Source organism: Agrobacterium sp. MS2, assembly GCF_003261015.1.
Taxonomy (GTDB): Bacteria; Pseudomonadota; Alphaproteobacteria; order Rhizobiales; family Rhizobiaceae; genus Agrobacterium; species Agrobacterium pusense.
The window spans coordinates 68,445-117,774 of the sequence record NZ_QLNF01000072.1 but is presented as its reverse complement, the minus strand read 5'-3'; the positions used below and the strand labels follow the sequence as shown (position 1 = coordinate 117,774).

51 protein-coding genes are annotated in these 49,330 nt (G+C 59.7%); 23 read left to right on the top strand and 28 right to left on the bottom strand.

Translation table 11 applies throughout. The annotated features are described in order from the left end of the window. Positions 1 to 189: 189 nt before the first annotated feature. Complete coding sequence (locus DOU54_RS19450; RefSeq protein WP_113381064.1) at positions 190 to 552, bottom strand: antibiotic biosynthesis monooxygenase family protein; 363 nt, start codon at positions 550 to 552, stop codon at positions 190 to 192. Next, a complete protein-coding gene (locus DOU54_RS19445; protein ID WP_113731738.1) occupies positions 549 to 875 on the bottom strand; it encodes an NIPSNAP family protein in 327 nt (108 codons plus the stop codon). Before DOU54_RS19445 ends, DOU54_RS19450 begins: the two co-directional genes overlap by 4 nt. A gap of 74 nt (positions 876 to 949) precedes the next feature. Between DOU54_RS19445 and DOU54_RS19440 the strand changes: the two genes are divergently transcribed. Continuing rightward, positions 950 to 1,633: an ArsR/SmtB family transcription factor gene (locus DOU54_RS19440; protein ID WP_113381062.1), complete on the top strand. Its 684-nt coding sequence runs from the start codon at positions 950 to 952 to the stop codon at positions 1,631 to 1,633. Between the two features lie 23 nt (positions 1,634 to 1,656). Here DOU54_RS19440 and DOU54_RS19435 read toward each other — a convergent pair whose 3' ends face one another. Then, positions 1,657 to 2,814 carry a pyridoxal phosphate-dependent aminotransferase gene (locus tag DOU54_RS19435; RefSeq protein WP_006698022.1) on the bottom strand — a complete coding sequence of 386 codons (1,158 nt, stop codon included), beginning with the start codon at positions 2,812 to 2,814 and terminating at the stop codon, positions 1,657 to 1,659. 173 nt (positions 2,815 to 2,987) lie between these two features. On the opposite strand from DOU54_RS19435, the gene DOU54_RS19430 reads away from it, so the two are divergent. From DOU54_RS19430 to aat, 5 genes are all read left to right on the top strand, one after another. Beyond that, positions 2,988 to 3,755, top strand: coding sequence for a DsbA family protein (locus DOU54_RS19430; protein WP_004441433.1), 768 nt, complete (start codon positions 2,988 to 2,990; stop codon positions 3,753 to 3,755). A 125-nt stretch (positions 3,756 to 3,880) separates the two neighbouring features. Further along, positions 3,881 to 4,318, top strand: a complete 438-nt coding sequence (gene aroQ / locus DOU54_RS19425; protein WP_004441429.1) for a type II 3-dehydroquinate dehydratase — start codon at positions 3,881 to 3,883, stop codon at positions 4,316 to 4,318. 25 nt (positions 4,319 to 4,343) lie between these two features. Beyond that, a complete protein-coding gene (accB, locus tag DOU54_RS19420) occupies positions 4,344 to 4,832 on the top strand; it encodes an acetyl-CoA carboxylase biotin carboxyl carrier protein (RefSeq protein ID WP_004441427.1) in 489 nt (162 codons plus the stop codon). A gap of 12 nt (positions 4,833 to 4,844) precedes the next feature. After that, positions 4,845 to 6,191: an acetyl-CoA carboxylase biotin carboxylase subunit gene (gene accC, locus DOU54_RS19415; protein WP_004441425.1), complete on the top strand. Its 1,347-nt coding sequence runs from the start codon at positions 4,845 to 4,847 to the stop codon at positions 6,189 to 6,191. Positions 6,192 to 6,197: 6 nt separating this feature from the next. Then, positions 6,198 to 6,812 carry a leucyl/phenylalanyl-tRNA--protein transferase gene (gene aat / locus DOU54_RS19410; protein ID WP_004441420.1) on the top strand — a complete coding sequence of 205 codons (615 nt, stop codon included), beginning with the start codon at positions 6,198 to 6,200 and terminating at the stop codon, positions 6,810 to 6,812. A gap of 13 nt (positions 6,813 to 6,825) precedes the next feature. On the opposite strand, the gene DOU54_RS19405 is transcribed toward aat, so the two are convergent. The 5 genes from DOU54_RS19405 to gatB form a co-directional block, all read right to left on the bottom strand. Continuing rightward, a complete protein-coding gene (locus DOU54_RS19405) occupies positions 6,826 to 7,263 on the bottom strand; it encodes a DUF2155 domain-containing protein (protein ID WP_004441417.1) in 438 nt (145 codons plus the stop codon). Positions 7,264 to 7,393: 130 nt separating this feature from the next. Continuing rightward, positions 7,394 to 7,792: an NADH:ubiquinone oxidoreductase subunit NDUFA12 gene (locus DOU54_RS19400; protein WP_112554923.1), complete on the bottom strand. Its 399-nt coding sequence runs from the start codon at positions 7,790 to 7,792 to the stop codon at positions 7,394 to 7,396. Between the two features lie 109 nt (positions 7,793 to 7,901). Beyond that, positions 7,902 to 8,375, bottom strand: coding sequence for a GNAT family N-acetyltransferase (locus DOU54_RS19395; RefSeq protein WP_113381061.1), 474 nt, complete (start codon positions 8,373 to 8,375; stop codon positions 7,902 to 7,904). Beyond that, the gene (locus DOU54_RS19390; protein WP_022556054.1) at positions 8,372 to 8,869 is read right to left on the bottom strand and encodes a GNAT family N-acetyltransferase; all 498 of its coding nucleotides are present in this window, start codon (positions 8,867 to 8,869) and stop codon (positions 8,372 to 8,374) included. The genes DOU54_RS19395 and DOU54_RS19390 overlap by 4 nt, the downstream gene beginning before the upstream one ends. A 218-nt stretch (positions 8,870 to 9,087) precedes the next feature. Then, the gene (gatB, locus tag DOU54_RS19385; RefSeq protein ID WP_004441410.1) at positions 9,088 to 10,593 is read right to left on the bottom strand and encodes an Asp-tRNA(Asn)/Glu-tRNA(Gln) amidotransferase subunit GatB; all 1,506 of its coding nucleotides are present in this window, start codon (positions 10,591 to 10,593) and stop codon (positions 9,088 to 9,090) included. Positions 10,594 to 10,744: 151 nt separating this feature from the next. Between gatB and DOU54_RS19380 the strand changes: the two genes are divergently transcribed. Further along, on the top strand, positions 10,745 to 11,062 hold the full coding sequence (locus DOU54_RS19380) for a DUF1294 domain-containing protein (RefSeq protein ID WP_072494911.1): 318 nt from the start codon (positions 10,745 to 10,747) through the stop codon (positions 11,060 to 11,062). On the opposite strand, the gene DOU54_RS19375 is transcribed toward DOU54_RS19380, so the two are convergent. Then, positions 11,059 to 11,568, bottom strand: a complete 510-nt coding sequence (locus tag DOU54_RS19375) for a GNAT family N-acetyltransferase (RefSeq protein ID WP_037089100.1) — start codon at positions 11,566 to 11,568, stop codon at positions 11,059 to 11,061. The two genes, DOU54_RS19380 and DOU54_RS19375, sit on opposite strands and share 4 nt — an antisense overlap. Positions 11,569 to 11,841: 273 nt before the next feature. Here DOU54_RS19375 and DOU54_RS19370 point away from each other — a divergent pair, with 273 nt between their 5' ends. Next, entirely contained in the window at positions 11,842 to 12,099 is a 258-nt protein-coding gene (locus DOU54_RS19370) for a YjhX family toxin (protein WP_006698014.1), read from the top strand. Between the two features lie 65 nt (positions 12,100 to 12,164). Here DOU54_RS19370 and DOU54_RS19365 read toward each other — a convergent pair whose 3' ends face one another. The 4 genes from DOU54_RS19365 to DOU54_RS19350 all read right to left on the bottom strand — a co-directional run bounded on the left by DOU54_RS19365 (position 12,165) and on the right by DOU54_RS19350 (position 15,302). Then, on the bottom strand, positions 12,165 to 12,659 hold the full coding sequence (locus DOU54_RS19365; RefSeq protein ID WP_272936967.1) for a GNAT family N-acetyltransferase: 495 nt from the start codon (positions 12,657 to 12,659) through the stop codon (positions 12,165 to 12,167). Then, positions 12,650 to 14,131, bottom strand: a complete 1,482-nt coding sequence (gene gatA, locus DOU54_RS19360; RefSeq protein WP_004441402.1) for an Asp-tRNA(Asn)/Glu-tRNA(Gln) amidotransferase subunit GatA — start codon at positions 14,129 to 14,131, stop codon at positions 12,650 to 12,652. Before gatA ends, DOU54_RS19365 begins: the two co-directional genes overlap by 10 nt. Positions 14,132 to 14,185: 54 nt before the next feature. Further along, entirely contained in the window at positions 14,186 to 14,473 is a 288-nt protein-coding gene (gene gatC / locus DOU54_RS19355; RefSeq protein ID WP_004441400.1) for an Asp-tRNA(Asn)/Glu-tRNA(Gln) amidotransferase subunit GatC, read from the bottom strand. Positions 14,474 to 14,597: 124 nt separating this feature from the next. Beyond that, positions 14,598 to 15,302, bottom strand: coding sequence for a metal-dependent hydrolase (locus DOU54_RS19350; RefSeq protein ID WP_004441396.1), 705 nt, complete (start codon positions 15,300 to 15,302; stop codon positions 14,598 to 14,600). A gap of 84 nt (positions 15,303 to 15,386) precedes the next feature. Here DOU54_RS19350 and DOU54_RS19345 point away from each other — a divergent pair, with 84 nt between their 5' ends. Beyond that, positions 15,387 to 15,689 carry a zinc ribbon domain-containing protein YjdM gene (locus tag DOU54_RS19345; protein WP_022556051.1) on the top strand — a complete coding sequence of 101 codons (303 nt, stop codon included), beginning with the start codon at positions 15,387 to 15,389 and terminating at the stop codon, positions 15,687 to 15,689. A gap of 14 nt (positions 15,690 to 15,703) precedes the next feature. Beyond that, the gene (ruvX, locus tag DOU54_RS19340; protein WP_006698011.1) at positions 15,704 to 16,183 is read left to right on the top strand and encodes a Holliday junction resolvase RuvX; all 480 of its coding nucleotides are present in this window, start codon (positions 15,704 to 15,706) and stop codon (positions 16,181 to 16,183) included. On the opposite strand, the gene DOU54_RS19335 is transcribed toward ruvX, so the two are convergent. The 5 genes from DOU54_RS19335 to DOU54_RS19320 form a co-directional block, all read right to left on the bottom strand. Beyond that, positions 16,135 to 16,452: a DUF6105 family protein gene (locus DOU54_RS19335; RefSeq protein ID WP_004441389.1), complete on the bottom strand. Its 318-nt coding sequence runs from the start codon at positions 16,450 to 16,452 to the stop codon at positions 16,135 to 16,137. The genes ruvX and DOU54_RS19335 overlap by 49 nt on opposite strands. Continuing rightward, positions 16,449 to 16,610, bottom strand: a complete 162-nt coding sequence (locus DOU54_RS27545) for a hypothetical protein (protein WP_004441388.1) — start codon at positions 16,608 to 16,610, stop codon at positions 16,449 to 16,451. The genes DOU54_RS19335 and DOU54_RS27545 overlap by 4 nt, the downstream gene beginning before the upstream one ends. Before the next feature lie 250 nt (positions 16,611 to 16,860). Beyond that, positions 16,861 to 17,505, bottom strand: a complete 645-nt coding sequence (locus DOU54_RS19330; protein WP_004441386.1) for a TetR/AcrR family transcriptional regulator — start codon at positions 17,503 to 17,505, stop codon at positions 16,861 to 16,863. A gap of 148 nt (positions 17,506 to 17,653) precedes the next feature. Beyond that, a complete protein-coding gene (locus DOU54_RS19325; RefSeq protein ID WP_004441384.1) occupies positions 17,654 to 18,265 on the bottom strand; it encodes a GNAT family N-acetyltransferase in 612 nt (203 codons plus the stop codon). Between the two features lie 137 nt (positions 18,266 to 18,402). Next, positions 18,403 to 20,055: an acyl-CoA dehydrogenase family protein gene (locus DOU54_RS19320; protein ID WP_004441382.1), complete on the bottom strand. Its 1,653-nt coding sequence runs from the start codon at positions 20,053 to 20,055 to the stop codon at positions 18,403 to 18,405. 129 nt (positions 20,056 to 20,184) lie between these two features. Here DOU54_RS19320 and DOU54_RS19315 point away from each other — a divergent pair, with 129 nt between their 5' ends. Genes DOU54_RS19315 through dprA form a run of 4 tightly spaced genes read left to right on the top strand, consistent with a single transcriptional unit; the run spans position 20,185 to position 24,241 of the window. Beyond that, positions 20,185 to 21,126 (top strand): aspartate carbamoyltransferase catalytic subunit, encoded by a 942-nt coding sequence (locus DOU54_RS19315; RefSeq protein ID WP_003502441.1) that lies wholly within the window; start codon positions 20,185 to 20,187, stop codon positions 21,124 to 21,126. Then, the gene (locus DOU54_RS19310) at positions 21,123 to 22,415 is read left to right on the top strand and encodes a dihydroorotase (protein WP_113381059.1); all 1,293 of its coding nucleotides are present in this window, start codon (positions 21,123 to 21,125) and stop codon (positions 22,413 to 22,415) included. Before DOU54_RS19315 ends, DOU54_RS19310 begins: the two co-directional genes overlap by 4 nt. A 45-nt stretch (positions 22,416 to 22,460) precedes the next feature. Continuing rightward, the gene (gene plsY / locus DOU54_RS19305; protein WP_004441376.1) at positions 22,461 to 23,078 is read left to right on the top strand and encodes a glycerol-3-phosphate 1-O-acyltransferase PlsY; all 618 of its coding nucleotides are present in this window, start codon (positions 22,461 to 22,463) and stop codon (positions 23,076 to 23,078) included. Between the two features lie 20 nt (positions 23,079 to 23,098). After that, complete coding sequence (gene dprA / locus DOU54_RS19300) at positions 23,099 to 24,241, top strand: DNA-processing protein DprA (protein WP_113381058.1); 1,143 nt, start codon at positions 23,099 to 23,101, stop codon at positions 24,239 to 24,241. On the opposite strand, the gene DOU54_RS19295 is transcribed toward dprA, so the two are convergent. Beyond that, positions 24,194 to 24,427 (bottom strand): hypothetical protein, encoded by a 234-nt coding sequence (locus DOU54_RS19295; RefSeq protein WP_037089089.1) that lies wholly within the window; start codon positions 24,425 to 24,427, stop codon positions 24,194 to 24,196. The genes dprA and DOU54_RS19295 overlap by 48 nt on opposite strands. Positions 24,428 to 24,686: 259 nt before the next feature. On the opposite strand from DOU54_RS19295, the gene topA reads away from it, so the two are divergent. The 6 genes from topA to rpmG all read left to right on the top strand — a co-directional run bounded on the left by topA (position 24,687) and on the right by rpmG (position 32,336). Next, positions 24,687 to 27,371, top strand: a complete 2,685-nt coding sequence (gene topA / locus DOU54_RS19290; RefSeq protein WP_113381057.1) for a type I DNA topoisomerase — start codon at positions 24,687 to 24,689, stop codon at positions 27,369 to 27,371. Further along, the gene (rnr, locus tag DOU54_RS19285) at positions 27,368 to 29,722 is read left to right on the top strand and encodes a ribonuclease R (RefSeq protein ID WP_034495749.1); all 2,355 of its coding nucleotides are present in this window, start codon (positions 27,368 to 27,370) and stop codon (positions 29,720 to 29,722) included. The genes topA and rnr overlap by 4 nt, the downstream gene beginning before the upstream one ends. A gap of 42 nt (positions 29,723 to 29,764) precedes the next feature. After that, on the top strand, positions 29,765 to 30,208 hold the full coding sequence (locus DOU54_RS19280; protein ID WP_004441365.1) for a DUF983 domain-containing protein: 444 nt from the start codon (positions 29,765 to 29,767) through the stop codon (positions 30,206 to 30,208). Positions 30,209 to 30,226: 18 nt separating this feature from the next. Next, a complete protein-coding gene (locus tag DOU54_RS19275; protein ID WP_113381056.1) occupies positions 30,227 to 30,895 on the top strand; it encodes an NUDIX hydrolase in 669 nt (222 codons plus the stop codon). Between the two features lie 17 nt (positions 30,896 to 30,912). Next, entirely contained in the window at positions 30,913 to 32,079 is a 1,167-nt protein-coding gene (locus DOU54_RS19270; RefSeq protein ID WP_162749577.1) for an MFS transporter, read from the top strand. A gap of 89 nt (positions 32,080 to 32,168) precedes the next feature. After that, entirely contained in the window at positions 32,169 to 32,336 is a 168-nt protein-coding gene (gene rpmG, locus DOU54_RS19265; RefSeq protein WP_003496403.1) for a 50S ribosomal protein L33, read from the top strand. 889 nt (positions 32,337 to 33,225) lie between these two features. On the opposite strand, the gene DOU54_RS19260 is transcribed toward rpmG, so the two are convergent. Together DOU54_RS19260 and DOU54_RS19255 are read right to left on the bottom strand one after the other, a co-directional pair. After that, positions 33,226 to 34,596 carry a PleD family two-component system response regulator gene (locus DOU54_RS19260; RefSeq protein ID WP_004441356.1) on the bottom strand — a complete coding sequence of 457 codons (1,371 nt, stop codon included), beginning with the start codon at positions 34,594 to 34,596 and terminating at the stop codon, positions 33,226 to 33,228. An 18-nt stretch (positions 34,597 to 34,614) separates the two neighbouring features. Beyond that, on the bottom strand, positions 34,615 to 34,986 hold the full coding sequence (locus DOU54_RS19255) for a response regulator (protein WP_003521498.1): 372 nt from the start codon (positions 34,984 to 34,986) through the stop codon (positions 34,615 to 34,617). Between the two features lie 131 nt (positions 34,987 to 35,117). Between DOU54_RS19255 and DOU54_RS19250 the strand changes: the two genes are divergently transcribed. The 3 genes from DOU54_RS19250 (at position 35,118) to DOU54_RS19240 (ending at position 38,184) form a co-directional block, all read left to right on the top strand. Further along, positions 35,118 to 35,426, top strand: coding sequence for a DUF3572 domain-containing protein (locus tag DOU54_RS19250; protein ID WP_004441355.1), 309 nt, complete (start codon positions 35,118 to 35,120; stop codon positions 35,424 to 35,426). Positions 35,427 to 35,495: 69 nt separating this feature from the next. Beyond that, positions 35,496 to 36,779, top strand: coding sequence for a DNA polymerase IV (locus DOU54_RS19245; RefSeq protein WP_004441353.1), 1,284 nt, complete (start codon positions 35,496 to 35,498; stop codon positions 36,777 to 36,779). Between the two features lie 166 nt (positions 36,780 to 36,945). Then, on the top strand, positions 36,946 to 38,184 hold the full coding sequence (locus DOU54_RS19240) for a L,D-transpeptidase family protein (RefSeq protein WP_113381054.1): 1,239 nt from the start codon (positions 36,946 to 36,948) through the stop codon (positions 38,182 to 38,184). Between the two features lie 23 nt (positions 38,185 to 38,207). Here the strand turns inward: DOU54_RS19240 and dnaE are convergent, their stop codons facing one another. The 7 genes from dnaE to DOU54_RS19200 all read right to left on the bottom strand — a co-directional run. Further along, a complete protein-coding gene (dnaE, locus tag DOU54_RS19235; protein ID WP_004441347.1) occupies positions 38,208 to 41,708 on the bottom strand; it encodes a DNA polymerase III subunit alpha in 3,501 nt (1,166 codons plus the stop codon). Between the two features lie 493 nt (positions 41,709 to 42,201). Next, the gene (locus tag DOU54_RS19230; RefSeq protein ID WP_004441345.1) at positions 42,202 to 42,885 is read right to left on the bottom strand and encodes an ABC transporter ATP-binding protein; all 684 of its coding nucleotides are present in this window, start codon (positions 42,883 to 42,885) and stop codon (positions 42,202 to 42,204) included. Positions 42,886 to 42,900: 15 nt separating this feature from the next. Further along, a complete protein-coding gene (locus DOU54_RS19225) occupies positions 42,901 to 44,208 on the bottom strand; it encodes a lipoprotein-releasing ABC transporter permease subunit (RefSeq protein ID WP_037089082.1) in 1,308 nt (435 codons plus the stop codon). A 123-nt stretch (positions 44,209 to 44,331) separates the two neighbouring features. Beyond that, a complete protein-coding gene (gene proS, locus DOU54_RS19220) occupies positions 44,332 to 45,654 on the bottom strand; it encodes a proline--tRNA ligase (RefSeq protein WP_113381094.1) in 1,323 nt (440 codons plus the stop codon). 659 nt (positions 45,655 to 46,313) lie between these two features. Continuing rightward, on the bottom strand, positions 46,314 to 46,619 hold the full coding sequence (locus DOU54_RS19210; protein WP_006697998.1) for a DUF1467 family protein: 306 nt from the start codon (positions 46,617 to 46,619) through the stop codon (positions 46,314 to 46,316). A gap of 276 nt (positions 46,620 to 46,895) precedes the next feature. Beyond that, positions 46,896 to 48,563: a ribonuclease J gene (locus DOU54_RS19205; protein ID WP_077987068.1), complete on the bottom strand. Its 1,668-nt coding sequence runs from the start codon at positions 48,561 to 48,563 to the stop codon at positions 46,896 to 46,898. Positions 48,564 to 48,764: 201 nt separating this feature from the next. After that, positions 48,765 to 49,330, bottom strand: a 566-nt coding sequence (locus DOU54_RS19200) for a biotin--[acetyl-CoA-carboxylase] ligase (protein ID WP_286079939.1), incomplete at its 5' end; no start/stop codon positions are given.

Below are 49,330 nucleotides of genomic sequence, written 5' to 3'. Positions count from 1 at the left end.
CCCCCCCCCCCCTCCCGCCCCCACCGCCACTTTTTCTGCCGACATCGCTTTTCTCCCATTCCAGGTCTGACGGACAGCCCGTATGGCGGTCCTTCTTCAGCTTAAACTGTCTCATCTTTAACGGGTTTCCAAGACGAGTTCGAACCAGAAAGGCTTGTCGAGGCATGCAGAAAAATTGATGCTGATGCGTCAGCCCGGGCCGACACCCGTTGGGTGAGCAGACCGGCTATCCGCCGGTGCTTCCTCCCTCTCCTGCAAACCATAGTCACGCATCACATGCGCGATACGCAACCTGTAATCGGAGAAGACGCCAGTCCGGCCGAGCGACTGGGCGGCGCGATGAGGCAGGGTGTTACGCCACGCCTTCACCGCCTCCTCATCACGGAAGAACGACAAGGAGAGCATCTTGTCCGGATTGCCGATGCTCTGAAACCGCTCGACGGAGAGGAAACCGTCGATGGTTTCAAGTTCTGCCCGCAGGCCGGCGGCTATATCCAGATAATGTTGCTTCTCGCCTGCAGCTGGCCAGACCTCAAAAATCACGGCGATCATCGTCCGGCTCCCGCGTGGGGGGCGGATGCGAGGCGCAGAAACAGTCGGTCCTCGCGACGGATGAATTGTTCGCGGCGCGCGAATTCGTAATTTTCCTGCCCGGCCGGATCGGCGGCGAGCTGCGCCCTATAGGCTTCGTAAGCGGCGAGGTTTTCGATGTTGTAGACACCGTAGGCAATGGTGCTCGATCCCTCCTTGGGCGCGTAATAACCGATCAGATCAGCCCCCCAACGCGGGATCGCCTCTCCCCAGTTGCGGGCATAGCGCTCGAAGGCATCGACCTTGAAAGGATCGATCTCGTAGCGGATGAAACAGGTTAGCATCGTTTGTCTCCTCATGTTCTGCCTCTCCCTTCTACGCCATTGCCATGCCTCGATGCTTCGGTTACCATCGAAGCATGAAAGACGGACCCGTGATTGCCAATGTTGCCGCCCTTATCGGCGATCCTGCCCGCGCCAACATCTTGACGGCGCTGATGGACGGGCGCGCGCTGACCGCGAGCGAGCTCGCGGAAGCCGCGGGTGTGACCCTGCAAACTGCCAGCGGGCACCTGTCAAAGCTCTCGGACGCACAATTGCTGAAAGCGGAAAAACAGGGGCGACATCGATATTTCCGCCTCTCCGATGAGGATGTGGCGCAGGTTCTGGAAGCGTTGATGGGGCTTGCCCAACGCACTGGCGCGGTACGTGTGCGCACCGGGCCGAAGGACAAGGCGCTGCGTGAGGCGCGCATCTGCTACGATCATCTGGCCGGGGAAAGCGGCGTGGCACTGCTTGCCGCCATTACGGCAAAGGGGCTCGTGACGTTAGGTGATGATCCTGCCTTAACGGAGAGCGGACGCGACTTCTTCTCGAACTTCGGCATAGACCTTTCGCCGCTCGAAAAGGCCCGCCGCCCGGTCTGCCTGCATTGCCTGGACTGGAGCGAACGCCGGCATCACCTCGGCGGCGGGCTTGGCGCATCGCTTCTTGAAGCGATGCAGCAGCGCGACTGGTTGCGGCGCGGAAATGGCCGTGTACTGACCTTTACTGCCAAGGGTGAAAAGGCGTTCGCCAGCACCTTTGGCTGCACGCCCGCCTGATCTCCCCAGTGTATGATACCCGGTTATTTCAGCCAGCCGGCTATACGCCCAACGGCCTCGGCAATGTCAGACACGGAACCCGCATAAGAAATGCGCAGCGCCCTGTGGCCTTCCTCCGGGTCGAAATCCATGCCTGGTGTCGCTGCCACGTCGATTTCTGCCAGCATACGCTTTGCGAAATCCATGCTGTCATTGGAAAAACGGCTGGTATCGACATAGGCATAAAACGCGCCATCCATGGGGGATGCCAGCGGCAGGCCTATTTCCGGCAGTCGCGCCATCAGGAAATCGCGATTGGTGCGATAGCTCTCCCGATAGACATCCAGTTCCTCCGCCGCCGAAAAGGCTGCGGTCGCCGCAAGCTGCGACAGTTCAGGCGGGGAAATATAAAGGCTCTGGGCCAGACACTCGACCGGACGGACGAGGTTTTCCGGCAAGACCATCCAACCGATGCGCCAGCCCGTCATGCAATAATATTTGGAGAAGGAATTGATGACCACCGCATTGTCGGTGATTTCGAGTGCGCTCGTCTCTTCGCCGACGAAGGTAAGGCCGTGGTAAATCTCATCGGAAATGAAGGCCATGTCGCGGCTTTCGCAATAGGTCGCAAGCCGCTTCAGCGCCTCGCGGCCTGTGACGGTGCCGGTCGGATTGGCCGGGCTTGCCAGCAGAACGCCCTTCAGCTTGCAGCCCGCTTTCGTTTCCGCACGCTCCAGGCTTGCCGGCGTCAGCGTGTAGCCGGTTTCAGCCGTGACCGGCACTTCCACGACGTTGAGGCCGAGAGCCTTCAGGATATTGCGATAGGCCGGATAACCGGGCCTCGCGATCGCGACATGATCGCCCGCGTCGAAAAGGCTGAGAAAGGCAAGATTGAAGGCCGCTGACGAGCCCGTTGTCACGGCGATGCGAGCCGGATCGATCGCGACCTGGTGACGCAACCGGTAATGGCCGGCAATCGCCTCCCGCAGTTCGCGCAGGCCGAGCGCATCGGTATAACCGATCCGCCCATGTTTCAGCGCCTCTTGAGCCGCTGCCAGCGACGCCTTCGGTGCGGGATGGGAGGGCTGGCCGACCGCCATGGAAATGACGGGGCGGCCCGCCTGCCTGCGCCTGTTCGCCTCCGCCAGAATATCCATGGCGTGAAAGGGTTCGACTGCGCTCCGCTTCGACATCGTAATCAAGGGCATGCTCTTTCCTGAACCGTATTTCAGAGACTTGCCGCAGAATCACAATCTTCACAATCATGCGACCATAATGCGGACAAGTATTTTTGCCGTATGGCATTTGGCTTAAAGTAAGGTAATTGCCTTCATAAGATTTCAAGAGGCTCCGGCCGCACAGAATGAGGACCGATATGGCGCATTTTCTCCGTTCCACCCTTCTTGCCAGCGTGACGGCCCTTTCAGCGGTATTCGCCTCCCTGCCCGCGCATGCGCTCGATGAGCAGCAGAAGAAGGAAATGGGCGAGTTCATCAAGCAGTATCTGATCGAGAACCCGGAGATCATGCTTGAGGTTCAGGATGCGCTTGAGCGCAAGCAATATGCGGCGCGCAACGCCAAGGCGGCAGAGGCGGTCGCCGACAACAAAAAGGCGATCTTCGAATCGAAATTCGATCTGGCACTCGGCAATCCCGATGGCGACGTCACACTCGTTGAGTTCTTCGATTACAACTGCGGTTATTGCAAACGCGCCATGGGAGACATGGACAACATCCTGAAGAGCGACAAGAAAATACGCGTCGTGCTCAAGGAATTCCCGATCCTCGGACCGGAATCGGTCGCCGCACATCGGGTCTCCAATGCCGTGAAGCTGCTGGCGCCGGCCAAATATCCGGAGTTCCAGCGCACGCTCCTCGGCGGCCGCGGACGGGCGAATGAGGACAGCGCCATGGAAGTCGCCACCTCGCTAGGCCTCAAGGAAGCCGATATCCGCAAGTCGATGGCGGAAAACCCCAATGATGCGCAGGTGCAGGAAACCTACAAGCTGGCAAACAGCCTCGGCATCACGGGAACGCCGTCTTATATCGTCGGCGACGAGGCGGTTTTCGGCGCCGTCGGTGCCGACCCGCTGAAGGAGAAAATCGCCAATATGCGCAGCTGCGGTAAAGCCACCTGCTCCTGATTGCTAAAAAAGCAAGTGCATTCCCTGTGAGATGCCGGCCTGGCGGCCGGTTTACGGCTTGCAGGGGCTTTTCCTTGGCGGCTGCGCAGTCTATAGGTGTCGCTGATTTTCGTATGGAAACGTGAATGAGCAACATCATCATCGTCATCAACGGCCCCAATCTCAACATGCTGGGAAAAAGGGAACCGGGTATCTATGGTGGCAAGACGCTGAAGGACATCGAGAATGATTGTCTTCAAGCCGGTGCCGATCTCGGTTTCGCAGTGGAATTCCGCCAGTCCAACCACGAAGGCGTGCTCGTGGACTGGTTGCATGAGGCGGGAGAAAGGGCGGCGGGTGTCGTCATCAATCCCGGCGCTTACAGCCACACCTCTATCGCGTTGCACGACGCCATTCGCGCGATTTCCACGCCCGTCGTGGAAGTGCACATTTCCAACATCCACGCCCGGGAAGAGTTCCGCCACAAATCGATGGTCTCACCGGCAGCGAAGGGCATGGTCTGTGGTTTCGGACCATATGGATACGTCATGGCGCTTCACGCGCTGAAAAACATCACGGCATAAAAAGAAACAAAGAATAGGGTTTGTCATGTCTGAAAAGAAACAGGGTATCGACAAGGAACTGATCCGCGAACTCGCGAATATCCTCAACGATACCGACCTTTCGGAAATCGAAGTGGAGCAGGATGACCTGCGCATCCGCGTTTCGCGCGCCGCTCCCGCAGCCACGGTTTATGCCGCAGCACCGCCCGCTTATGCACCGGCGCCCGCAGCAGCGCCCGCCGCGCCGGCAATCGCGGCCCCTGCTGCACCGGCAGCAGCCGCTGCACCGGCACGCAACCCGGCAAACACCGTGTCTTCGCCCATGGTTGGCACAGTCTATCTCTCGCCAGCCCCTGGCGCCCGCCCCTTCATCGAAGTCGGCGCAACCGTCAAGGAAGGCCAGACACTTCTCATCGTCGAGGCCATGAAGACCATGAACCAGATCCCGGCTCCGAAGTCCGGCAAGGTCGTGGAAATCATCGTCAACGACGCACAGCCCGTGGAGTATGGCGAAGCCCTCGTGGTCATCGAATAAAGGCGGTTCAGCATGGTTTCGAAGATCCTCATAGCCAACCGCGGCGAAATTGCGCTGCGCGTCCTGCGCGCCGCCAAGGAGCTTGGCATTCCCACCGTCGCCGTGCATTCCACGGCGGACGCGGACGCCATGCATGTGCGCCTCGCCGACGAAAGCGTATGCATCGGCCCGCCGCCTTCGCGTGACAGCTACCTCAATATCCACCAGATCGTTGCGGCCTGCGAAATAACAGGTGCGGACGCCGTTCACCCCGGCTACGGCTTCCTGTCGGAAAACGCCAAATTTGCCGATATCCTTGACGCGCACGGTATCACCTTCATCGGGCCGACCGCCGAGCATATCCGCATCATGGGCGACAAGATCACCGCCAAGCAGACGGCGCAGGAACTTGGCATTCCCGTGGTTCCCGGCTCCGATGGCGAAGTGAAGCCTGAGAACGCGCTGGAAATCGCACGCACGATCGGCTTTCCGGTCCTCATCAAGGCAACCGCCGGCGGCGGTGGTCGCGGCATGAAGGTGGCGAAGACCGAGGCCGATCTGGAAGAGGCGGTTGCGACTGCCCGCTCCGAAGCGGCAGCAGCATTTGGCAACGACGCCGTCTACATGGAAAAGTACCTCGGCAAGCCACGCCATATCGAAGTGCAGGTGTTCGGCGACGGTGAAGGCAACGCCATTCATCTCGGAGAGCGCGATTGCTCGTTGCAGCGTCGCCACCAGAAGGTGCTGGAAGAAGCCAACTCTCCGGCTCTGACGGTTGAACAGCGCATGAAGATCGGCGAGATTTGCGCGAGCGCCATGCGCAAGCTGAAATATCGCGGTGCCGGCACCATCGAGTTCCTTTATGAAAACGGCGAGTTCTATTTCATCGAAATGAACACGCGTCTGCAGGTGGAGCATCCGGTCACGGAAGCGATTACCGGCATGGATCTCGTGCAGGAACAGATCCGCGTCGCATCGGGTCAGGGCCTCTCGGTCACGCAGGCCGATATCGAATTCCATGGCCACGCCATCGAATGCCGTATCAATGCCGAGGACCCGCGCACCTTCGTTCCCTCGCCTGGCACGCTGACCTATTTCCACACGCCGGGCGGCCTTGGTGTGCGCGTCGATTCGGGCGCCTATCAGGGCTACAAGATCCCGCCCTATTACGACAGCATGATCGGCAAGCTCATCGTTCACGGCCGCGACCGTGACGAATGCATTCGCCGCCTGCGTCGGGCGCTCGACGAATTCGTCGTCGACGGCATCAAGACCACGCTGCCGCTTTTCCAGGATCTTCTTCAGAATGAGGATATCCTGAAGGGCGATTATGATATTCACTGGCTGGAAAAATATCTGGCCGGTGACGCGTCTCACTAAGACGATATGGCTGGGCGGCGCAGCAGAAATAACGACATAACGGTCGATATCCTGCTGCGCGCCTATTCCGCCGGCCTGTTTCCGATGGCCGATTCGGCTGACGATCCCGAGCTTTTCTGGGTCGAGCCGGAGGTGCGCGGTATCATCCCGCTCAATTCCTTCCACATTTCCAAAAGCCTCGCCAAAGCGATGCGCAAGAAGCCATTCGACATACGCTTCAACACCGCTTTCGAGGCTGTCATGGCGGGCTGCGCCGCAGAGGCGCCGGACAGGCCAAGTACCTGGATCAACGCCACCATTCGCAAGCTTTATAGCGAACTGCATCAGATCGGCCATGCCCATAGCGTCGAGGCCTGGGAAGGCAAGGAGCTTGTCGGCGGACTCTACGGCGTTTCGCTGGGAGCGGCATTCTTCGGCGAAAGCATGTTCTCCCGTCGCACCAATGCATCGAAGATTTGCCTCGTGCATCTGGTGGAGAGATTAAAAGCAAGTGGCTTCGTGCTGCTCGACACTCAATTCACGACGGAGCATTTGAAAACGTTCGGCGCCATCGATGTGCCGAAGCTTGAATATGCGAAAATGCTCGACGTCGCCGTCAATCGGCCGAGTCTGCAATTCTAGACGTTACCTTGGGTTATTTGCTTGCCGTAGAGGGAGCAGGCACTTCCGAGTCCTGTTTGCAACCCGTCAGCCATACGTCATAGATCGGGTGTTCCACGGCGTTGAGGCCGGGGCTGTCGGCGAACATCCAGCCGGTGAAGATGCGACGGATTTTACGGTCGAGGGTGATTTCATCCACTTCGACAAATGCGTCGATCTTCTGCGCTTCCGTCTGGTCGCGCGAATAACAGACCTTCGGCGTGACCTGAAGCGCGCCGAACTGCACCGTCTCATCGATATAGACATCGAAGGACGTGATGCGGCCCGTGATCTTGTCGATGCCGGAAAAGACTGCAACACGGTTTTCAAGCCGGGCGGCGGAGACGGGCGAAATGAGGAAGGCAGCAGAAACCGCCGCGAACAGCGTCACCGTCAGCGCACGCAAAGAACGGTCCCGCGTGATTTTCCTCATACGATGTGTCTCCAAAATTTGCCTGTGTCGGGACGCCGACCGGATCAACGCCTAAGGGCGGAATGTGGCAAAAACCGGTGAGGCCGGATGCATGCGCGGCGTTTTGCACAACACCGCGCATCGCGATAGCTCAGTTGCCGGGTGTCCAGGCGTCGTAGTCGCCGGTCACACGCGGGCGCTCCCCGGCCACAGCCAGCGAGCCCTGAGGGCGATAGGCCTTGTACGAGCCTGTGAGGTTTGGCTGATGCGGCTTCTGCCACTCGCGCGCAACGTAGCTTTCCTGGCTCGGCGGAACGTCGGTGCGATAGTGCATCCAGCCATGCCAGCCGGGCGGAATGGCAGAGGCCTCAGCGTAGCCGTTATAGATCACCCAGCGGCGCGGCATGCCCCAGGAGGTGGTGCCGCCTTCGTAATAGGTGTTGCCCAGCTCGTCCTGTCCTACCTTCTTGCCGAAACGCCAGGTGTGAAACCGCGTTCCGATCGTCTGGCCATTCCACCAGGTGAAGATTTGCGTCAGGAGAGTCTTCATTCTACGTTCCTCGGGCTTGAATGCGCCGCAGCGATTTTCCGTGCACGGCACAAGACATGCTTATGCCGCCCCTCACGCCAATTGTCCAGCATTTCAAGATATATCAGTGCTATTTCAGCTTCATCCTGAAGCCAAGATGCCGCTTCTCGAAACCCAGCCGCTCGTAGAAGCGGTGCGCGTCCAGCCGGGCCATGTTGGAGGTGAGCTGCGCGGCTTTCAGGCCCTGACGGCGGGCTTCATCAAGACAATAATTGATCATTACCGCGCCGATGCCGCGACCGCGCATGTCGGCCCGTGTCTGCACCGCTTCGATGACCATAGACCTGGCCCCTTGCCCGACGAGCTTGGTGAGGATCGCCGTCTGAAAGGTGCCGACCACCTCGCCATCCAGTTCGGCGACGTAAAGCGTTTCGCTCGGCGACGCCTCGATCGCCCGGAAGGCGGCAAGATAATCGGGCTGTGCCGATTCGTCCGCCGTATCGCCGTGGCCGCCGATCTCGTCAGCGGCAAAAATGGCGGCGAGCGCCGGCAGATCGTCTTCACGGGCCGTTCGAATTATCAGATTTTCCAGGGTCGCGTTCATCGGGTCAGGCTCTTTTCCATCACGATGCCGGGCAGCCCCTCGATACCCGCCATGCGCTCGATTCGATCCACCTCGACAAATCCGACGCCTTCATAGAAGTTGATTGCGACAGTATTTTTGGGCTCAACCTCAAGCCGCATGATTTCCGCGTCGGGAAAACAGGTTTCTAGCTCCGCGAAGAGATCGCGGCCGACACCCTGCCGCTGTAAATCGGGCGCCACGTAAAGCTGGTGCAGCAGCGCCGTCTTCGCCATCTTGGTCGACATGGAGCCGTAAGCCATGCCGCCGATCCGCTTGCCGTCATCGGCGACAAGGAACTCGCCGCCTTTCTTTTCGACGCGGTCTTTCATAGCCTGCGGCGAATGCCAGGCTGCGATCAGCTGGTTGACCTTATCCGCGCCGTAGATTGCGTCATAGGTCGCGTGCCATGTCGTCGCGAGCAGCGCCCGGACTGGCTCGATGTCACGCAGGCTGGCTGTGCGGATGAAAAACATGATCTGGCTCCGTCTTGAAACAGAAATGCCGGGCGTTGATCCCGGCTGAAGTGATGTCAGTCGCCCTTACTGAACGTCATCCTCTGGTTTGCCCCGAGGATCTAAACGCGGTGAATCTTGTGTGGCTCGTTAGATCCTCGGGGCAAGCCCGAGGATGACGAAGGAGAGGTCTACAGTCTCCCTCAACCTTTTCTGAGGGCCGCTCCGACCCACAGTTCCTATTCGTCTTCGATACCGAGCTTCGCTTTCACCAGCGCCTGCACCGCCTGCGGGTTGGCTTTGCCGCCCGTCGCCTTCATGACCTGGCCGACGAACCAGCCGGCGAGCGTCGGCTTCGCCTTGACCTTCTCGACCTGATCCGGGTTGGCGGCGATGATCTCGTCAACGGCCTTTTCGATGGCGCCGGTGTCGGTCACCTGCTTCATGCCGCGGGCTTCAACGATCTCGGCCGGATTACCGCCCTCGTTCCAGACGATTTCAAACAGATCTTTGGCGATCTTGCCAGAGATGGTCTCGGCCTTGATCAGATCGATGATGCCGCCGAGCTGTTCGGGCGACACCGGCGTCGTCTCGATGTCCTTGCCGGACTTGTTCAGCGCGCCGAGCAGGTCGTTGATGACCCAGTTGGCGGCAGCCTTTGGATCGCGTCCGGCGGCGACGGCTTCGTAATAATCGGCAATCGCCTTTTCTGAGACCAGAATCGAGGCGTCATAAACCGACAGGCCGAGATCAGCCACGAAACGGGCCTTTTTGTCATCAGGCAGTTCCGGCAGATCGACCTTCAGTGCCTCGACGAAGGCATCGTCAAATTCGAGCGGCAGCAGGTCCGGATCGGGGAAATAGCGATAATCATGCGCATCTTCCTTGGAGCGCATGGAGCGCGTCTCGCCCTTGCCGGGATCGAACAGGCGGGTTTCCTGATCGATGACGCCGCCATCTTCCAGAATGGCGATCTGGCGACGCGCCTCATATTCAATCGCCTGGCCGACGAAGCGGATGGAGTTGACGTTCTTGATCTCGCAGCGCGTGCCGAAGCCTTCGCCCGGACGGCGTACGGAGACGTTGACGTCGGCGCGCATGGAGCCTTCGTCCATGTTGCCGTCGCAGGTGCCGAGGTAACGCACGATGGAGCGCAGCTTGGTGAGATAGGCCTTCGCCTCATCCGACGAGCGCATGTCCGGCTTGGAAACGATTTCCATCAGCGCCACGCCAGAACGGTTGAGGTCCACGAAGGACATGGTCGGGTGCTGGTCATGCATCGACTTGCCGGCGTCCTGCTCCAGATGCAGGCGCTCGATGCCAATCTCGATATCCTCGAAATTGCCCTGGCGGTCGGGACCAAGCGAAATGGTGATGGTGCCTTCACCGACGATCGGATCCTTGAACTGCGAAATCTGGTAGCCCTGCGGCAAATCCGGATAGAAGTAGTTCTTGCGGTCGAAAATCGAGCGGTTGTTGATCTTTGCCTTGAGGCCGAGACCGGTGCGCACCGCCTGCTTCACGCATTCCTCGTTGATAACGGGCAGCATGCCTGGCATGGCGGCATCGACCAGCGACACGTTGGAATTCGGCGCGTTGCCGAAAGTGGTGGAGGCGCCGGAGAACAGCTTGGAATTGGACAGAACCTGCGCATGCACCTCCATGCCGATCACGATTTCCCAATCGCCGGTGGCGCCGGGAATGAAGCGTTTCGGGTCGGGGGTGCGCACGTCTACAAGGGTCATCTCAAGCTCACGATATACGGGTTCTTTGGCCTTGGTGGGTAGAACAAATGAAGCGCTGGCGCAAGACATCTTGCACCCCGTCGCGCGACGGCCGGAATTTTCGAAGACATCGGATACGCGTTTTTTACCCTTATAGGTTTCAATTCACGCCATGCAAACGATCGCTCTCTGCTTTCTGGCTTATATCGCCTTCAATCTCTTCGTCTTTCTTGTCTATTGGTGGGACAAGGAAGCGGCGAGGAATGGCGGATGGCGTATCCGGGAAAGCACGCTGCTTTTGCTCGCGCTCGTGGGTGGCAGTGCGGGCGCGATCTCGGCGCAAAGGTTGCTGCGGCACAAAACCCGCAAGGAACCGTTTCGCAGCAAGCTGATATCGATCGTCATCTTGCAGGCGGGCCTCGTCGCATCGCTCCTTATCACGCCGGACTGGCCGATGCGGCTGATGGCCACTCTACAAACCCTGTTTTAGAACGCCGGCCCGTAAAGACCACTCTCGACCTCAGCCAGTTGCTTCTGCAGGCCCACCGATTGCACCTCGCGGTCCAGCTTCGGCGCATAGGAAACCGAGAGCCAGCGAATGCTATAGCCATGGTAGCGGAAGAAGGCGACGGCCGGTTCATTCTGGGCATGGGTTTCAAGCCGTATGGTCTCGAAGCCCTTTTCCTCTATCAGTCGTTCGATGTCGCCCAGCAGGCGGCTGCCGACGCCCCTCCGCTGAAACTCCGGATCGATCCAGAAGTCGGAAATCGCCTCGTCAAAATGCTCCCGTGCGGCCCAACCCGCAACCGCGCCGCTGAATTCCGCCACGCGAATTGCAAGCCAGGACGAGCGGGTGAAATTGGAAAAGGCGCTCGCCGCATTGTCGTAAAGCGTCGGTGTGATGCCGAGAGCCGCGGTTGCCTGCCGCCACGCCCTGAGGCCGATGGCCGCCAGAACCTCCGCTTCCTGCTCATACGCGTTGCGAATGACGATCAAGCCGCGCCCTCCTTGGCCGTTTGAAGTAAACCATTGCGGGTGCGATTCGACCAGCGTGGTTTTCCCGCTCCCTGCGGGACTTGACCGCGCCGGTTTGGCCCATTACCCAAAAGGAGCAAGAACGGAGTTTTTATGTTCGCTCAATCGGAGTCCCGGTAAAGGCCCTGCCCGCAATTTTCTTGCGCGCCGGGCCAAATGAAACCGAGCCGGATGCCCTAACGGCACCCGGGTTTGCTTTCACGCGTCTAGAAGACGCCGACCGGACTTCCAACAATGGACATTTCCCGCGCCGAACAGCGCATTCTTCACCTGCTCGCCCAGGGCGGCAGAATTGAACTCGTTCGAGACGACGCCCGCAAAATTGAAAAACTTTCGCTCTTTACGCGCGAAGGATGGATTTTCAGCGGCCTCGACCTTCTCACCTTCCGCAAGCTGAAACGGAAGCGAGCCATCGCCTCCTCCGGTGGCAAGCCCTACCGCATTACCACGCGCGGGCTGGAACTTGTGAGGGGTGAGCTGGACAACCGATAAACCGACCGGGCGGCGGCAATGCAGTCGCCCGGCATTTCGCGACGCGGCAGCGACGGTGTAACAAGTTAAGAGAGCTTTTGCTCCAGCTTCACCTTCTCAAGTTCGACTTTCATGATGTCGGACCATTCCATGCCGCGCCAGACGATCTGAAAGCCGCAACGCTGGTAAAGGCCTATGGCGGCGCGATTTCTCGCATGGGTGTCGATGGTGGCAAGCGGCAGGCCCGCAGCCCGCATCCTGTCGAGAAAGTGGAGGATCAGCGCTTTGCCAATCCCCTTGCCCTGCCAGGTAGGGTCCACCCACAGATCGGAAATATGATGAGGCTTGGCATCGCAAGCGCCCCAACCGACGACAACACCGTCGATTTCGGCCACGACGACATCACCGGTCGGAGACTTGGCGAAGCTTTCGAATTCGTCCCTCACCCGCTCGATGACATGGGAATCGAGATAGGCGGCGTCGAAGGCTTCACCGGCACGCCATGCGGCAAAACCGACAAAGCCGACCGCATCGCGATCAGCTTCGTTCATCTGTCTGAGCTTGAGACTGCTTACCACCACTTGGCAGGCGTGAACTTGCCCGCTGCCTGCTCGATGGCGTGGGCCGTCTTGAACAGCGTTTCTTCTTCGAACGGCTTGCCGATGAGCTGCAGGCCAAGCGGCAGGCCCTTGCCATCAAGACCGGCAGGCACCGAAAGGCCGGGAAGACCGGCCATGTTGACGGTGATGGTGAAGACGTCCTGCAGGTACATCTTGACGGGATCGGAGGCGAGCTCCTCATCACCGACCGCGAAGGCGGAAGACGGCGTGATCGGCGCCAGAATGGCGTCCACACCCTCGTGGAAGACGTTTTCGAAGTCGCGCTTGATGAGCGTGCGGACCTTCTGCGCCTTGAGATAATAGGCGTCGTAATAACCGGCCGAAAGTACATAGGTGCCGACCATGATGCGACGCTGCACTTCCTTGCCGAAACCGGCGGCGCGGCTCTTTTCGTACATGTCGGCAATGTCCTTGCCGTCGACGCGCAGGCCGTAGCGGACGCCGTCATAACGGGCAAGGTTGGACGAGGCCTCTGCCGGTGCGACGATGTAATAGGCGGGAAGCGCATATTTGGTGTGCGGCAGCGAGATGTCGACCACCTCTGCACCGGCGTCGCGCAGCCATTCGACGCCCTTGGCCCAGAGCTTTTCGATTTCGTCAGGCATGCCGTCAACGCGGTATTCGCGGGGGATACCGATCTTCAGGCCCTTGAGCGATTGACCGATGGCCTTTTCGTAATCCGGCACAGGAAGGTCAACCGAGGTCGTGTCCTTGGCGTCGACGCTTGCCATGGTCTTCAGCAGGATGGCCGCGTCGCGCACGTCGCGGGCAATCGGGCCAGCCTGATCGAGCGACGAGGCGTAAGCGACGATGCCGAAGCGCGAGCAGCGGCCGTAAGTGGGCTTGATGCCGACGGTGCCGGTGAAAGCCGCCGGCTGGCGGATGGAACCGCCGGTATCGGTTGCGGTGGCGCCGGCGCAAAGATGCGCGGCAACGGCTGCGGCCGAACCGCCCGAGGAGCCGCCAGGCACCAGCTTCTGCTCGGAACCATTGGCGCGCCACGGGTTGATGGCCGGGCCGTACCAGGAGCTTTCATTGGACGAGCCCATGGCGAATTCGTCCATGTTGAGCTTGCCGAGCATGACGGCGCCCTGATCCCAGAGGTTCTGGGTGACGGTGGATTCGTATTTCGGCTTGAAGCCATCGAGGATGTGCGAGCAGGCCTGGGTATGAATGTCACGCGTTGCGAAAAGGTCCTTCACGCCGAGCGGAATACCTTCCAGCTCACCCGCGGAACCGGCAGCAATACGGCCGTCGGAGGCTTTCGCCATCTCACGCGCCTTTTCGGGCGTCGTCGCCACATAGGCGTTCAGCGCACCGTTGGCGGTGTCGATGGCGGAGAGATAGGCGTCGGTGAGCTCAAGGGCGGAAAATTCTTTCGCCTTCAGCTTCTCGCGGGCTTCGGCAATGGTCAGGCTCGTCAGGTCGGTCATGGTCGGCAACGGCTTTCGAAAATCTCGGAAAAATCGGGCGGCAAGATGGATCGATTACTCGACCACTTTCGGCACCATGAAGAAATTGCGATCGGTCGCGGGCGCGTTGGCGACGATGTCGTCCGCCTTGTCGCCATCGGTCACCTCGTCGGCGCGCTTCTTCATCGCCACCGGCGTCACCGACGTCATCGGCTCGACGCCATCCACATTCACTTCCGAAAGCTGCTCCACGAAACCGAGTATGCCATTCAGCTGGCCGAGCATGTTCTGTGCTTCGTCTTCAGTGACAGCGATACGGGCAAGGCGCGCAACACGCTTTACGGTGGCGAGATCGACGGACATGGTTTTACTCCGATGGGATATTTCCCATTCGCTATAATGACCATGTCCGTCCTTCGCAACGGTAGAAAGCATGTCGCGGCTAACTCGGCGGCGGTTTTGCGCTCACGACATGCGGCGTTGACGCTTAGAAGGACAGGACGTCGCCCGCCCTGGGTGTATGGACGCGCGCTTCGGCGCCTTCCATTCCGGCCACGAATTTCTCCGGCGTCTGGTCGATTATCGGGAAGGAGCCGTAATGGCAGGGAAGCACGTGCTGGAACTTGAAGAAGCGCTGGCAGGCAAGCGCCGCCACAGCTCCGCCCATGGTAAAGCGGTCACCGATCGGCACGAGACCGATATCAGGCTGATGCAGTTCATTGATGAGCTTCATGTCGGAGAAGATATCCGTATCGCCCATATGGTAGACGGCCGGACCGTCCTCGAAATGCAGCATCAGGCCGTTGGCATTGCCGAGCGAATGGGAAACGCCGTCCTCGGTGATCTGGGCGGAGGAATGCAGCGCATTGGTGAAGGTAACCGAGAAACCGTCAAAATGAACGGTGCCGCCGGTATTGCCCATATCGACCTTCGCAACACCCTTGGCGGAAAGCCACGCGGCTAGATCGGCATTCGCCAGCACGGTCGCACCCGTCTCGCGGGCAAGCTGCACGGTATCTCCGACATGGTCGCCATGGCCGTGGGTCAGCAGAATATGGGTGACGCCTTCGGCTGCAGACTTGCCATCCTGCCCTGCAAAACCGGGGTTGCCGGTGAAAAACGGATCGATGAGAATCTTCGCGCTGCCGTTTTCCAGACGGAAGGCGGAATGGCCGAGCCAGGTGATTTTCATGGGAAGTTCTCCTTTGTATTGCCGGTATAATATGACATAGGACGGCCGGAACAACCGCACTACCTGTATTTAAGAGGGGCGACAATGGCCGCTGACAATGACGATTATGTGTACGACGAAGCGACCGGCGAATGGCGCCCTGCTTCCGAACTGGCCGCAGAAGCGGCACGCGCGAAGGAAGTGCGCGATGCAGCAGGCAATGTGCTCGCGGATGGCGATTCCGTGACCTTGATCAAGGATCTGAAAGTCAAGGGCACCAGCACCGTCATCAAGCAGGGCACGGTCATCAAATCGATCCGGCTGACCGATAATCCGGAAGAAATCGATTGCAGGCATGATGCGGTGAAGGGTCTGGTGCTGCGCACCGAATTCGTCCGCAAGCGATAAGGACAGCACGCGACATGGCAACACTCACCATCGAGGAACTGGCGGCAACGCTTCAGCCCGCGCAGGCAATTGCCGGCCTCGACCTTGGTACGAAAACCATCGGGCTCGCCATGTCGGATCTGTCGCGGCGTTTTGCGACACCGCGCCCCGTTATCAAGCGCGTGAAATTCACGCTGGATGCGGAAGTGCTGCTGGCCTTCGCTGAAAAGGAAAAGGTCGCCGCCTTCATTATCGGCCTGCCGATGAACATGGACGGCTCCGCCGGGCCCCGCGTGCAGGCAACCCGCGCCTTCGTGCGCACCATGGGCGAAAAAACCGCACTGCCCTTCGTTTACTGGGATGAGCGGCTTTCGACCGTTGCGGCAGAGCGCGCGCTTCTCGAAATGGATGTGTCTCGCGCCAAGCGGGCCGAACGCATCGATTCGGCGGCGGCGAGTTTCATTCTTCAGGGTGCGCTGGACAGGCTTTCCGCACTCACCCGCGCGGCCGACTGACGGCCCTGCCACCAGGCGTAAATCTGCCTGCGCTTGCGGAAACCGAGAATCGCAAAGACGATCAGGCTGTCGACCGCAATGGCACGCGCCACAAGCGGCGGCAGGCTTTCCGGCGGAAGTCCGAGAATATTCCCGTATATCTCGAAGACGAGATCGTGGGTCTGACGTGTGAGCATGTAGAAGCCGAAGCTCATGTCGTAATAGGAAAGCCAGTACCAGCTGCCCAGCAGCGCGACAGGACCGGCCCACAGGATCAGAAACCACTTCATGCCGCCTGCCCCCGCACAAACAGTGTATCGGGGATGCCAGCAAGCACCGCCCAGCGCGCCACGGCCATCAGGCAGAGGTTCAGCGCCGGCACGTCGATATCCAACGGCAGCATAGCAAAAAACGTCATCATGACGCCCAAAGCTGTCCAGCGGCTCACTTGCGGCTCCCTTATGCGCAATCATTGCGCATGGTTAACATTTCGTTAATCCACACTGGACCGGCCGCGATGGAGAGGCAAATGAAAGCTGTGATTATGGTTAACGGCGGGCGGCCGGCATGTGGAAAACAACGTGACCGGCTGAACGGACGGACGGGCCGAGCGGTTGCTGGCCCGGTAAGAACATGGCTGATTTTTCTTTAATGCCCAGCGTCCAGCGCGGCTGCCTGGGCCCGTGTCTGAGACCGGTTCAGCCGTAAACGCCCCGCACCAGCCTTTTTACGGCAGTGGCGATCTTGTCCCAGTCCCGATCCGATTTGAGCGCAACACCGGCAAACTGGCCGCTGGTGGCGGCGGAAATCACGAGGTGCTGGATGGCGGCGAACAGCACGGCATTGACGGCGGCGGTATCAACACCCTTCGGCGCCGCCAGCGAACCGCGCATGCGCTCCAGCCATTTGCCAAGCGACTTGGCACGGGCTTCCGCCAGCTGGCGCACCTGCGGCGAGCCGTCGGAAACTTCCCAGGCGATGATCTTGCAGACAAGAGGGTCGCTGCGCAGCGCATCCATGAAGTAGAGCGCCAGCTTTTCCATCAGATCACCATAGGTCAAAAGGAACATGCCGCCGGTATCTTCCGGAATGCGATCCTTCACCCAAGACCCGAGATCCTCACCGATCGCCTCAATCAGACCATCGAGGCCGCCGAAATAACGGTAGATCAGCTGCTTGTCGCAGCCGGCACGGCGAGCAACGGCATTGATCCCGAAGCCCTGAAATCCCTCTTCGGCAAGCAGCGACCGCGCCGCATTAAAAATCGCCTTCTCGGTCTGAGCGCGATCCTTGATGCGCTTTTCCGGTCTGTCGGCTGAAATCGCCTCTGCGGTCGCCAGCATGATTCCCTACCCGTTTTCTGAAAGCCTGACTACACGGGTTAACAAAGCATGAAGGCAAGGACAATGTGATGGGAAGATTGGACGGAAGGTTCCTGTGGATGACGTGGCGGGGCCAACAATATCGCCCCGCATTCTCAGCGTGAGCCGCTCACTCCAACCCCATGCCAAACCACACGCTGCCGGGGGTTTCGTGGCTGTCCAGACGCTTGAAACCTCGGGTTTCCCAGAAACGCATTCCGGCCAGGTTGCGTTCGCTGGCGCCGAGATGGATGCCGTAGACGTTGTTCTGTCGGGCCATATCCAGCCAGCGCGACAGGAGCCGGGTGCCGCCGCCCTTACCCTGCGTGCGTGGCAAAAGGTTCATGTGTATGTGGGCGGGGAACGGGTCGGTGAGCCAGGCCGGGGTGCGGCGTGGGTGATGAATGAAATGGGCGCGGCGCTGGTCGGCGTCCCATGTCTGCTGGTCGCCCCCAGGATCGGCATAGATGGCGCGCAGATGCGGCCACCATTCCCGCTCCAGTCGCTCTTCATGCAGGGCCGTATCGAGCGCGCCGACGATGTAACCGCAGACGCCTTCCTCATCCTCGGCAACGAATACAGCATCCGGCCACAGATGCAGATAGGGCACGGAATAGATATGCCCCACCATGCGGCCATCGTTGTAAAGTGGCGTGGCATCCTGCCCGGCATCGCCGGTGGCGAGGCTTATGGCATAGAGCGCGTCCTCATCCTCGGAACGAGCGGAGCGAAAAGTCAGCATCGGCCGCCATCCTCCATTGCCGCGCCTCGATGTGCGAAGCTATCGTGATAGACAAGAATACGTCCTAGGCCATTGCTGTTTTTCAAATCCGAGACCCCTCCCGCCGGAACTGTAAAACCTTCATCCGCATCCATCGCTCAAGCTGCAGGCGGATAAAGAAGATCGATTATATAAGTCGGATCGAAGCGGGAATCGAGCATGCCGTAAGTATGCCGCCAGCCACCGGCAAGCCGGGTTTCGAGGAAGGCATCGGCAATCTTGCCGGCGCCGAGGCGGCAAAGCTCGGCGGCAGCGGCCGCAAGCGCGAACTGCTCCACCAAAAGGCGAGCCGCACCCTCGTCACGTTCGGCGAGTGCGATTGCGGCGCGCAGGACGTCCGTTGTCTTCTTGCCAGCAGGTCCGAGATCACGCTCCAGCGTCTGGAAGACGAGATCGAACAGGTCCTTGCCGCGCTGGAGAACCCGCAGGACATCCAGCGCCATGACGTTGCCGGAGCCTTCCCAGATGGCATTGACGGGCGCTTCGCGATAGTGGCGGGCAATCGGCCGCTCTTCCACGTAACCATTGCCGCCAAGGCATTCCATGGCTTCGTAGATGAGCGCCGGCGCAATCTTGCAGCACCAGTATTTCACGATCGGCGTCATCACCCGCGCATAGGCGGCCTCGGCCGGATTGTTGCGGGCGGCATCAAAAGCACTCGCCAACCTAAAGGACAAGGCGGTCGCCGCAGCGACGTCCAGCGCCATGTCGGCAAGCACGCGCGTCATGATCGGCTGGGTGACCAGCATCTTGCCGAAAACGGAGCGACCGCGGGCGTAGTGCACGGCTTCGGCAAGCGAGGCGCGCATCATGCCGGCCGACGCCAGCGCGCAATCGAGCCGCGTCAGCGTCACCATGTCGAGAATGGTGCGGATGCCGCTGCCGGGATCGCCGAGCAGATAACCGAAGGCATCGGTGAATTCGACTTCGGCGGATGCATTGGATCGATTGCCCAGCTTGTCCTTCAAACGCTGGAAGTGCAGGCCATTTTTCGAACCGTCCTCGAGATAACGCGGCACGAGGAAACAGCCCATGCCGTCACCCATCTGGGCCAGCATGACGAAACCGTCGCTCATCGGCGCAGACAGGAACCATTTGTGGCCTGAGAGACGGTAGATGCCCTCGCCCACCCGCTCTGCCGTGGTGCGGTTGGCGCGCACATCAGTGCCGCCCTGCTTTTCCGTCATGCCCATGCCGATGGTGACGGCAGTTTTCTGCAAGGCCGGCTTCTGTGCGGAATCATATTTGCGCGAGAGGATTTTCGGCGCCCACTCCTTCTGCACACGCGGAGACGCCATGATGGCGGCAACGGAAGCGCTGGTCATGGTCAGCGGGCAGAGATGACCGGCTTCCAGCTGCGAGGTCAGGTAGAACTTCGTCGCGCGGGCCTTGTGCTCGTTACCGCGCGTGTCGGGCGAGTTTTCCCACACGCTGGAATGCAGGCCCGAGGACATGGAACGGCGCATCAGCGCGTGCCATGCCGGGTGGAATTCCACCTGGTCCAGACGCTCGCCCCGCGGGCCGTGGGTGTGCAGCTGCGGCACGCCCTGGTTCGCCATACGCGCCAGTTCCTGCGCCTCATGCGAGGTGACATAGCGGCCGATCTGATCGAACTCGTCCCTCAGATTGCGTGACAGGCCGGAGGTCAGATCGACGATCAGCGGATCGGAACGATAGGCGTTGATACCGGACCAGAGGCTGGGCTGGTTCAGTTCGGCGAGCTGTTCTTCTGTCCGGTTCATGCCTGTCATTCGCATCCTTCTATCGGGATTCGTGCTTTATTGCGTGTATATGCCAAAACCCGGCTTATCGCATGCTTGCCCGCAACGCCACCTGTCTTTATAGACCCGTTGACTATTGCGACCCGGAGGACAATTTCCATGGTCTTTTTTCCCCATCGCCATCTCCTCGGCATCAAGGGGCTTTCCCATCAGGATATTACCCTGCTTCTCGACAAGGCTGATGAGGCGGTGAAAATCAGCCGCCAGCGCGAGAAAAAGACCTCGACGCTTCGGGGCCTGACACAGATCAATCTCTTCTTCGAAGCTTCGACGCGGACGCAATCCTCCTTCGAACTTGCCGGAAAGAGGCTTGGCGCAGATGTGATGAATATGTCGGTCGGCAATTCCTCGGTGAAGAAAGGCGAAACGCTGATTGACACGGCGATGACGCTGAATGCCATGCGCCCGGATGTGCTTGTCGTGCGCCACTCCTCGGCCGGTGCCGCAGCGCTTCTCGCCCAAAAGGTCGCCTGCTCCGTGGTCAATGCCGGCGACGGCCAGCACGAGCACCCGACGCAGGCGCTGCTCGACGCGCTGACCATCCGCCGCGCCAAGGGCGAGCTTTCAGGTATCACCGTAGCGATCTGCGGCGACGTACTGCACTCGCGCGTTGCCCGCTCCAATATCATCCTTCTCAACCAGATGGGCGCGCGGGTTCGTGTCGTCGCCCCGGCCACGCTTCTTCCTTCGGGCATTCGCGACATGAGCGTGGAAGTCTTTCACGACATGAAGGAAGGGTTGAAGAATGCCGATGTGGTGATGATGCTGCGCCTCCAGCGTGAGCGCATGTCCGGCTCCTTCGTTCCTTCAGTGCGCGAATATTTCCATTATTACGGTCTGGATGCCGAAAAGCTGAAGGCGGCCAAGGAAGATGCGCTTGTCATGCATCCCGGCCCGATGAACCGCGGCGTGGAAATCGCCTCCGAAGTGGCCGATGGCCCGCAGAGCGTCATCGAAAGCCAGGTTGAAATGGGGGTCGCCGTGCGCATGGCCGTCATGGAAACCCTGCTTGTCTCGCAAAATCAGGGTGAGCGCGTATGAGTGCCGTTACCGTTCTCAAGAACCTCCGCATCGTCGATCCCTCCCGTAATCTCGACGAGAACGGCAGCATCGTCATCGGCGCCGATGGTACCATTCTTGCTTCAGGAAAAGACGCTCACAATCAGGGTGCGCCCGACGGTGCGACGGTGCGCGACTGCAAGGGTGTCGTGGCCGTTCCGGGTCTGGTGGATGCCCGCGTCTTCGTGGGTGAACCCGGTGCCGAACACCGCGAAACCATCGAATCCGCATCGCGTGCGGCAGCGGCCGGCGGCGTCACCAGCATCATCATGATGCCTGATACGGATCCCGTGATTGATGACATCGCCCTTGTCGAATATGTGAAGAAGACGGCGCGTGACAAGGCAATCGTCAATGTGCATCCGGCAGCCGCCCTGACCAAGGGTCTGCGGGGCGAGGAAATGACCGAATTCGGCATGCTGAAGGAAGCCGGTGCGGTGGCCTTCACCAACGGCCGCAAGGCGCTGTCCGATACGCTGGTGCTGCGCCGCGCCATGACCTATGCCCGTGAACTCGGCGCTGTCATCGCGCTCGAAACCCGCGACAAATATATCGGCGGCGGCGACATGAACGAGGGGCTTTTCGCGAGCTGGCTCGGCCTGTCAGGCGTTCCCAAGGAAGCCGAGATCATTCCGCTGGAGCGTGACCTGCGCATTGCCGGCCTGACGCAGGCGATCTACCACGCCGCCAAGATTTCCGTGCCGGAATCGGCAGAGGTGATCCGGGTTGCGCGGCAGCGGGGCGTGAAGGCCACCTGCGGCATCTCGATCAATCACCTGACGCTCAATGAAAACGATATCGGCGAATATCGCACTTTCTTCAAGCTCTCCCCGCCGCTGCGCGCCGAAGACGACCGCAAGGCAATGGTGGAAGCGCTGAAGGACGGCACGATCGATATCATCGTCTCTTCGCACGACCCGCAGGATGTCGATACCAAGCGCCTGCCGTTTTCGGATGCTGCGAGCGGTGCGGTCGGGCTCGAAACCATGCTGGCGGCGGCGCTGCGCCTCCACCACAGTGGTGAAGTTCCGCTGATGCGGCTTATCGATGCGCTCTCCACCCGCCCGGCCAAGATTTTCGGTCTCGATGCAGGAACGCTGAAAGCGGGTGCCAAGGCCGATATCACCCTGATCGACCTCGACGAACCGTGGCTCGTGGCCAAGGAACAGCTGGTCTCGAAATCCAAGAACACGCCGTTCGAGGATGCCCGGTTCAGCGGTCGCGCCATCGCCACTTATGTGGCTGGCAAAGCCGTTCATTCCTTGGCATAAGATCATCAACAGATCACGCGGCAGGCGGGACAGAGGGGACATTGAATGAGTGCTTTGACTGACTGGCAGACCGCGCCTGCCCTTCTCGCGCTTTCGGCGCTGATCGGCTATCTGTTGGGCTCCATTCCCTTCGGCCTCCTCCTGACCCGCATGGCCGGGCTGGGCGACGTGCGCAAGATCGGCTCCGGCAATATCGGCGCGACCAACGTGCTGCGCACCGGCAACAAGAAGCTCGCCGCCGCGACCCTGTTGCTGGACGCACTCAAGGGCACGGCGGCAGTTCTGGTCGCCAATGCGCTCTGGGGTTATGAGGCCTCCCTCGTAGCCGGTTTCTTCGCCTTTCTCGGCCATCTCTTTCCAGTCTGGCTGGGCTTCAAGGGCGGCAAGGGCGTGGCAACCTATATCGGGGTGCTGCTGGGCGCCGCTCCGCTGATGATGCTGGCCTTCGCGCTGATCTGGCTCGCGACCGCCTTCATCACCCGCTATTCGTCGCTCTCTGCGCTCGTGGCAATGCTGGTCATCCCCGTTGCCCTCTGGGTCCTCGGACCAGAAAAAACAGCGCTGCTCGTGACGCTGCTCAGCGTGATTTCCTGGTGGAAACATCGCGAGAACATTGCCCGGCTGCTGGCGGGCACCGAAAGCAGGATCGGTCAAAAGGGCTGAGGCCGTCTCGGGGATATGCCATGCCGCATGAGGAAACGACACGGCAGGGCATAGAGCTTTCCGCGCGGCAGCGGGTGGCGTGGCTACGGTTGATCCGCAGCGATAATATCGGTCCCGTCACCTTTCGCGAACTTATCAATCATTTCGGCAGCGCTGAAAAAGCGCTGGATGCGCTGCCCGAACTGTCGCGCCGTGGCGGTTCGTCGCGCAGTCCGCGCATCGCAACACAGGCAGAGGCGGAACGGGAGCTTGAGGCGGCCGAGAATTTCGGCGCGCGTTTCGTCGGCATCGGCGAACCGGATTATCCGCCGGCCCTGCGGCATGTGGACGGCGCGCCGCCGTTGATCGCCATGAAAGGATCGGCGGATACGGCGACGAGAGCCTGCGTCGGCATCGTCGGTTCGCGCAATGCTTCGATCAACGGCGCAAAATTCGCCGCCATGCTTGCGCGCGACTGTGGTCGGGCCGGTTATACGATCGCCTCGGGGCTGGCGCGCGGCATCGATGCGGCGGCCCACAGGGCGAGCCTTTCAACGGGCACTGTAGCAATGCTGGCAGGCGGTCTCGACCGCCCCTACCCGCAGGAAAATTTCGGACTTTTGCAGGAGATATACGATCAGGGCGGCGCGACGATCAGCGAAATGCCTTTCGGCTGGGAGCCGCGCGCCCGGGATTTCCCGCGGCGCAACCGGTTGATCGCGGGCGTGTCACTCGGCGTCGTCATCGTCGAGGCGGCGGAGCGTTCGGGCTCGCTGATCACGGCGCGGCTTGCCGGTGAAGCGGGACGACTGGTGTTCGCCGTGCCCGGCTCGCCGCTCGACTTGCGCTGCGAAGGCACGAACCGGCTGATCAAGGAAGGTGCCATGCTGACTACGGGAGCGGCCGATATTCTTGATGCACTGCGACCATTGATGGAGCCGCAATTGCCCAATGACCGGAAGATCGAGGAACCGCAGCAGGACGCTGAAATGTCACCACCGGGAGACAACGAGCGCAGCATCATCGCCGCTGCTCTCGGTCCCTCGCCTGTGGAGATCGACGACATCATCAGACACACGGGTTTCTCCGCCGCCACCGTTCATCTGGTGCTGCTGGAGCTCGATATTGCCGGGCGTCTAAACCGGCATGCCGGGGGGCGCGTGTCGCTCTTCATCGCGGATTGAGAGTTTGCGCCTTCCGCTCTGGATATCACCGACTTCGACATAGGCCATCTCGATGAGATAGCACAGCATATCGGCACCTTCCCGGTGGGCCACCTGCCGCAGTTCCGCCAGCATCTGGCGGATGTATGCCAAGCTCTCTCTGGTCCCTTCATTATCGGCATTATTGTTTGTTGCGTTCGGGACCATATATTTATCCTGAAAATTCACCCTGAAACGGGAAGCATTAAGTCTGTTCAAATGATGTTGCCCATCATAACCAATTTACCAAAGATTGCAATACAACGATAGATTATCCATAGGTTGTAGTCACCTGGAAGCGAGAAAATCGGGCTTGCCTCTTGACCAGCGGGCATTACCTGTCCATGTCGAATTATAAAGAAGGCCAATTGCGGCAATAGGCTGCAACCGGGGCCACGTTAACGGACCAGTTCCAGAGAAGAACAATATGAATGTCGTCGTCGTAGAATCTCCTGCCAAAGCCAAGACGATCAATAAGTATCTTGGCTCGGGCTATAAGGTTCTTGCATCCTTTGGCCACGTCAGAGACCTTCCTGCCAAGGACGGATCGGTGCTGCCCGACCAGGATTTCGAAATGTCCTGGGAGGTCGATAGCGCGTCCGCCAAGCGCATGAAGGATATTGCCGATGCGGTAAAATCCTCCGACGGCCTCTTTCTGGCAACCGACCCGGATCGCGAAGGGGAAGCCATTTCCTGGCATGTTCTCGATCTTTTGAAGAAGAAGCGGGTTCTCGGCGACAAGCCGGTGAAGCGCGTCGTCTTCAACGCCATCACCAAGAAAGCGGTGCTGGACGCGATGGCGAACCCACGCGACATCGATGTGCCGCTGGTGGACGCCTATCTCGCCCGCCGAGCGCTCGACTATCTCGTCGGCTTCAACCTCTCTCCGGTTCTGTGGCGCAAGCTGCCGGGTGCACGTTCGGCCGGCCGGGTGCAGTCCGTGGCGCTGCGTCTCGTCTGCGATCGCGAATCCGAAATCGAGCGTTTCGTTTCCGAAGAATACTGGAACATCAGCGCACTTTTGAAGACACCGCGTGGTGACGAGTTCGAGGCTAGGCTGGTTTCGGCCGATGGCAAGCGATTGCAGAACCGCGCCATCAAGACTGGCGACGATGCGAACCGGCTGAAAGCGCTGCTCGAAGGCGCGACCTATGTGGTGGATAGCGTTGAGGCGAAACCCGTCAAACGCAATCCCAGCCCTCCCTTTACGACCTCGACGCTGCAGCAGGCGGCCTCTTCGCGGATGGGCTTCGGCGCCTCGCGCACCATGCAGGTGGCGCAGAAGCTTTATGAAGGCATTGATATCGGCGGCGAGACCGTTGGTCTGATCACCTATATGCGTACCGACGGCGTGCAGATGGCCCCTGAAGCCATAGATGCCGCCCGCAAGGCCATTGGCGAGCAGTTCGGTGACCGTTACGTGCCGGAAAAGGCGCGCTTTTACTCTACCAAGGCCAAAAACGCCCAGGAAGCGCACGAGGCGATCCGCCCGACCGATTTCAACCGCACACCGGATCAGGTGAAGCGTTACCTCGATGCCGACCAGCTGCGCCTTTACGAGCTGATCTGGAAACGCGGTATTGCGAGCCAGATGGCGTCAGCTGAAATCGAGCGCACGACGGTTGAAATTCTCGCCAGCAACGGCGGCGAGAAGGCTGGCCTGCGCGCCGTTGGCTCCGTCATCCGCTTCGACGGCTTTATCGCCGCTTATACCGACCAGAAGGAAGATGGCGAGCAGAGCGACGATGGTGACGACGAAGGCCGTCTGCCGCCGATCAATGAGCGCGAGAACCTCGCCAAGCAGAAGATCAATGCCAGCCAGCACTTCACCGAGCCGCCGCCGCGTTATTCGGAAGCGTCCCTGATCAAGAAGATGGAAGAACTCGGCATCGGCCGTCCTTCCACCTATGCGGCGACGCTGAAGACGCTGAGCGACCGCGAATATATCGTCATCGACAAGCGCAAGCTGGTGCCGCATTCGCGTGGCCGGCTGGTGACGGCTTTCCTCGAAAGCTTCTTCACCAAATACGTCGAGTATGATTTCACCGCCGCCCTTGAGGAAAAGCTCGACCGCATTTCCGCCGGCGAACTGGACTGGAAGCAGGTTCTTCGCGATTTCTGGAAGGATTTCTTCGCGCAGATCGAAGATACCAAGGAACTGCGCGTCACCAACGTGCTGGATGCGCTGAACGAGGTTCTGGCGCCGCTGGTGTTCCCGAAGCGCGAGGATGGTTCCGATCCGCGCATCTGTCAGGTTTGCGGCACCGGCAATCTGTCGCTGAAGCTCGGCAAATACGGTGCCTTTGTGGGTTGCTCGAACTACCCTGAGTGCAACTATACCCGCCAGCTGACCTCCGATGGCGCGGAAGCCGAAGCCGCTGCTCTCAACGAGCCGAAGGCGCTGGGCGCTGATCCCATGACCGGCGAGGAGCTGACGCTTCGCTCCGGCCGTTTCGGGCCCTATATCCAGCGCGGTGACGGCAAGGAAGCCAAGCGCTCCTCGCTGCCGAAGGGCTGGAAGCCTGAGGATATCGATCACGAAAAGGCGTTGGCGCTCATCAACCTGCCGCGCGATATAGGCAAGCACCCGGAAACCGGCAAGATGATCTCGGCTGGTCTCGGCCGTTACGGACCTTTCCTGCTGCATGATGGTTCCTATGCGAACTTGGAGAGTATCGAGGACGTGTTCTCGATCGGCCTCAACCGCGCCGTGACCGTGATTGCTGAAAAGCAGAGCAAGGGTCCGGGACGCGGCCGTAGCGGCACGCCCGCTGCTCTCAAAGAGTTGGGCGACCACCCTGATGGCGGCCCGATCACCGTTCGTGACGGGCGCTACGGCGCCTATGTGAACTGGGGCAAAGTCAACGCCACCATTCCCAAGGGGCAGGATCCTGCATCCGTGACGCTGGACGAGGCGCTCGTGTTGATCGCCGAGCGCATTGCCAAGACCGGCACCGGCGGCAAGCCCGCCAAGGCCAAGAAAACAACCGCCAAGAAGGCCGATGGTGACGCCGCTTCAAAGCCGAAGGCGACCAAGGCCAAGGCGGCGACAAAGAGCAAGACGGCCGCCAAGCCGAAGGCAGCGGCCAAACCCAAGAAGGCAGCAGAGTGAGCAAAGCGCCGCGTCAGAGACAGGGTTCCGCCAGCGACGGTTTCGGACGCACCGGGCGCGGCAAGCGGGTGAGCGAAGGTGAAGGCATCATCCACGGCGAGGTGCCTTCGCGTGAAGTGCTGCTGAAATTCATCGCAGACCATCCGCAACAGGCCTCCAAACGCGAAATTGCCAAGGCTTTCGGGCTGAAGGGTGAAAACCGCGTTGTCCTCAAGGCGCTGCTGAAGGAACTTGAAGTCGACGGCATGGTGCACAAGAGCCGCAAGTCGCTGACGCGACCGGGCGGCCTGCCGCCTGTGACGGTTCTCGACATCACGACCCGCGACAAGGACGGCGAACTGATCGGCCGCCCGGCGGAATGGCCTGAGGATTTGGGCGCAGCGCCGGCCGTGCTGATCCGCCAGTCCTCGCAGGACCGTGGCAAGAAGGCCCCGGCCGCCGGTCTCGGCGACCGTATTCTCGCGAAAATCTTCCCTTCGAAGGAAAGCACCGGTCCCGCCTACACCGCCCGCGTCGTCAAGCTGATCGACCGCCGCCAGAATGCACTGCTCGGCGTGTTCAAGGAGACGCCCGGCGGCGGCGGACGGCTGATGCCAATCGATCGCCGCGGCGAGGAAATGGTCATCGATCCTGATGGCGTCGGCGATGCCAAGGATGGCGATCTGATCGAGGTCGAAACCTCGCGCAACAGCGGTCGTTACGGCCTGACGCGTGCCAAGGTTCTCTCGGTCATCGGCTCGGTGGCCTCGGAAAAGGCGATCTCCATGATCGCAATCCACGCCCACGGCATCCCGCATATATTCCCGCAGAATGTTCTTGCCGAAGCGGATGCGGCCAAGGCAGCGACGATGTCCCACCGCGAGGACTGGCGCGACCTACCACTCATCACGATCGATCCGGCCGACGCCAAGGATCACGACGATGCGGTCTATGCCGAACCGGACACATCGCCCGACAATCCCGATGGTGTCATCGTCACCGTCGCCATTGCCGATGTCTCCTGGTATGTTCGGTCGGGTTCGCCACTGGACCGCGAGGCGCTGAAACGCGGCAACTCCGTTTATTTCCCGGATCGCGTCGTACCGATGCTGCCGGAGCGTATTTCCAACGATCTCTGCTCGCTGAAGGAAGGGGTCGACCGCCCTGCCCTTGCGGTGCGGATGACTTTCTCGAAGGAAGGCCGCAAGGCCGGCCATACCTTCCATCGGATCATGATGAAGAGCGCCGCCAAGCTCTCCTACCAGCAGGCACAGGCAGCGATCGACGGCAAGCCCGACGACAAGACCGGACCGCTGCTGGAGCCGATCCTGAAGCCCCTGTGGCACGCTTATGAGGTGATGAAGCGAGGCCGTGACCGGCGCCAGCCGCTGGAACTCGACATGCCCGAGCGGAAGATCAAGCTGCGCCCTGACGGCACCGTCGACTCCGTGGTCATTCCCGAACGTCTCGATGCGCACAAGCTGATCGAAGAAATGATGATCCAGGCAAATGTCGCCGCCGCCGAGACGCTGGAAAAAAAGAAGCAGCCGCTGGTTTACCGTGTCCACGATGCGCCCACGCTTTCCAAGCAGGAGGTGCTGCGCGAATTTCTCGGCACGATCGGCATTACCATGGCCAAGGGTGCGGCCATGCGCGCCAATTCCTTCAACGGCATTCTGGCACGCGCTCTCGACACGCCGCACCAGATCATGGTCAACGAGATGGTGCTGCGCAGCCAGAGCCAGGCTATTTACAGCCCCGAAAATATCGGCCATTTCGGCCTGAACCTCATGAAATATGCCCATTTCACCTCGCCGATCCGCCGGTATGCCGACCTCATCGTGCATCGCGCGCTGGTGGGTTCTCTGGGGCTAGGCGAAGGCGGCATCACGCCACAGGAAGAAGCGACACTCGACGATATCGCCGCTGAAATCTCGACCTTCGAGCGCCGCGCCATGGCGGCCGAGCGCGACACCGTCAACCGCCTGATCGCCCATCATCTTTCCGAGCGGGTCGGCGAGGAATTCGAGGGCCGGGTCGGCGGTGTCACCAAGGCGGGACTATTTGTCGCGCTTCCGCAGTTTGGCGCTGATGGTTTCGTTCCTATATCTACACTCGGAACGGATTATTTCCTGTATGACGAAGCCCATCAGGCTCTCACGGGGGAAAAGACCGGTCTTGGTTATCAGCTTGGCGACACGGTGCAGGTAAGGCTCGCGGAAGCGGTGCCGCTGGCGGGTGCGCTCAGATTCGATATGCTGAGTCCCGGGCGGAAGATGCCGGTGGGCGTGCGCTCGTTCCACAAGGCCGGACGGCGGACAGTACGGGCTGCCGCCAAGCCCGGAACACGGCCGCCGAGAAGGCGACGATAACAAAGCCGCCTCAGCGGTTGAACGGACGGGAAGGACTTAAGGATGAGTGCACATCAGGGCTCGGAGACAGTTACCTTCGGAGACGATAGCGCCGAGCGGCCGCTTGGCCGGTCCATCATGCGCGGCATGGCCAATCGCTGCCCGGCCTGTGGCAGCGGCCGCCTCTTCCGCGCCTGGCTGAAGCCGGTGGACGCCTGCGCGGCCTGCGGCGAGGAAATGCACCATCATCGGTCGGACGACCTGCCACCCTATATCTCCATCGTCATCATCGGCCACATCGCGGTCGGCGGCTTCATGATGACGGACATGGTTCTAAACATTCCCATGTGGGCTCATTTCGCCATCTGGGTACCGATCACAATTCTGGCCGCGCTTCTGACGCTGCAGCCCATCAAGGGCGGCGTCATCGGTCTGCAATGGGCGCTGCGCATGCATGGCTTCGACGGGAAAAAACCGCAGATACAGATAGACGGCTCCTCGCACTGACGCGCGCGGGTCTTGTACATGCCCCGGCATTCCACCAAGGCGGAAGCGGCAAGCGCGCCATTGCGGCCGCGCGATGCCGCCTCCCTCATTCTGTTCGACCGATCCGGCCCGACGACACGGGTGCTGATGGGCCAGCGCAGCAGCGCCCACGTCTTCATGCCCGGCACTTATGTCTTTCCAGGCGGCAAACGCGACCCGCGCGACCATGCGCTGCCCTTTTCCGGCGATCTGCATCCCGCTGTCCTTGACAGCCTGACGGCGTCGGCTTCGCGGCGCCTGAGCGTCGCCGGGGCAAGGGCGCTGGCGCTTGCCGCCGCGCGCGAACTTGTGGAGGAAACCGGGGTCGAGCTTGGGCCGGCCACTGAAGGTCCGGACCTCTCCTGTTTCCGCTATGTGGCGCGCGCCATCACACCGCCCGGCAATGTCAGGCGTTACGACACGCGATTCTTTTGCTGTTATGCCGACGAATTGCGGCTGGATATCCGGCTAACCCGGGATTCCGAAGAGCTTCACAACGTGCAATGGCTTGACATGACAGACCTTTCCGGTCTGAACATGCCGAAAATCACGCGTACGGTTCTCGAAGATGTCACAAATTTCATGATAGGTGATCCCTCACTGCCCTATGAAAGCCCCGCGCGGCTTTATGTCACGCGCCACGGCCAGTTCATTCGAGACTTTGTATAAAGGCCGTCATGTCACAAATGAAATGCGAAGAAGCGGATGCCATTCACTGGCCCTCACTGATCGCCGCCATTTCCGCCATCAGTGCGGTCGGCGTCGCCATCGGCCTTGGCCTGCCGCTCCTGTCGATCATCCTTGAGAAACGCGGCATCTCCTCCACCATGATCGGGGTGAACTCGGCCATGGCCGGCGTCGCGGCCATGATGGCGGCCCCGGTGACCACCAAGATCGCCCATGATTTTGGCGTGGCCCGCACCATGTTGTTTGCGGTTTTCATCTCCGCGCTGAGCGCGCTCGGCTTTTATTTCGCCGATGCTTTCTGGATGTGGTTTCCGCTGCGAATCGTCTTCCATGGCGCAACCACCACGCTCTTCATCCTCTCCGAATACTGGATCAACATGACGGCGCCGCCGAAGAAGCGCGGTATGGTTCTCGGCATCTACGCCACCGGCCTTGCGGTCGGTTTTGCCGTTGGTCCGCTTCTGTTTTCGGCGGTTGGCAGCGAAGGCATCCTGCCTTTCCTCGTCGGGGCGGCAATCATATTGCTTGCGGCAATTCCCATCTTCATGGCGCGTGGTGAGAGCCCGGAACTGGACGAGCGGCCCAACCACCATTTCGTCCGTTATGTCTGGCTGGTGCCGATGGCATCAGCCGCCGCTTTCGTCTTCGGCTCGGTACAGGCAGGCGGCCTTTCGCTGTTTCCGATCTATGCCACCAGAGAAGGCTTCAACGAATCGCAGGCGGCCCTTCTCCTTACCGTGATGGGCATTGGCAACATGGTCTTCCAGATACCGATCGGCCTGCTTTCTGACAGGATGAAAGACCGGCGGACGATGCTGGGCCTGATGGCCCTTGCCGGCGTCTGCGGCACGCTGGCCCTGCCGTTCCTGGTGGAAAGCTGGATCCTGGTGGCGGCACTGCTGCTGTTCTGGGGCGGCCTCGTTTCCGGCATGTATACGGTCGGCCTTACCCATCTCGGGTCGCGTCTGAAGGGTGCCGACCTGGTGGCCGCAAATGCCGCCTTCATCTTCTGTTACGCCATTGGTACGATCGCGGGGCCGCAGGCCGTGGGCATTTCCATGGACGTCGCCGGAACCGACGGCTTCGCCTGGTCGCTGGCGGTATTTTTCGGGCTCTACGTGATCCTTTATGCCGTCCGTTTTGTTTTCCGGGCAAAACAGGCTTGACTTTTCAGGCGCGATACGTAGTTTCGCGCCAGATTTAGCCGAGGTGAGAAGCGCCTGCGGCTTCTCTTTTGTTTAAAGGCAGGACGACCATGGCGAAAGCTACAACAATCAAGATCAAGCTGCTGTCGACAGCCGACACCGGTACCTTCTACGTCACCACCAAGAACAGCCGTACGTTCACGGACAAGATGACGAAGACGAAGTACGACCCGGTTGTACGCAAGCACGTCGAATTCAAGGAAACCAAGATCAAGTAATTTCTTGATCGGTGTTCCGGCAAAAGCGCGCCCCCACGGGCGCGTTTTTTGTTTATGCGGATACAGGTCATTCGCTCAGCAGAATGCCCTGTCGACACGGCTTCACGCCTGGCCGGCTGCCCCACCTGATTCTCTCCGCCGCGCCGGCGACAACATATGTTGCAGGTTTGATACCACTGCCCCCCGTCAGCGGCCACAGGCCGTCCGATTGCCCGGCGGGGCAACGGAAAACGCCGACGGCTACCCCTACGATGCGGAACGTGACTGTAAGAGAAAGCGACGGCGTGTCGACTTCACGGCGTTGGGAATGCCGCCGATCTTTTCAAAGCGAGTGATGCTCCAACGCATCAAGCAGGGAATAAGGCGGCCGGCCAACGATGCGTTACGGCACGAGGAACCGAATCGAACATCGTCAGCCGACCGACCCCACGATTCAGGAGATGCGGCGGACCTGAGCATCATGGGGCATTCAAACTACGCAAAACCAGCCCCTGACAAGCGAAACCGCAGCGGCACACGCCGCTCTCATTCCATCATCAAAAGACGGAAGAACCGCCGGAAGAACTGTTACTCTCAATAAGGAGTGTGCGCAGAAGTAAAATAAAAATCAACAAATTCTTAAGCCAGCGACAAGTCACCTGAAAAACATGGTTAAATATACAACGCTGGCACACTATAGTTTTTCACGAGATTGAATTCAATATATTTTTCAACTTGAAATCTAGTTGCCTCGCGCGATTTCGCCTTTTCATTGCATGAAGTTAAAATACAGGCGAAGTCAGGGACTTGGCTCCTAAAGACCGGACTTTCCTTTGTCGTTTTCTTGAGACATCCGAAATTATTTTGGACGGCGGTGCAATTCTCCCGCACCGCTACTTCGTAAAGCCGTTCAGGCGGCCGCCGATACGACGCGGTTTCGGCCGGCGTGTTTAGCCTCGTAAAGCGCCCTGTCAGCCTGCCTCAGCAGTTCGTCCGGCGTTCCAAAGGCGCCGCTGCCGGATGCTATGCCGAGCGATGCCGTGATGCTCAGTTCACGATCGATGGAACGGACGTAGAAAGGCTTGTCTTCCACGATCGTCCGCAGGCGTTCGGCAACGCTCGCAGCAAGCTCTATCGGCGTGTCCGGCATGACGACGACAAATTCCTCGCCGCCGTAGCGGCAGGCGAGATCGGCGCCGCGGACCGTGCTGCGGATGCGTGCCGCAAATTCCCGCAGGACTTCGTCACCCACATCATGACCATAGGTATCATTGACCAGCTTGAAGCGGTCTATATCGGTCATGCAGATGGAGATCGGGCGGCCGCGGACAGCGGCGCGGTCGAAGAGTATCTTGAGATGATTGTCGAGATAACGACGATTGTTGAGGCCGGTCAGGCCGTCAACAATGGCGAGCTCCATGGTGTGCTGGAGATTGAGCCGCAGATGTTCATTGTAGCGTTTGCGCCTGATCTGCGTCAGCGATCGCGCAACGAGTTCGTTGGGATCGATCGGACGAAGGATGTAATCGTTGACGCCGAGATCCAGCGCGCGCGCCACCATGTCGTCGGCCCCCTGCTCCGCCACGAGGAGCAACGGAAGGAAACGGGTCCGCTCCAGCGAGCGAAGCTGCGAGCACAGTCTCAGCGGATCGTAATCTTCGAAATTCGAATTGACGATGACAAGCTCGAAGGGATTGCCTGTCGCCTTGAGCAGGGCCGCCTGCGGCTCCGTGACGGCATCCACCTCTGCCACCGGCTTCAGCGCCCGAACGATGCGCTCCTGCGAGCTGGCGCGGCCATCCGCAACCAGAATCCGGCCCGGCGTCTGCATCAGCCCATCGCTGCGCAGCATCTCTTCGATGCCAATCTGACGGGCAGCTTCAGCGCGCACGCGCAATTCGTCGCTAACGGCCTTCAGGCGCACCAGGCTTTTGACGCGGGCGATCAACTGCAGGTCATTGACCGGCTTGGTCAGGAAATCATCGGCTCCAGCCTTCAGACCCCGCACGCGATCCGAGGGCTGATCCAGCGCCGTGACCATCACAACGGGGATATGCGCCGTATCCGGATTGGCTTTCAGCCTTTCGCAGACTTCGAAACCATCCATCCCCGGCATCATGATATCGAGGAGGATGATATCGACCTGCTCTTTATCGCAGATGGCAAGCGCCTTGAAGCCATCCTCGGCGGTAACGACATCGAAATACTCCGCCACCAGCCGGGCCTCGAGAAGCTTCACATTGGCCGGAATATCGTCAACAACCAGAACTCTCGCCGTCATAACCGTTCCCCAGTCGCCTCACGCATCGCCCAGATAAGTCTTGATGACTTCAATGAACTTCGGGACGGAAATCGGCTTCGACACATAGGCCTCGCATCCCCCCTGGCGAATGCGCTCCTCGTCTCCCTTCATGGCGAAAGCGGTGACCGCGATGACCGGAATGACATGCAACTCGTCATCTTCCTTCAGCCACTTCGTCACCTCCAGCCCCGAAACCTCCGGCAGCTGGATATCCATGAGGATGAGATCCGGCCGGTGCTTGCGGGCGAGATCGAGCGCTTCCATGCCGTTGCGTGTCTGGATCGTCGTATAGCCAGACGCCTCGATCAGGTCGCGAAAGAGCTTCATGTTCAGCTCGTTGTCTTCGACTATCATGACCTGCTTGGGCATGGTGAGCAGTCCCCGTTTCGCTTTGAAACCTTCACCCAGACATATAAGTTGGCTGAGAACCGATTCCATCGTCCATTTGTTGCGCAAGGCTAGAGGGATTTGGTTTCAAAATAGGTAACTTCAGGTGAGAAATGCTGCGCGATACAAAAAACAAAGGCAATGCCAGCCAGGATCCGCAAGAAACGGCGGCCGCCATACTTGGCTGGCTGGCAAACGAGCCGGAAATGCTGGGACGCTTTCTGGCGTTGAGCGGATTACAGGCCAATATGCTGCGCCAGGCCGTCAGCGATCCAGGTTTTCTGGCGGGACTCACCGATTTCCTGATGAGCCACGAACCCGATCTCATGGCGTTCTGCGCCGCGACTGACACGTCGCCCGAAACGGTGGCTGCGGCCTGGCACCACTTTTCCGGACCCGGGCTGGATTCGGGTGTGTATTAAGGGAAGAGCCCTTGAGCCGTTGTTACAACCGGAGTATGGTCGGCGACGTTCTGGTTTTGTTTTCGGCCCATGTCCACGTCGCATCCTTATGATCCCGGTTTTTGCCGCGACTGTCTCGTCGGCCAGCCAGAGGGGCTGAGACGTTGCCGTGCCTGCGGAAGCCCGCGGCTTGTCTATCACGCCGAACTCTACGGTCTGAGCATCGCCCATATCGATTGCGATGCCTTTTATGCCTCCGTTGAAAAGCGGGATAATCCGGAACTGGCCGATAAACCTGTCATCATTGGCGGCGGCAAGCGCGGGGTGGTTTCCACTGCCTGTTATATTGCCCGTATTCAGGGCGTGCGCTCCGCCATGCCCATGTTCAAGGCGCTGGAAGCCTGTCCCGACGCCGTGGTCATCAAACCTGACATGGAGAAATACAGTCGTGTCGGGCGCGAAATCAGGGCGATGATGCAGGAGTTGACGCCGCTGGTGCAGCCGCTTTCCATAGACGAGGCGTTTCTCGATCTTTCAGGCACCGAGAAGCTGCATCACGATCCACCGGCGCGCGTGCTGGCGAAATTTGTCCGGCGCGTGGAAAAGGAAGTGGGGGTGACGGTTTCAGCCGGGCTTTCCTACTGTAAATTTCTCGCCAAGGTCGCGTCCGACCTGCAAAAGCCCCGCGGCTTTTCCGTGATTGGCGAAGCGGAAGCGCTGTCGTTTCTTGCGGCGCGGCCGGTCACGACCATCTGGGGCGTGGGCAAGGCCTTCGCGGCGACGCTGGAGGCCGACGGCATCCGCATGATCGCACAGCTGCAGGAGATGCAGGAAAGCGAGCTGATGCGCCGTTATGGCGTGATGGGCCAGCGGCTCTTCCGGCTGTCGCGCGGCATTGACGAGCGGCATGTGCACAATAACGACCCTGCCAAAAGCGTCTCTTCTGAAACCACCTTCTTCAACGATATTTCCCGCCATGAGGACCTTGTGCCGATCCTGCGGTCGCTCTCGGAAAAAGTCGCCTGGAGGCTCAAGAAAAATGGCATTGCCGGCCATACGGTTGTCTTGAAAATGAAGACGGCTGACTTCAGGATTCGCACCCGCAATCGCAAGCTGGACGACCCCACGCAGCTAGCCGACCGAATTTTCCGCACCGGCCTCTCATTGCTCGAAAAGGAAACCGACGGCACGAGATTTCGCCTCCTCGGCATCGGTGTCAGCGATCTGCGCGATGCCGGCCTTGCCGATCCTCCCGATCTCGTCGACAGACAGGCGGGGCGCCGGGCCGCGGCGGAAGCGGCAATGGACAAGCTGCGCGACAAGTTCGGCAAGGGCAGCGTCGAGACCGGCTATACGTTTGGCTCGCGGAAATAACCGAACCCGTTAAGCCCTTCGGCCGACATATCGGCGCATCGATCTCCCGAACTATTTATTTTAGATTTTACACAAATTAGTGATAGCGCGGCAGCGCCGCCCTTAAACTTCATTAAACTTAGCGTGGTTGAGTGAGGGAAGTTTTGTGCATGTGGTGTATTGCGTCATGTCCCTTCGCCTCCGTCTTATGGCCGGCATGCTGTCGGCCAGCATTCTCGCCTTTCCGGCGCTCGCCGCTGACAGCAGGTCCCTCCAGATACTTGTATCGAAAAGCGACCAGTCGCTCGCGCTTTATGAGAATGGTGAAATCATCGCCACCTCCAAAGTCTCGACCGGCAAGGCCGGGCATGAGACACCGAGCGGCATATTCTCCATTCTAGAGAAGCGGAAATACCACGAGTCGAATATCTATTCGGCCGCCCCCATGCCGTTCATGCAGCGACTGACCTGGTCCGGCATTGCGCTGCACGAGGGCAAGGTGCCGAACTATCCGGCTTCCCACGGCTGTGTGCGCCTGCCTTCCAAATTCGCAAAGTCACTCTTCGGTGATACGCGTACAGGGGTGCATGTCATCATCACCGACCGCCCGGTCTCGCTGCGCTTTGTGCAACATCCGGCGCTGTTTTCACCGCGTGACGACGCAGATGACGGCAAGCTGCTTCTGTCGGATGTAGAGTTGCGGCCCGCGAGCTTCGATGCGGCTCTGGGCGCGGTCGAGGTCGCCGTCAATGAAAAAACCCAGGCCATCAAATCGACGGCGAAGGCGAGAGAGCCTTCACCGCTGCGCATTCTCATCACAAGACGTGGCGAGCGGGAAAGGGTAATGGATATTCAGACCGTGCTCACCCGTCTCGGCTTCGATGCCGGTTCGGCCGACGGTTATGCCGGGGAGATGACGATCAGCGCCATCAACGGTTTCAAGCGGTGGAAGGGGTTGAAAACGTCAGGGCCCCTTCTGACCGACGCTTTCGTGGCGGCGCTTTATGCCTCCGCCGGTGAGGACCACCCACCAACCGGGCAGATCATGGTGCGGCAGGACTTCAAGCCGCTTTTTGAGGCCGCCATCGACATCAAGGACCCGGAAGTCGCGCTCGGAACCCATTTTTTTGAGGCGGTGTCCGTGGATCGCGCTGCCGGAACCGCCGAATGGAACGGCGTAACGCTCGACAATCATCTGCCAGCCGCTGCCCGCAAGCGGCTCGGCATCACCGTTACCGAAGCGCCCGGCAGTTTCGACCAGTTGAGTGCCGTGCTCAGCCGTCTCGACATTCCGCAGGACATACGCGCCCGGATTGAGCAGGAACTCTCAAGCGGAAGCTCCATCACCGTTTCCGACCTCAGTCACCAGATGGAGACAGGAACGGGAACGGACTTCATCACCGTGACGAAGGAAGGGCCGGTCTGAGCGAGGCGCGAAGGCGCTGCGCCTCACACCAGTTCCACATCAACGACACCGGGGGCCGACCGAAGAGCAGCGGCTATTTCAGGCGAGATACGGTATTTCTCCGTCAGTTCGACCTCGATCTCGCGGCTACCCTCATCCTTGATAACGATGAAATAGACCGAGCCGTCACCCCTGGTGTTGAGGTGGCGGGCAACCGTTTTCAGCGGGCCGGAATCACGCACATAAACACGCAGTGCCTTCTGCATCTGCACGGATTTTTCTTCCAGCGACTGCGCCGTCTGGATGCGCAGACCGATACCTTCAGGGCGCTCTTCCGCCTGCACCGTGATCACCAACGACTTGCCGACCTCAAGCAGGTCGCGGTACTGGCCGAGACCTTCGGAAAACAATACCGCCTCATATTGCCCTGAAGCATCCGAGAAGGTGACGATACCCATCTTGTTGCCGGTGCGCGTCTTTCGCTCCTGTTTGCCGGTAACCGTGCCGGCAAGACGCCCGGCAGTCGCCCCCTGTTTCACAGCAGCGGAAAAATCGGCGAAATTCTGCACGCGCAATTTTTCCAGTACGGGGCGATAGGTATCCAGCGGGTGGGCCGTGAGGTAGAAACCGAGAACCTGATATTCGCGCAGCAGCTTTTCCGAGGCAAGCCAGGGCTGGAAGGCAGGAAGCACCAGCTTTTCCGGGCCATTGCCGCCGCCCGAGCCGAACATGTCCGACTGGCCGATGGTGCGGTTGTTCTGCGCCATCTGGGCATAACCGATGATGCGGTCCAGCCCGCCGATCAGCTCTGCGCGGTCGCGGCCGAAACAATCGAAAGCACCGGCATTGATGAGACTTTCGAGCACACGCCGGTTGATCTGTTTGGGGTCGATGCGCAGGCAGAAATCCTCGAGGCTCGTGAACGGCTTGTCGCCCCGGATCGCGACGATATGTTCGACCGCTCCTTCGCCAACACCCTTGATGGCAGCCAACGAATAATAAATGCGGTTCTCGCCCGTTTCGAACTGGCGGAACGAGGTCTGGACGGACGGCGCGACGATTTCAATGCCGAGACGACCGGCGTCCTGACGGAAATCGTTGAGCTTTTCCGTATTGGCCATATCAAGTGTCATGGAGGCCGCCAGGAACTCCACCGGATAATGCGCCTTCATATAGGCCGTCTGGTAGGAGACAATCGCGTAGGCCGCGGCATGGCTCTTGTTGAAGCCGTAATTGGCGAATTTTGCCAGGAGATCGAAGATGGTGTCGGCCTGCGGTTTCGAGACACCGTTCTTGATGGCGCCATCAACGAAGCGCTCGCGCTGCTTGTCCATTTCCTCCTTGATCTTCTTACCCATGGCGCGGCGCAGAAGATCGGCTTCGCCAAGCGAATAACCCGACAGAACCTGGGCGATCTGCATCACCTGTTCCTGATAAACGATAACGCCCTGTGTTTCCTTCAGCAGATGGTCGATGGTCGGGTGGATCGACTCCAGCTCTTCTTCGCCATGTTTGCGGGCGTTATAAACGGGGATGTTTTCCATCGGGCCGGGACGATATAGTGCCACCAGAGCAATGATATCCTCGATGCAGTCCGGCCGCATGCCGATCAGCGCCTTGCGCATGCCGGCACTTTCCACCTGGAACACGCCGATGGTCTCACCGCGCGACAGCATTTCATACGTCTTGGCGTCATCGAGCGGGATGGCGGCGAGATCCACCTTGATGCCGCGCTTGGCGACAAAATCGACGGCCACCTTCAGCACCGTCAGCGTTTTCAGGCCAAGAAAGTCGAATTTGACGAGGCCGGCGCTTTCAACCCACTTCATATTGAACTGGGTGACCGGCATATCGGACCGCGGATCGCGATACATCGGCACCAGCTTCGACAGCGGGCGGTCGCCGATGACGATACCGGCAGCATGGGTTGAGGCGTGGCGATAAAGCCCCTCGATCTTCTGGGCGATATCCAGCAGGCGGGCGACAACAGGCTCCCTGTCCGCTTCTTCCTGCAGGCGCGGCTCCTCCTCGATCGCCTTCGAAAGCGGCGTCGGGTTGGCCGGGTTGTTGGGCACCAGCTTGCAGATCTTGTCCACCTGCCCGTAGGGCATTTCCAGCACGCGGCCGACGTCGCGCAGGGCCGCGCGCGCCTGGAGCGAACCGAAGGTGATGATCTGCGCAACCTGCTCGCGGCCGTATTTGGCCTGAACGTAGCGGATCACTTCTTCACGACGATCCTGGCAGAAATCGATGTCGAAGTCGGGCATCGACACGCGTTCAGGATTAAGGAAGCGTTCGAACAGCAGTGAGAAACGCAGCGGATCGACATCGGTAATCGTCAGCGCGTAAGCGACGAGCGAACCCGCGCCCGAACCACGGCCCGGTCCGACCGGGATATCGTGCTGCTTGGCCCATTTGATGAAGTCGGCAACGATCAGGAAATAACCGGGGAACTTCATGCGCGAGATGACGCCGAGTTCGAAATCGAGCCGCTCGCGATAATCCTGTTCCGTATAACCGGGCGCCATACCGAGCGCGGCAAGGCGCTGATCCAGCCCCTCCACCGCCTGACGTCGAAGCTCTTCCGCTTCGGCGCGTTCCGCCGCCTCAGGATCGTCGCTGGCACCGGTGAAACGTGGCAGGATAGGCCCGCGCTTCTTCAGCACATAAGAGCAGCGCAACGCAATCTCGACGGTATTATCCAGCGCCTCCGGCAGGTCTGCAAACAACGCCGTCATTTCCTCCCGACTTTTGAGGTAATGGTCGGGAGTCAGGCGAAAGCGGCTGTCGTCCGAAACAATGGCATTATGCGCCACCGCCATCAACGCGTCATGCGCTTCGTAGTCGGCCTTTGACGGGAAGAACGCCTCGTTTGTGGCAACCAGCGGAATATCATGGTCATAAGCGAGGCCGATCATACGCCGCTCATGCGAACGGTCATACCCGGACTGACGCTGCAATTCGATATAAAGCCGGTCACCGAAGAGTGACTTCAGTGTCAGCAGCCGTTCCTTCGCCTGGGCGGCATGACCTTCCCTCAAGGCCATATCCACCGGGCCGCCGGAAGCGCCGGTCAGCGCGATCAGGCCCGCATTTGAGTCCTCTTCCAGCCATGCGCGGGTAATGTGCACGGAATGGCCACTGCCCTCGCCCTCAAGATAGGCACGGCTCACAAGATCCACCAGCCGCTCATACCCTTCGGCATCGGCGGCGAGAAGAACGATAGCGGGAAGTTTCTGAAGGTGGCTGTTGTGGTTGCGGCGATCCTCCGCCGCATCCTGCATGTCGATCGACAGCTGGCAGCCGATGATGGGCTGCAAACCCTCATCCCGCGCCTTTTCGGAAAACTCCAGCGCGACGAAGAGGTTGTTGGTATCTGTAATGGCAATGGCCGGCTGGCCGTCTGAAACGGCCTTGGACATGATTTTCTTGAGGGGCAGAGCCCCTTCAAGCAGGGAGTAAGCGGAATGAACCCGAAGATGAACGAAACCCGGGGTGTTCAGGTTTTCGTCAGAGGTTTCTGCCCGCACAACCGTATCGCCCATATCATCATCCTGTCATTCTGAATCACGGGGGCGATTTTCCGATTTCCGGCGCTTGATGTCCACCGCTTTGCGACGTCCATACAGGCTTCTGCGCCGGTATCTTCTTCACAGCGCGGTGAGGATTACCGAAAAGCTGGCAACGAAGACAGCAATGGAGGTGAAAGCGGCAACGTCACGGATGAAATCAGTCATTGGTCTCTCCTTACTCGTTATGTTCCAACTTTGTTCTCATTTCGTTCGATTGTCAACAGGGTTCTGCTGATGTTCTCCTTGCCAACGTGGCAGAATCGCTTTCGGTTCCCGCTTCGAAGACCGCAAGCCGCTGACTCCAAAGCGAAAAACCCGGAAGAAAAATCCTCCGGGTTCAAAAAATGAAACTTGGAAAAATCCCTGCTCGCGGCAGCCAAGCGGCTAGCCACCGTCGAGGGCGCATCCGATCCCTCGCCTCGCTCGCCGTTCGGGGTCGGTGGATGGCGGGACAGGCTCGGTCAGGTCAAAAATCGACGATCTTGCCCTCGGCGAGCGTTACGCGGCGATCCATCCGGCCGGCGAGCTCGTGGTTATGTGTCGCGATCAGCGCTGCGAGGCCGGACTGGCGAACCAGCGCCTCCAGTGCGTCGAAGACATAAGAGGCGGTCTCCGGATCGAGATTGCCGGTCGGCTCGTCCGCCAGCAGCAGGAGCGGTGCATTGGCGACGGCGCGGGCAATGGCAACGCGCTGCTGTTCACCCCCGGAGAGCTCGGCCGGACGGTGCTCGCCACGATGCCCCACCCGCATGTAATCCAGAAGCGCGCTCGCGCGTTTACGCGCCTCCGCCTGTGACAGGCCGGCGATGAGCTGCGGCATCATCACGTTCTCAACTGCCGAAAACTCGGGCAGCAGATGGTGGAACTGATAAACGAAGCCGATGTCGCTGCGGCGGATCGCCGTGCGCGTCTCATCCGGCAGGCCGTTGCAGGGCGCGTCGTTGATATAGACTTCGCCGGCGTCTGGATGTTCGAGAAGCCCGGCGAGATGCAACAGGGTGGATTTGCCGGTACCGGAGGGGGCGACCAGCGCCACCATCTCACCGCTTTTCAGCTGGAAATCCGCCTTGCGCAGAATGGAAAGCGACGTCTCGCCCTGACCATAGGTTCTCTCGACGCCGGTAAGCCGCAGCACTGTTTTTTTTGCCATATTGCGAAGCGGTCCTTATTCGTAACGCAGGGCCTGCACCGGATCGAGCTTGGAAGCACGCCAGGCCGGGAAGATCGTTGCCAGGAAAGAGAGCGTCAGGGCCATGATGACGACGGTGATGGTTTCACCAACATCCATTTCGGCCGGAAGCTGGCTGAGGAAATAGAGCTGCGGATCAAACAGCACCGTTCCTGATATCCAGGAGAAGAACTGGCGGATGGATTCGACATTGAGGCAGACGATGACGCCAAGCGCCACGCCAGCGAAGGTGCCGACCGTGCCGATCGCCGCGCCGGTCATGAAAAAGATGCGCATGACGGCACCTGAGCTTGCGCCCATGGTGCGCAGAATGGCGATATCGCTGCCCTTGTCCTTCACCAGCATGATCAGGCCGGAAATGATGTTGAGCGCCGCCACAAGAACGATGAGGGTCAGGATCATGAACATCACGTTCCGCTCCACCTGCAGGGCGGAAAAGAAGGTCTGGTTCCGCTGCCGCCAGTCGACGATGTAGATCTGCCGTTCCGCCGCCTGCTCCACCAGCGGGCGGATGCCATCGACGTCATCCGGGCGGCTGACATAAAGCTCAATGGACCCGACACGCCCTTCCGTATTGAAATAGAGCTGCGCCTCGGAGAGCGGCATGTAGATCATAGAGGCGTCATATTCGGACATGCCGATCTCAAAGACACCGGAAATCTTGTAGGATTTCACGCGGGGATTGACGCCCATCGGCGTCACATCACCTTCCGGTGATATGAGGGTGATATCGTCACCAGCCGTTACACCCAGTTGCGATGCGAGCCTGGAACCGACAAGGACGCCGTCTCCGGCCATAAAGCCAACGAGATCGCCGGTCTTGATGTTGGTCGCTACTTCCTTGACCTTGTCGATGTCTTCCTGGCGCACGCCGCGCACCAGCGCGCCGGAGCCCGCGCCACCGCGGCCGGAGGCAAGCGTCTGGCCTTCCACCAGCGGCAAGGCCATGGTAACGCCGGGGACGGCGGCGAACTTCTTCGCCAGTTCATCGTAATTATTCAAGGGCTGGTCGATCGCATTAACGATCATGTGGCCGTTGATGCCAAGAATGCGGGAGATCAGTTCCGTGCGGAAACCGTTCATGACGGCCATGACGATGATGAGCGTCGCTACGCCCAGCATAATGCCGACAAAGGAAAAACCGGCGATGACGGAAATGAAGGCTTCCTTGCGCCGCGAGCGCAGGTAACGCCAGGCCACCATACGTTCAAAAGCGGAAAACGGCCGGGCGGTCTTTGCCCCGGCGGAAACAGCCGCACCCTTTTCAGCTTCGGCTTGTGCCATGTCGTCTCCCTGATCTCAAACTGCAAGGCCGGTCTTTTCCGAAAACCGGCCCAAATTTCTGCGGCATCCACGCCACGAAACGAGAGTGGACTTCGGGTGAAGCCGCCCCAATTCCGCTTGCGCTTAACCGAGCACCCTGTTCATAGCCGCCTCGATCGTCACGGTTTCCCGCTCGCCGGTCTTGCGCTCTTTGACCTCGACCTCGCCATTCGCGACGGAGCGCGGACCGACGATGATCTGCAGCGGCACACCGATGAGGTCGGCGGTGGCGAATTTCTGGCCTGCACGGTCGTCCGTATCGTCGTAGAGAACATCCTTGCCGGCGTTGGAGAGCGAATAATACAGCTTTTCGCAAGCAGCATCGCAGGCCGCGTCTCCAGCCTTCATGTTGATGATCACGACGTCGAAAGGAGCGACCGAAGCCGGCCAGATGATTCCGTTCTCGTCATGCGATGCTTCAATGATGGCGGGAACAAGGCGTGTCGGGCCGATGCCATAGGAACCCATGTGGACAGGATGTTCCTTGCCATCCTTGCCCTGCACTTTCGCGCTCATCGGTTCGGAATATTTGGTGCCGAAATAGAAGATGTGGCCGACTTCGATGCCGCGTGCCGAAAGGCGCTCGCCCTCGGGAATGGCGTCATAGGCGGCCTCGTCATGCATCTCGGAGGTGGCGGCGTAATCGGCTGTCCATTCGTCAAACACGCCCTGCAACGCTGCAACATCATCGAAATCGGTGTTTTCGGCGGGAATGGCGCGGTCCAGGAAGCTCTTGTGGCAGAAGACTTCGGATTCGCCCGTATCAGCCAGAATGATGAATTCATGGCTGTGGTTGCCGCCGATCGGACCTGTATCGGCACGCATGGGAATAGCGCGAAGGCCGAGACGTTCGAACGTGCGCAGGTAAGCCACAAACATCTTGTTATAGGAATGGATCGCATCTTCCTTGGTCAGGTCAAAGGAATAGGCGTCCTTCATCAGGAATTCGCGCGAGCGCATCGTGCCGAAGCGGGGACGCACCTCGTCGCGGAACTTCAACTGAATATGATAGAGGTTCAGCGGCAGGTTCTTGTAGGACTTCACATAGGAACGGAAGATGTCGGTGATCATCTCCTCATTGGTGGGGCCGTAGAGCATCTGACGATCCTGGCGGTCCTTGATGCGCAGCATCTCCTTGCCGTAGTCGTCGTAACGGCCGCTTTCCTGCCAGAGTTCCGCGGATTGCAGGGTCGGCATCAGAAGCTCGATGGCGCCGGAGCGGTTCTGCTCCTCGCGGATAATCTTGTTGACCTTGTCCAGCACACGCTTGCCCAGCGGCAGCCAGGAATAAATGCCAGCCGACTGCTGCCGGATCATGCCGGCGCGCAGCATGAGACGGTGAGAAACGATTTCCGCTTCCTTGGGGTTTTCCTTCAGGATGGGCATGAAATAACGGCTGAGACGCATGACGGCTTCCATTGATGCGGACGATAGCGCGCGAAGCTGCGGGAATCGCCCCGAATAGAGGGATATTGGCGCCGGATATAGCCGTTTCCGGGGCGGATGAAAACCCGCCATGAAAAGAGCGTTTAATGGGCATTTCGTTGTATTTTCGCGATAGCTAATTCGCGTCAAAACGCTTTGGCCGAAATATTATTCTGGATAGGGTGCGACAAAATGCACCACAGGGAATTTTTTGCCGACTGTAACAAATATGCAAAAAATGAGATGACAAGGCTGGGGGTTTGAGCTAGCTTTAGCTTACAAAAGAGGCAGGAAGTTTAAATTCTTGTCATTTTCGCGGTCAGTCTTGGGAGGATCAGATCTTAGGCGCGCTCGTTCGCAGCCCCGGTAACGGTTACAGATCACGCGAAAACTGGAAAACAAGGCTGAAAGGCCTTGTTTTTTTTTGCCCTGGCAAATTGCCCCGCTCGCTTCGTCATTCCGCAGAGCTCCGCGATGAATTGAGATCAGCAAGCTCCTGCTGTTTGCACGATAGATATGACATCCATATGACAGTGTTTGGCCGGATTGATGGCAGACTGCCCGATGCTTAGGCAGTTCCGGGGTTCGTTCTCGGGCCGACCCGTCAAGACGCGACTGGGGCGGATACCGCCCCGCTGTCTTTAGTCGAAAACGGGAATAATTCTCGGCAGATCATCAAGGCTGACACCGAACCACCAGGTTCCGCCATACCATAGGCCACAGATCAAAGCCGAGATCAGGGTCGTCCACAAAACTATCCGCCCGCCCTTGAAGCGGGAGGGTGCGCTGGCGACCGTGCCCAGTGCGACATCTCCGTCTTCATCCTGGGTGCGCAGGCCAATCGGCAACACGATGAAAAGCACCGTCCACCAGACGATGAAATAAACGGCGAAGGCCGAAAGAAGCGGCATGTGATCCTCCTGCGCAATGGGCTTCTTGTAACGCATTCATCTGCGAACCGGAATCAATTCTCGGCAAGAAGCGCAAAAAGCCTTGGGAGGACAACCAGAACCGCGCTTTGAGCAGGTGCCATCAGGGCGCTGACGAAGGCGGACGACCTCTCCTCCGTCATGCCGGACTAGATCCGGCATCCAGCCACGGCGCGTCTGCGCCGTGAGTCGAGTCTTTGCGCGATCAAGGACTTGATCGCACTGGACCCCGGATCTAGTCCGAGGTGACGGAGTGCGGATGATACTATCGCCCGAAAGCTCCTGCCTCCCGGCTCAGACCTTGGTTACGAAAACCGTCACGATCGGCTTCTTGCCCCAGCTCTGGTTGGCGGCGGCGCGTACGGCACGGCGCACGGCTTCACGCAGCAGTTCCAGATCCTTGCGGCGGGCGCGCGGAATGCTCTCGACGGCGCCGAGCACGGCGTCATAAAGCGTGTCCTCCATCGCCTCATCTTCATCATCGAATTCCGGCAGGCCGAAAGGCACGACATCGGGATCGCCGAGGAAGTCGTAACGGCTGTCCAGCACGACATTGACGGCGACGTGGCCGGCGAAGGAGAGCTTGCGGCGATTGCTGATGCCCATCTCGTCCATGTCACCGACGAGATTGCCGTCCTTGAAGACGCGGCCATGCGGCACGTCATCGATTACTTCCGCCGGGCCGGGTGCAAGGCGCAGAACGTTGCCGTTGCGCACCTTCGGCACCTGCGAAATGCCGGCCTGTTCGGCCAGTTCCTTCTGCGCCACCAGATGCGCCGCCTCGCCGTGCACAGGCACGACGATCTGCGGCTTCGTCCATTCATACATCTTCAGAAGCTCGTTACGGCGCGGATGGCCGGAGACGTGAACGAGCGCCTCATTGTCGGTGACGATGTGGACGCCCTGTTCGATCAGGCCGTTCTTGATATCGATGATCGCCTTTTCGTTGCCTGGGATGGCGCGTGACGAAAAGACGACCGTATCGCCGGAGGCGAGCGCCACATTACGCATCTCATCACGGGAAAGCTTGGCGAGTGCTGCGCGCGGTTCCCCCTGCGAACCCGTCAGGATCAGCACCACACGATCACGCGGAATATAACCGAATTCATCTTCAGCGAGGAACGGCTTGATGCCTTCCATAATGCCGAGGTCCTGCGACACGTTGACGACACGCTTCAGCGACGAGCCGAGCAGCAGCACTTCACGACCGGCAGCCTCAGCCGCCTGCGCGATCGAGCGGATACGCCCGACATTGGAGGAGAAGGTGGTAACGGCCACGCGGCCTTCGGCATTTTCGATGATCTGGCGCAGACCTTCCGAAACCTCATGCTCGGAAGGCGATACACCATCACGCACGGAGTTCGTGCTGTCGCACATCAGCGCCAGCACGCCCTCTTCACCGATGGCGCGGAAGCGGGCTTCATCCGTCAACGGCCCAAGTGAAGGCGCCTCATCGATTTTCCAGTCACCGGTATGGATGACATTACCGAGCGGTGTGCGGATGACCAGCGACATCGGTTCGGGGATGGAGTGATTGACGCCAACCGCTTCGATTTCGAAGGGGCCAACATTGATGCGGTCACCCGCCTTGAACGGTGTGATCGGAATTTCCGCGCGGGTGCCCTCATAAGCGCGCTTCGCCTCCAGCATGCCGGCGGTGAAGGCAGACGCATAGACCGGCACGTTGAGGCCGGGCCAGAGATCGTTCAGCGCACCATAGTGGTCTTCATGCGCGTGAGTGATGATGATGCCCTTGAGGTTCTTTTTCTGCGCCTCGATATAGCTGATATCGGGCAGCACGAGATCGACACCAGGCAGATCGAGACCGGCAAAGGTCACGCCGCAATCCACCATGATCCACTGGCGCTTGCTCGCCGGCCCGTAGCCGTAAAGCGCCAGATTCATGCCAATTTCACCCACGCCGCCAAGCGGCACAAAAACCAGTTCGTCCTGTTGAGCCATTGTTTTTCTTATCCATTCAAAAAAGCGCGCAGGACGGCATCACGCCGCACCATGCCGCTGCTATCAGCATCGGACCTGTTGAACCATCTGATCGACCGGGCCGATGCGGAGCCGGTTTGTCACCCTGCATTTCATGAGCTGCAGGAAAGCTCCAACCTAGGGATCCGGTTCGGCGCGGTTTTTTTACCCGCACCGTGCACCTCATCCGAAAAACACGTCGCCAGCGGCAATGGAGCGTCTTGCGCCCTCGTCCTCATCCAGCAGCAGATAACCATTATCATCAATTCCGACAAAACGCCCGCCGATCGAACGATCCGGGAAATTGACGGTGATATGTTCGCCAATGCCGCAGGCCGCTGCCCGCCAGCTGGCGATGATGGCAGATACGCCCCTGCCCTCATCCCATTCGCGCAGAACCTCGGCCGTTTCACGGAAGAGATGGGCAAACAGTTCCTCGGGCGAGCAAGACGCACCATGTTCCGACAGCATCGTAACGGGATAAAGCGGATTATCAGGTTTATGGGCGATATTGATACCAATGCCGATGACGATGGCGCGCCGGCCGTCAGGCAAAAGCTCGGCTTCCATCAGAATGCCGCAGGTCTTGCGGCGGCCAATCAGCACGTCATTTGGCCATTTGATTTCAAGCGCCTCACCGCCCGGCGGCAAAACCGCGCGAATGGCGCGATAGACCGCGAGCGCAAAAGCGAGCGGCAGGGAGCCGATGCGCTCCATCGGCGCGGGATCGATCAGAAGAAGGGAAGCGT

Bases quoted from the DNA above. Each gene is read 5' to 3' on its own strand.
- DOU54_RS19450 (WP_113381064.1), bottom strand. From the start codon at position 552: ATGATCGCCGTGATTTTTGAGGTCTGGCCAGCTGCAGGCGAGAAGCAA.
- DOU54_RS19445 (WP_113731738.1), bottom strand. From the start codon at position 875: ATGCTAACCTGTTTCATCCGCTACGAGATCGATCCTTTCAAGGTCGAT.
- DOU54_RS19440 (WP_113381062.1), top strand. From the start codon at position 950: ATGAAAGACGGACCCGTGATTGCCAATGTTGCCGCCCTTATCGGCGAT.
- DOU54_RS19430 (WP_004441433.1), top strand. From the start codon at position 2,988: ATGGCGCATTTTCTCCGTTCCACCCTTCTTGCCAGCGTGACGGCCCTT.
- aroQ (WP_004441429.1), top strand. From the start codon at position 3,881: ATGAGCAACATCATCATCGTCATCAACGGCCCCAATCTCAACATGCTG.
- accB (WP_004441427.1), top strand. From the start codon at position 4,344: ATGTCTGAAAAGAAACAGGGTATCGACAAGGAACTGATCCGCGAACTC.
- accC (WP_004441425.1), top strand. From the start codon at position 4,845: ATGGTTTCGAAGATCCTCATAGCCAACCGCGGCGAAATTGCGCTGCGC.
- aat (WP_004441420.1), top strand. From the start codon at position 6,198: ATGGCTGGGCGGCGCAGCAGAAATAACGACATAACGGTCGATATCCTG.
- DOU54_RS19405 (WP_004441417.1), bottom strand. From the start codon at position 7,263: ATGAGGAAAATCACGCGGGACCGTTCTTTGCGTGCGCTGACGGTGACG.
- DOU54_RS19400 (WP_112554923.1), bottom strand. From the start codon at position 7,792: ATGAAGACTCTCCTGACGCAAATCTTCACCTGGTGGAATGGCCAGACG.
- DOU54_RS19395 (WP_113381061.1), bottom strand. From the start codon at position 8,375: ATGAACGCGACCCTGGAAAATCTGATAATTCGAACGGCCCGTGAAGAC.
- DOU54_RS19390 (WP_022556054.1), bottom strand. From the start codon at position 8,869: ATGTTTTTCATCCGCACAGCCAGCCTGCGTGACATCGAGCCAGTCCGG.
- gatB (WP_004441410.1), bottom strand. From the start codon at position 10,593: ATGACCCTTGTAGACGTGCGCACCCCCGACCCGAAACGCTTCATTCCC.
- DOU54_RS19380 (WP_072494911.1), top strand. From the start codon at position 10,745: ATGCAAACGATCGCTCTCTGCTTTCTGGCTTATATCGCCTTCAATCTC.
- DOU54_RS19370 (WP_006698014.1), top strand. From the start codon at position 11,842: ATGGACATTTCCCGCGCCGAACAGCGCATTCTTCACCTGCTCGCCCAG.
- gatA (WP_004441402.1), bottom strand. From the start codon at position 14,131: ATGACCGACCTGACGAGCCTGACCATTGCCGAAGCCCGCGAGAAGCTG.
- gatC (WP_004441400.1), bottom strand. From the start codon at position 14,473: ATGTCCGTCGATCTCGCCACCGTAAAGCGTGTTGCGCGCCTTGCCCGT.
- DOU54_RS19350 (WP_004441396.1), bottom strand. From the start codon at position 15,302: ATGAAAATCACCTGGCTCGGCCATTCCGCCTTCCGTCTGGAAAACGGC.
- DOU54_RS19345 (WP_022556051.1), top strand. From the start codon at position 15,387: ATGGCCGCTGACAATGACGATTATGTGTACGACGAAGCGACCGGCGAA.
- ruvX (WP_006698011.1), top strand. From the start codon at position 15,704: ATGGCAACACTCACCATCGAGGAACTGGCGGCAACGCTTCAGCCCGCG.
- DOU54_RS19335 (WP_004441389.1), bottom strand. From the start codon at position 16,452: ATGAAGTGGTTTCTGATCCTGTGGGCCGGTCCTGTCGCGCTGCTGGGC.
- DOU54_RS19330 (WP_004441386.1), bottom strand. From the start codon at position 17,505: ATGCTGGCGACCGCAGAGGCGATTTCAGCCGACAGACCGGAAAAGCGC.
- DOU54_RS19325 (WP_004441384.1), bottom strand. From the start codon at position 18,265: ATGCTGACTTTTCGCTCCGCTCGTTCCGAGGATGAGGACGCGCTCTAT.
- DOU54_RS19320 (WP_004441382.1), bottom strand. From the start codon at position 20,055: ATGACAGGCATGAACCGGACAGAAGAACAGCTCGCCGAACTGAACCAG.
- DOU54_RS19315 (WP_003502441.1), top strand. From the start codon at position 20,185: ATGGTCTTTTTTCCCCATCGCCATCTCCTCGGCATCAAGGGGCTTTCC.
- DOU54_RS19310 (WP_113381059.1), top strand. From the start codon at position 21,123: ATGAGTGCCGTTACCGTTCTCAAGAACCTCCGCATCGTCGATCCCTCC.
- plsY (WP_004441376.1), top strand. From the start codon at position 22,461: ATGAGTGCTTTGACTGACTGGCAGACCGCGCCTGCCCTTCTCGCGCTT.
- dprA (WP_113381058.1), top strand. From the start codon at position 23,099: ATGCCGCATGAGGAAACGACACGGCAGGGCATAGAGCTTTCCGCGCGG.
- DOU54_RS19295 (WP_037089089.1), bottom strand. From the start codon at position 24,427: ATGGTCCCGAACGCAACAAACAATAATGCCGATAATGAAGGGACCAGA.
- topA (WP_113381057.1), top strand. From the start codon at position 24,687: ATGAATGTCGTCGTCGTAGAATCTCCTGCCAAAGCCAAGACGATCAAT.
- DOU54_RS19280 (WP_004441365.1), top strand. From the start codon at position 29,765: ATGAGTGCACATCAGGGCTCGGAGACAGTTACCTTCGGAGACGATAGC.
- DOU54_RS19275 (WP_113381056.1), top strand. From the start codon at position 30,227: ATGCCCCGGCATTCCACCAAGGCGGAAGCGGCAAGCGCGCCATTGCGG.
- DOU54_RS19270 (WP_162749577.1), top strand. From the start codon at position 30,913: ATGAAATGCGAAGAAGCGGATGCCATTCACTGGCCCTCACTGATCGCC.
- rpmG (WP_003496403.1), top strand. From the start codon at position 32,169: ATGGCGAAAGCTACAACAATCAAGATCAAGCTGCTGTCGACAGCCGAC.
- DOU54_RS19260 (WP_004441356.1), bottom strand. From the start codon at position 34,596: ATGACGGCGAGAGTTCTGGTTGTTGACGATATTCCGGCCAATGTGAAG.
- DOU54_RS19255 (WP_003521498.1), bottom strand. From the start codon at position 34,986: ATGCCCAAGCAGGTCATGATAGTCGAAGACAACGAGCTGAACATGAAG.
- DOU54_RS19250 (WP_004441355.1), top strand. From the start codon at position 35,118: ATGCTGCGCGATACAAAAAACAAAGGCAATGCCAGCCAGGATCCGCAA.
- DOU54_RS19245 (WP_004441353.1), top strand. From the start codon at position 35,496: ATGTCCACGTCGCATCCTTATGATCCCGGTTTTTGCCGCGACTGTCTC.
- DOU54_RS19240 (WP_113381054.1), top strand. From the start codon at position 36,946: ATGTCCCTTCGCCTCCGTCTTATGGCCGGCATGCTGTCGGCCAGCATT.
- dnaE (WP_004441347.1), bottom strand. From the start codon at position 41,708: ATGGGCGATACGGTTGTGCGGGCAGAAACCTCTGACGAAAACCTGAAC.
- DOU54_RS19230 (WP_004441345.1), bottom strand. From the start codon at position 42,885: ATGGCAAAAAAAACAGTGCTGCGGCTTACCGGCGTCGAGAGAACCTAT.
- DOU54_RS19225 (WP_037089082.1), bottom strand. From the start codon at position 44,208: ATGGCACAAGCCGAAGCTGAAAAGGGTGCGGCTGTTTCCGCCGGGGCA.
- proS (WP_113381094.1), bottom strand. From the start codon at position 45,654: ATGCGTCTCAGCCGTTATTTCATGCCCATCCTGAAGGAAAACCCCAAG.
- DOU54_RS19210 (WP_006697998.1), bottom strand. From the start codon at position 46,619: ATGCGTTACAAGAAGCCCATTGCGCAGGAGGATCACATGCCGCTTCTT.
- DOU54_RS19205 (WP_077987068.1), bottom strand. From the start codon at position 48,563: ATGGCTCAACAGGACGAACTGGTTTTTGTGCCGCTTGGCGGCGTGGGT.